A 57110-nucleotide genomic window follows, 5' to 3' on the forward strand; every position below is an offset into this window, starting at 1 on the left:
GGGCGGAGGCGCTGCGAAGCGCGCGCGGGCCAGGGCGTGGAGGGGAGCGCCCGCGGGGTCCGGGCAAGGGGGGAGCGGGTCCGCGGAGGGCGAATGTGCGGGGTTCGGTGGTGGTTCCGCCCTTCCTCTTGACGTGGACGTCAGCCATTGTCACATTCATCAGTGTCAAGTTACGCGCACGTACCGCAATGCTCTGCTCACGGACGGACGGTGGACGATGCCTGCAGTGACCTCACAGAATCCGGCGGCGACCGGGGACCTCGGTGCGCGGCTGCGCGGCTTCCGGGAGGTCCAACGCCTCGCCTACGCCTGCGCGGAGGCCGTCGCCGCGCAGCTCAAGCCGGGGGTGACCGAACGGGAGGCGGCCCGGATGCAGCGGGTGTGGCTGCGCGAGCGGGGGGTGCGGGACTGGTTCCACCTGCCGTTCGCGTGGTTCGGGGACCGGACGGCGTTCGCCGGCTTCCGCGTACCGCTGCAGTTCTTCCCGACGGGACGGCGGCTGGAGCCGGGGATGCCGTTCATCCTCGACATGGCCCCGGTACACCGCGGTTTCACCGCGGACATCGGCTACTCCGGCTGCCTCGGCCTCAACCCGGTGCACGACCGGCTGATGGCCGACCTGGAGGCGCACCGTGAACTGATCCTGCGCCAGGTGCGCGAGCGCCGCCCGCTGCGCGAGATCTACGAGGACGTCGAGCGCCTGATGGTGCGCCAGGGACATACGAACCGGCACCGCGCCTACCCGTTCGGCGTCATCGCCCACAAGGTCGACCGGGTACGCGAGCGGCGGTGGGCGCCCACGGTGTTCGGCTTCGGGACGCAGTCCCTGAAGGGGCTGGCGGCGGACGCGCTGCACGGGCACCGGGAGGGCTGGTCCCCGCTGTGGAGCCCGTACTCCTTCTCCGACCATCCGCCGCAGCCGGGCCTGTGGGCCGTCGAGCCCCATCTCGGATTCCGGGGCACGGGCGCGAAGTTCGAGGAACTCCTCGTCGTGACGGACTCCAAGGACCCGCAGGAGAGCGCCTTCTGGCTGGACGACGACCTGCCGCACGTCCGGCGCTGGCAGGAGGAGAAGGCCGCGTGAGACAGCTTCCGGATCCGGCCGGGAACGAAACCGCCGGAAGTGAAACCGCCGGGAACGAAGTCAGGAACGAAGTCGGCAACGAAGTCGGGGAAGAGGGCGAGGACGCGCACATGGCGGACGCGGTGGAGGGACGCGGAGCGCACGACGCACACGGTGCGGCTGGCTCCGGGAGCGGGGGATCCGCCCCGGAGGGCGGGGCAGTCCCGGTCGGCGGGGCGGTTCCGGCGCCCGGCGGGGCGGGCGCTCCGGGGCGGGGCGGGCCGGACGGGCGTGGCGGGCACGGCGGGAGCGCCGGTACAGGTGCTGCGGACGGCGCCGCCGCGCCGGGGGCCGGGATTCCGGGGGCCCGGGAGCGGCGGGTACGGACCGGCGGCATCGACCTGTGCGTCGCCGAACTGGGTGCCCCGGAGCGCCCCACGGTGCTGCTGGTGCACGGCTATCCGGACAGCAAGGAGGTCTGGTCCGATGTCGCGCTGCGGCTCGCCGGCCACTTCCATGTGGTCCTGTACGACGTGCGGGGCTGCGGGCGTTCCACCGCGCCGCAGCCGCTGCGCGGCGGCTTCACGCTGGAGAAGCTGACCGACGACTTCCTCGCTGTCGCCGACGCCGTCAGCCCGGACCGGCCGGTGCATCTGGTGGGGCACGACTGGGGCTCGGTGCAGTCCTGGGAGTTCGCGACGGTCCGGCGGACGGAGGGCCGGATCGCGTCGTTCACCTCCATGTCGGGCCCGTCCCTCGACCACTTCGGCCACTGGATCAAGCGGCGCCTCAAGCGGCCCACCCCCCGCCGCGCCGCGCACCTCCTGTCGCAGTCCCTGAAGTCCTGGTACGTCTACGCCCTGCACACCCCGGCCCTCCCGGAGCTGGCCTGGAAGGGTCCGCTCGGCAAGCGCTGGCCGGCGCTCATGGCGCGGTTCGAGAAGGTGCCGGGCGACGCCTACCCGACGTCTTCGCTGCCCCGCGACGCGGCCCACGGCGCCTGGCTGTACCGCGACAACGTCCGCTCCCGGCTGACCCGCCCCCGCGACGACGCCTACGCGCACTGCCCAGTGCAGCTCATCACGCCGACCGGTGACGCCTTCCTCTCCGAACGGCTCTACGACGACCTCGACCGGTGGGCGCCCCGGCTGACCCGCCGCACCCTTCCCGCCAAGCACTGGGTGCCGCGCACCCGCCCCGATCAACTTGCCGCCTGGATCACGGAGTTCATCCACGCACAGGAGGAGGGCGACCCGGCGAAGGAGGTCGCGGCGTCCGGGGCGTACGCGGACCGGTTCGGCGGACAGCTGGTGCTGGTGACCGGGGCGGCGAGCGGCATCGGCCGGGCGACGGCGTTCGCCTTCGCGGAGGCCGGCGCGCGGATCATCGCGGTGGACCGGGACGCCGAGGGCGCCGCCCGCACCGCCGACATGGCCCGGTTGATCGGCGCGCCCGAGGCGTACGGCGAGGTGGCCGACGTCGCGGACGCGGCGGCGATGGAGAAGCTCGCGGAGCACGTCCACACCACCTACGGCACGGTCGATGTGCTGGTGAACAACGCCGGCATCGGCCTGTCGGGCTCCTTCATGGAAACCTCGGTGGAGGACTGGCGGAAGGTCCTGGACGTCAACCTCTGGGGCGTCATCCACGGCTGCCGGACGTTCGGCAGGCGGATGGCGGAACGCGGTCAGGGCGGGCACATCGTCAACACCGCCTCCGCCGCGGCGTTCCAGCCGTCCCGGGCGCTGCCCGCGTACAGCACGTCCAAGGCGGCGGTGCTGATGCTCAGCGAGTGCCTCCGCGCCGAGCTGGCGGGCCAGGGCATCGGGGTCTCGGCGATCTGCCCCGGGCTGGTCAACACCAACATCACCGCCACCTCGCGCTTCACCGGGGTCTCCGCCGACGAGGAGAAGGCCCGCCAGGCCAAGGCCACCCGCGTCTACGGGCTGCGCAACTACCCGCCGGAGAAGGTCGCCGACGCCGTACTGCGGGCCGTGGCCCGTAATCAGGCGGTGGTGCCCGTCACCCCCGAGGCGCGCGGCGCCCGCTTCCTCTCCCGCGTCGCGCCCCGGGCACTGCGCGCCGTCGCCCGGCTCGAACCGCCGCTGTGAGCCGGTCCCGCGTCGGGGGCCGGGCGCTTGGGACCGGCCCGGCCCCCGACGCGGTGCGGGCCCGTCCGGGGCGGCCGTACCATCCCTCGCAGGACGGGGCGTTGTACGGCCGTCGCCCCGCCGGCGCCTCCCCGGTCGTACGCGCCGCGGCGGGTGCGGTGGGCGGCGCGGCCGACCTGTGAGGAGCACCGCCTTGACCGACCAGCCGCAGCCGGAGTACCGCATCGAGGATCTGGCCCGCCTCAGCGGCGCCACCGTCCGGACCATCCGCGCCTACCAGGACCGTGGTCTGCTGCCCCGCCCGGAGCGCCGGGGCCGGGCCAACGTCTACGGCGATGCCCACCTCACGCGGCTGCGGCAGATCACCGACCTGCTGGAGCGCGGCTACACCCTCGCCAGCATCAAGGAACTCCTGGAAGCCTGGGACGCCGGACGGGACCTCGGCGGGGTGCTCGGGTTGGCCGCCGAACTCGACGGACCCTGGAGCGACGAACAGGCGTCCCTGATCACCGTCGAGCAGCTGCACGACGCGTTCGGCGGCGCGGCGGACGGCTCGGCGCTCGACGGAGCGGCCCTCGCCGAGGCCGTCGAACTCGGCGTCCTGGAGCCCGTGCCGGGCCGGTCCGACGTGTACGCGGTACCCAGCCCGCAGGAGCTGGCCGTCGCCGCCGAACTGCACTCGGCGGGTGTCCCGCTCGCCGCCGTCGCCACCCATCTGCGGGAGGTCCGCGCACAGGTCGAGCACATCGCCTCCCGCTTCCTGGACTTCACCACCGAGCACGTCTTCCGGCCGTTCCTCGACCATCCGCCGACGGAAGCCGCGGCGGCCGAGGCCGCGGAGCTGATCCGGCGGCTGCGCCCACTGGCCCGGCAGACCATCGACGCCGAACTCGCCCGCGCGATGCGGACCCTCGCCACCCGCCATCTGCGCGAGCACCTCACCGTCGCCCTCCCGCCGGGCGACGGTGCCGACGCACCCGGGGGCGGCGGGCCCGGAAGCGGCGGGCTCGGGCGCGACGGGTCCGGGGCCACCGGTGGCCAGGGGGCCGGCTCCGGGGCGGGCGCCCAGGGGCTCTTTGCCGCCGGGCCGGGCCGGTACGCCGCCACGCCTCGGCGTCCGCCGCGGGAGGACGCCGCCGGGGCGCCTGCCGGGGCCGGATACGGCCCTGCCCCCCGGGGCGGGGCGGATCAGGTGGCGGTCATGCTGCCCGCCGACGCGGTCGCGGCCGTGCGGGAACTCGTCGGCCCGGAGAACACGGCCGCGTTCCTCGCGGCGGCCGCACGGCGGGAGGTCCAGGCCCGCACCCTGGACGCCCTGGTCACATCGGTGGCGCCGCGCACCCACGGCGTAGGGCCGGAGGTCACGGCCCCGGCCCCCGGCGCCGAGGCCACAGCGCGCCCCGCGGGAGGGGCCTGCCCCACGACCGGCGGGGCGGGCCCCACCTGAGGCCGAGGCCACAGCCGGTCGTTGCCTGGGCCACGGCTGAGCCTCCACGCCACCCCGGAACCAGCGACAGCCGCAGCTGCCTCACCGGCCGCCAGGGAGAACCGGCGACAGCGGCAGTTGAGCCCACCGGCCACCCCGGGCCACGGCTGATCACCGGCCCGGCCGGGAGCACGCCCCGCTCCCGCCTTTCTCGCACTGTGCTGTTGTCAAGGAGCAGGCCGGGTACGCCGTGGCACCGGGCCGGTCAGCGGGCCGGGTCGGGGAGCCAGTTGCCGTGGAAGCCGTAGGGGACGCGTCGGGGCAGGTGGACGGTGGCGACGGGGCCGGCGGTTATGTCCTCCGCGTCGAGGATCACGAGATCGCTGGTGTCCGTCGCCGCGTCATGGACATAGGTCAGCAACCAGCCGGGGCCGCCGGGGGTGTCGTCGGCGGGGGCGAAGGCCGCTTCCCCGGGGGTGCGGCCGGGCCCGAAGCCGTACCGCTCGTACGTTCCGCTCCGCAGGTCGTACCGGAGCAGCGCGCCGGGGACCGGGCCGGAGCCGGGGCCCTCGGCGACGGTGGTGTGACCGAAGCGGGCGGGGCGCCCGGCGAGGCGGTCGTCGATCCGGGGGAACTCGCTGTCCTGATCGTCGAGTTGCTCCTCGCGGACGGTGCCGGAGGTCAGATCGAGGGTCCACCGCCACAGGTGCGCCGGGGCCGCTCCGTCGAAGGCGGCGTACCGGGAGACGTACAGGACGATGCGGTCGTCGCCGTCGTCGTGGGCGTTGAGGGCGTGGAAGACGTAGCAGGGGTCGATGGGGAGGCTGCGGACCGGGCCGAACGGGTCGTCGCGCCGCAGGACGCAGAGGCGGGCGCCGTACTCCGGTTCCCAGCGGTAGGGCAGGCCGGGGTGGGTGTGGTCGAAGACGACGGGGAGGTCCATGAAGACGACGTGGGCATCGGTGAGATGGAAGTCGTGCATCATCGTGTGGCTCGGCACGTCGATCGGGCGGCTGACCGTCAACTCCCCGGCGGCGTCGGCGCGGTGATAGGTGAGGTACGGCGGCCGGAGTCCGCCGTAGCCGAAGAAGTGCAGCTCACCGGTGGTGGGGCAGGTCTTCGGGTGGGCGGTCATCGCGGTGCCCAGACGGCCGTCGAAGTCGTACGGGCCGAGCGTTTCCAGCTCATGGCCCGGACGGTCGTCGAGTACGTAGGGGAAGGACGACTCGACCAGTGCCAGGGTGCGGCCTGCGTGCCGGACGACGTGGGTGTTGGCGAGGCCGGCGGTGTGGTCGAAGTTCCCCCGGTCGTCGACGAGGCGGGCGCCGTCGGTGAAGGTCGTGGTGCGCACCCAGCGGTTGCGGTAGGCGGTGGCGCGGCCGGCTTCGAGGCGGACGCCGTGGACCATGCCGTCGCCGAGGAACCAGTGCGCCGAGGCGGCGGCGTGCGGGTTGGGGCCGTTGCGCAGGTACCAGCCGGTCAGCTCGGGCGGGACGGTGCCGGTGACCGGCAGGGCGTGGGCGGTGAGTTCATCCGGCACCGGGGCGAAGTTGCCGGCGAGGTGCGGGGCGGATGGCGTGGTCATGGCGTCAGGCTCCCTGGGTGTGGGCCACATGCTGCGGGGCGGTTTCACGGAGGTACCGGGCGCGGGCCCGCTCCGGGTAGGCGGCGGTGAAGCGGGCCGGGAGGACGAACCCGGCGATCTGCACCAGGACGGAGAGGCCCGGGTACCCGCCGCGGAAGGACAGCGCCGCCTGGGCGAGGGCGGTGAGGGTGAAGGAGAGCGCCCAGGCCGCGGTGAGGACGGTGTTGATCTTCAGGAAGAGGGGGCTCGCGGCGATCTCGGGCGCCACCCGGCGGCGGGCCACGGCGAGGGTGAAGGGGCGCCCCGCGGCGATCGAGCCCCAGGCGAGGAGCGCCAGCCAGCCCATGGAGAGGGAACCGGCGTAGACCTTGAGGCCGCTCTCCGGCCGGAGGAAGGCGAAGGCGGCGAGGGCCGTGAAGAAGAGGACGGTGCCGTAGTCGAGCAGGCGCTCGGCGGGCGCCCAGCCCGCGGTGCGGTCGGTGAGAAGGAACACCGCCGCGAGCGCCAGGCCGGCCAGCGCGCCCCACTGCCAGCCGGCCGCGGACACGAGGCCGAAGGCCAGCCATGGAATGAATCCCCGCAGGTACTGCACGACTTCTCCCCCCACCGGCGGGCCACGCCCGCAGACGTTTCTGTTCCGACATGTCAAAAGTAGAAGGTGCCCCCGCGACGTGTCAATAGTGGAAGGTGGGAGTTAGTGTGCGGGTATGAGCCTGAAACACGCCGTACTGGGCCTGCTGTCCGAAGCCCCGGCCAGCGGCTACGACCTGATGAAGCTGTTCAACGTGTCCCTGGCCAACACCTGGCCGGCCACGCAGAGCCAGGTCTACGGCGAGCTGGCCAAGCTCACCTCCGCCGGCCTGGCCGAGGTCTCCGCGCACGGCCCCCGCGGCCGCAAGGAGTACGCGATCACCCGGAAGGGTCTCAACGAGCTGCAGCACTGGCTCGCCGAGGTCGAGCCCGGCGGCCCGCAGCGCGACGACAGCCTGCTGCGGGTCTTCTTCCTCGGCCTCCTCACCCCGCTGGAGGCCCGGACGTACCTCCTCGGGCGCGCCCACGCCACCGCCGAGCTCCACGAAAAACTCCGCCGGATCGACGACGAGGCCGACTGGGACGACGACATGATCTCCGTCTACGGGCGGCTCGCCCTGGAGTACGGGCTGCGGATGACGGCCGCACAGGAGGACTGGGCCCGCTGGGCGGCGGAGGAGATCGGCTCCGCGAAGGCCCGTGAGGCGAGCGAACGGGTCCGTACCCGCCACGGTCTCGCCCCCAGCGGCGACCACGACGACACCGCCCACGACGACGGGCCAGGCCACGGCTCCGCCCCCACGGAGGAGCAGCATCCGCCGGCCCCGTAGGGGCGCCGCCTACGGGAAACGGGTCCGTCCCGGGGAGTGCTCCCCGGGACGGACCCGTTCGTCGTACCGGCTCAGAGTCCGGGCGCTCCCCACACCGGGAACCACCGCGCGAGATCGCTCTCGATCCGCAGATCGTCCCCGAGCATCGCCTTGACCTGGAGTTCCAGCGGGTTGTCGCGCTTCTCGGAGCCGTCGGCCGCGGGGGCGAAGGGGTAGAACGTGCCGCGCTTGTAGAGGTAGACGAGCGCCAGCCGCCGCCCCTGGCCGTCCTCGAAACCCATCAGCGAGCAGAGCAGCTGCGGGCCGAAACCGGCGCCCTCCAGGGCGGAGTTCACCGCGTGCAGGTCGTTGACCAGGCCCGCCACGTCCTGCGGATCGTGCCGGGCCTGCATCCAGGTGTAGCCGTACGCATCCTGGCTGAAGTCGACCGGCGCGCCCAGGAGGGCACGGACGTCCGCCTGGATGCGGGCGAACTCACCGCCCTCGACGCTGGCGAAACAGACCGAACCGCGGCCGGTCGGCCTGAAGTCCGCCGCCGCTTCCAGGGTCACCGCCGCGGACGGCAGCGCGAAGAGCTGGTCGAGGTCGGGGCGTACCTGCTTGCTGCGGCCGAGGAGGGCGTCCAGAAATCCCATGGCGTCATTCTCCCCGCTCGCCTCGCGCCCCGCCCGGTGCACGCCCACCGGGCCGGGGGGACGGCGCGCCGCCGCCCCGGACATGCGCGCCCTGGGGCGCACGCGCCGTCACGGGCGCCCCAGCTGTGCCGAGATCCGGCCCAGCTGATCGAGCCGCTGCTCCAGCGTCGGGTGCGAGGACAGCAGCCGGCTGAAGGTCTCCTTGTTGAACGCCGGGGCGAAGAAGAAGGCGTTGAACGGCTGCGACTTGCGCAGGTCGTCGGTGGGGATCCGGGCGATCTGCCCGGTGACCTTGGTCAGCGCGGAGGCCAGCGCCGACGGGCGGCCGGTGAGGATCGCGGCGGCACGGTCGGCGGACAGCTCGCGGTACCGGGACAGCAGCCGGGTCAGCAGGAAGCTGATCGCGTAGACCACCGCGCTGACCGCGGTCACCACGAGGACGGCGATCGCGGCGTTCTGGTCGCGGTTGTTGCGGCCGACGCCGCTCCACAGGGCGGCGCGGGTGATGATCCCGGCCAGCACGCCCAGGAACGACGCGATGGTCATCACCGCGACATCGCGGTGCGCGACGTGCGACAGCTCATGGGCGAGGACGCCCTCCAGCTCCTCCGGCTCCAGCCGCCGCAGCAGGCCCGTCGTGGCGCACACCATGGAGTTCTTCCGGTTGCGCCCGGTGGCGAAGGCGTTCGGGACGTCCGTCTCGGCGATGGCGACCCGCGGCTTCGGCATGTCCGCCAGCGCGCACAGCCGGTCGACGGCGCCGTGCAGTTCGGGCGCCTGCTCCGGGGTGACCTCCCGCGCGCCCATGCTGAACGCGGCGATCCGGTCGCTGAACCAGAACTGCGCGACGAACATCCCGCCGGCCAGCAGCAACACGATCACCCAGGCACCCTTGAGCAGCACCACCAGCGCGCCGACGACGACCACGTACAGCAGTCCGATGAAGAACATCGTGGTGACCATCCGCGAGGTCAGCCCGCGGTCGGGGGCGAATCGGGTCCGTGCCATGACTTCCTCCACGCGCCGCGCCTTCGCGCACCGGGCGGCCCCGGCGTACGCGGCTCCCCGCGCGCCGGGCCCCGCTCACTGCGCCGCTCGCCCCCAATTCTCCCTCTTCCTGCCTGTACGCGGAGTAAGACCAGGTCAGCGGGGGCGGCGCAGCGGCCACCGGAGCCGGTACGAGGTGCCCGCGCCACGGCGGGCACCACACGCCCTACGGGGGCGCCGGCCCCGCGGCTCCCGTTGGCGGGTGCCCCGGCGCGGGCGGAACCGCCGCGCGCCGGGGCGCCGGAGTCACTCCGCGGACTCGCAGGTCGCCGCCAGCGGGACGGTGAGCGCGCCGCGCTCGGGGCCGGAGCCGACCACGCTGAAGCAGACCCGGTCGCCGCCGCCGAGCGTCCCCGCCCGCAGGTCGTCGTGGAGCATCAGCACGGTCGACGCGGACACGGTGTTGCCCAGGGCCGCCGCGTTGCTCGGGATCTTCTCCCGGGGCAGCCCCAGCTCCTCGATGAGGTCCTGGACCATCGTCGGCGAGCCCTGGTGCGTGTAGATCCGCGCGACCTTGTCGGGGTAGTGCGTGGTGGCCTCGCGCAGCTGCGCGTCGTTGATGCGCATCGCCGTCGGGTAGTAGTGGCGGATGTGCGGCGGGCTGATGGAGTACCGCGGACGCCCCGCCACGTCGGAGAGCGAGGTGCCGCCCGCGCCGCCCTCCACGTACCGCACGAGCGGGTGGGTCAGGCCCGGACCGCCGTCGAAGGACTGGGCGTCGCGGGAGTACAGCACCGCGTCCCCGGCGTCGTCGCCCCGGGTGAAGACCAGCGCGGCGGCGGCGTCGGAGAAGGTGGCCGGGCTGGCCCACGTCAGCATCGGGGCGTCGGGCGCGGTGCGGTAGACCGGGTACAGCTCGCCGTTCTCGTCGAACATCGCCCGGCTGGGCAGGAAGTACGTGACGACCAGCGCGTTGCGGTAGTTGGCGCGGGCGATGTGGGAGGCGGCGCGGGCCACCCCGGCGCAGCCGGCGCCCGCCTGGATGGGCACCACCCCGTCGTCGAGCCCGATGAGCCGGGCCAGGTTGAAGGCGTCCTGGTCGAGCAGCCCCTCGAAGGGGCTGGCGGTCGCGAGGAACAGGCAGTCGAGGTCCTCGGGGCGTATCCGTGCGGCGTCCAGGGCGCGGCGGGCGGTCCGCACGATGGTGTCGAAGTCCCGGAAGAGTTCCGGGTCGTGGCTCTTGGCCGTGACGTTGAAGATCCGCCGCAGGTCCTGTCCCGACAGGTGCTCGGGCCGTTTGCGGTGGGGCAGTCGGGCGAGGTCCGCCCACTCCTCGATCGGCATGATGCGGCCGGTCTCGGTGGCGACACCGGCGATCTCGTACGGGAAGGGCTGGGGCTGGGGCATCGTCACGGTCCTGTTCTCACGCATGGGACGGGTCGTCGGGCGGCGGGCAGGGGCGGAGCAGCATGGTGGCGGTGGCGTGGGCGTAGAGGGTGCCGTCGGCGCCGGTCACCCGGGCCTCGGTCAGGGCGCGCCGGAGATCACCCTCGACGACCGTGCCGGTGCACAGGACGGGCTCGTCGCCGGTGCGCACCGGGCGCAGCATCCGCACGGCGAGGTCGGCGGTGGCGCCGCCGTACCCGGCGGGCAGCCGGGCCTGGGTGGCCAGCGCCGCGGCCGTGTCGCAGAGCGTGGCAATGACCCCGCCGTGCATCACCCCGGGGAAGCTGGCCAGGTGCCTTCCGGGGCGGCAGGAGAGCACGACCCGGCCGGGCTCCACCTCGTCGAGCGTGACGTCGCCGAGCATCGCGACGGCGGGCAGACAGGGCGCCGGGTCGGACATCAGACGCCGGACGAAGCCCAGTCCGTCGCTCTCGTGGCGCCATCGGTCCAGGTCCGGCGGGGTGCGCCAGACGTAGGTGCGGTGGTTCACCAGATCTTGGTCGAGCACTCTCACTCCGGTACGGGGGCGGGCCGGGGCCGCAGGCCCGACGGCAGCCGCAGCCCGCCGTCGACGCGGAGGGTGGCCCCGTTGAGCATCGGGTTGTCCAGGACGTGCAGGACGAGGGCGGCGAAATGGACGGGGTCACCGAAGGCGTCCGTGTGCGGGAGTTCGGCGCGGATCGCGTCGCGGGCCGGGTCGGGCAGCACGCCGAGCAGCGGCGTCTCGAACATCCCGGGCGCCAGCGTGACGACGCGGATGCCGTACCGCCCCAGGTCCCGGGCCATCGGCAGGGTCATCCCGATCAGCCCGGCCTTCGACGCCGCGTACGCGGCCTGCCCGCGCTGCCCCTCGTACGCGGCGGACGACGCGGTCTGGACGAGGACGCCCCGCTCGCCGTCGGCCGGCGTGTTACGGGCCATCCGTTCGGCCGCCAGCCGCGCCACGTTGAACGCGCCCGTGAGGTTCACCTCGACGGTCCCGGCGAACTCCGCGAGGGGGTGCGGTCCCCGGGCGGAGAGGGTGGTGCCGATGTGTCCCACGCCGGCGCAGTTGACGCCGATGCGCAGCGGAGCGGCCTCCTCCGCCCGGTCCAGGGCCCGCGCGACGGCGTCCGGGTCGGTGACGCTGCCGGTCACCAGGTGCGCGCCGGGGCCCAGCTCCTCCAGGGCGCGCTCGCCCGTCTCCCGGCCGCGGGCGAGGAGGACCACCTCGTGGCCCCGGGCCAGCAGCGCGCGGGCGGTGGCCAGGCCCAGCCCCGAGGTGCCGCCGGCGACGAGCGCCGAGCCGGGCCGCCCGGTGGCGCCGTCCGCGCTCACCCGGCCGCCCCGGGGACGGACACCGGGACGATCCCGGGGTGGGCCGCGGAGAGGCCGCCGTCGACCACGAGGGTCTGCCCGGTGATGTACGCGGCCTGCGGGGTGAGGAGGAACGCGGCGAGCGCGGCCATCTCGTCGGGGCCGCCCATCCGTCCGACGGGGACGTTGCGCAGGGTGGCGGGCAGGTCCATGCCGGTGTCGCGGGCGAACGCCTGCATGGTGCCGGTGTCGATGATGCCGCCGCTGACGGCGTTGACCGTGATGCCCCGGTGGGCGAGTTCGCAGGCCAGGGAGCGCACCCACGCCTCGGTCGCCGCCTTCTGCACGCCCATCGCCCCGTAGGAGGGCAGGGCGAAGTCCGCACCGATGGACGACATCGCCACGATGCGACCGCCGTCCGTCATCAGCTCCGACGCGGCCAGCGCGGCGAGGAAGAACGCGCGGGAGTTGGTCGCGTGGCTGCGGTCGAGGTGGTGCAGGCGCAGTTCGGTGACGGGGCGCAGCGGTCCGGCGGCCGCGTTGGAGACGAAGGCGTCGAGGCGGCCGTAGCGCTCGGCCACCGTGGCGAAGAGGCGCTCGATGTCCTCGGGCCGCTCGACGTCGGCCTGGACCACCAGTGCTTCCGCGCCGAGCGCGCGGATCTCCTCGGCGGTCGCCTCGGCGGCCTCGACCCCGCTCTTGCAGTTGACGACGATCGCCCCGCCCCCGGGCGCCAGCTGAAGGGCCAGGGCCCGGCCGATGCCCCGGCTGCTGCCGGTGATGACGGTGACGGGCGACGGCGGTGGTGCGGTCTCGTGGTGCGCGGTCATGCGCCTCTCCTGAGGTCGTGGGCACCGGCGCGGCGTACGGCCGGTGTGCGGATCGGGTGTGTCCGGGAGCGCGAAGGGGCGTGCGGGTGGTCCCGGGCGCCGGGGGCGTACGGGGCGTGGCCCCGGGGGCGGAGGGGTCCGGCGCCATCGGCGGATCCCTGCCGGAGAAGCGGTGTCCCGGGGGCGGGCAGGCCGGTCAGGGGCAGCCCCGGAGGAACGGCGAGGCGGTGGGGGACCTCGCGGGCGCGGCCGTGCCGACGGGCGCTTCCCGGCGCTCCCCGCGCCGGGAGACGGCGGGCGGCGGCCGGCCCGGCCCGCCGCGCGACCGTGCCGCGCACTGCTCCGTCATCCGTCCGCTTTCCCTTCCGTGCGGGTCAGGCCCGTGCCCCGGGGCGGCTCGGCGCCGCCGCGAGGCGTTCGGACGCCTCGCGGCAACGGCACCGGACGGTCCCCGGGACGCGCGGGCACGGCAGCCGGCCTCCCCGCCGCCGGAGCGCCCTACCGGTCACTCCGCTACGGGACGGGTTCGCCTGCTCCCCGATTCGCCCCCTTGACCACACACGTGTAGCTACCAGCCATTCCGTATTGTTTGCGCCACCACGGCACCGCACCACCACCACTTGGGGGTGCCGCTCAGCCCCGCAACTCCCCAGGTCACCGCGGGTGGACAGCGCTATCGCGCCGGGCCCGGCGCACCCGGAGGCGAGGGGTCCGGCGCACCCGGTGCGCGTGCCCGCCCCGAGGGGGACATCCCGGTGCGGCCGTCCGCCGCCCCCGTGTGCGCGCCCGGCCCCGGGCACGCGCCCGCCCGGCCGGCCCCGCCCCCGTACGCTGGCAGGTATGAGTCTGCGTCTGAGCACCGTGATCCTCCCGTACCGCAGGTGGCACGAGGGGGGCCGCGCCGCCTGGCAGCGGGCGGAGGAGCTGGGTTTCCACACCGCGTACACGTACGACCACCTGTCCTGGCGGGTCCCGTTCCGCGACGGGCCGTGGTTCGGCGCCGTGCCGACGCTCACCGCCGCCGCGGGCGTCACCGAGCGGATGCGGCTGGGCACCCTTGTCACCTCGCCGAACTTCCGCCACCCGGTCACCCTCGCCAAGGAACTGATCTCGCTCGACGACATCTCCGGCGGCCGGATCACCCTCGGCATCGGCGCGGGCGGCACCGGGTTCGACGCGAGCGCCCTCGCCCCCAGTGGCCAGGAACCGTGGACGCCGCGCGAGCGGGCCGACCGCTTCGCCGAGTTCGTCCCCCTCCTGGACCGGCTGCTCACCGAGGACACCGTCACCCACGACGGCACCTTCTACGCCGCGGGCGGCGCGCAGAACATCCCCGGCTGCGTGCAGCGCCCCCGTCTGCCCTTCGCCGTCGCCGCGACCGGCCCGCGCGGTCTCAAGCTCGCCGCCCGCCACGGCCAGGCATGGGTGACCACCGGCGACCCGAAGCTGTACACGACGGGCACCCCCGCCCAGTCCGTCGACGCGCTCCGGGCCCAGCTGGACAAGCTCGGCAAGGCGTGCGCCGACGCCGGACGCGACGCCGCCACCCTCGACAAGATCCTCCTCACCGGCTTCACCCCGGACCGCGCCCGCCCCCTGGAGTCCGTCGCCGCCTTCGTCGACTTCGCCGGCCGCCACCGGGACCTCGGCTTCGACGAACTGGTCGTCCACTGGCCGATCCCGGACACGGACTTCGCGGCGGACCAGGACGTGTTCGAGGCGATCGCGGTCGAGGCACCGGGGCAGCTGGGCTGACGGGCGCCGGCCCGCTTCCGCCCCGGCGCCCCGCGCCCTGACGGCGGGAGCCCCTTCCGCCCCAGGGGTTCCCCTCACCGCCCCGTACGCGAAGATTGAGTCCGTGACCTCTCCGACGTACCCCCGAGTCCCCGGTCCGGGGGCGCTGCCCCGGCTGATCGCGACCGATCTCGACGGGACGTTGCTGCGCGACGACAAGACGGTCTCGGAGCGGACCATCGCCGCGCTCGCCGCCGCCGAGCGGGCCGGGGTGGACGTCTTCTTCGTCACCGGGCGCCCGGCCCGGTGGATGGACATCGTCAGCGATCACGTCCACGGCCACGGGCTGGCGATCTGCGCGAACGGCGCGGCCGTCGTCGATCTGCACCGGGGCCGCCGGTTCGTGGAGGTCAGCCCGTTGCCGGAGGTGGCCGCGCGGGCGGTGGTGGAGGCGCTGCGGAGCGCCGCGCCCGGTACGTCGTTCGCGGTCGAGCGGACCGGCGGGATCCACTACGAGCCGCACTACCCGCCCTTCCACCGCGACCCGGCCGCCGTTACCGCCCCGGTGGAGAAGCTCCTCGCCGACGACTTCGCCCCGCCCCCGGGGCCCGCCCCCCTCGCCATGGGACCGGCGGACGAGGGAACCGGCGCACCCCAGGAGGCGACGGCTCCCGGCCCGGTGGCGGCTGAGGGTGCCCACCCGGTGGCGCCGGACAGTGGCCCGGTGACGGCCTCCGGCGCCGCTCCGCCCCGTACGGTGAGCGCCGTTCCCGGGGTCGCGGCCCCCGGGGTCGTCGCCGGGGACATCCCCACGGCGGGCGCGGGACAGCCGGTGCTCAAACTGCTCGCGCACCACGGCACGTTGGACCCGGACGCGTTCCTCGCGCTGGCGCGGCGGACCGCCGGGTCGCTCGCCTCGATCACCCGCTCCAGCCCCACCGCCCTGCTGGAGATCAGCGGCCTGGGGGTGAGCAAGGCGGGGACGCTCGCCCGGTGCTGCGCGGAGCGCGGGATCGCCCCGGAGGAGGTCACCGCCTTCGGGGACATGCCCAACGACATGGAGATGCTGGCCTGGGCGGGCGCCTCGTACGCCATGGCCAACGCCCACCCCGACGTCCTCGCCGTCACCACCGGACGCACCGTCTCCAACAACGAGGACGGTGTCGCGGCCGTCATCGAACGGCTGCTGGGCGCCTAGAGGCGGTACAGGGCGGCGCGACGACCGGGCACGGGCGGCGCCGCTCACCCGCTCCGTACGGCCCGCCGCGGCCCGGCCGACGTGCCGCGCCCAGGCCCCGCGCGCCGTCACCGGCCCCGGGCGCGCGCCACCACCCGCACGCCCCCGACGTGGCCCGTCCGACCCGGCGCGCACCGGCCGCCCGCACGCCCCACCGCGGACCGGCCCTGGCCCGGCGTGCGTCAGGTGCCCGCACGCTCCCCCGCGGCCCCGCGCACACCACCGTCCCGCGCGCCGTGCGGCGCACGGACCGCGCCCTCACAGCGGCGCCTCCCACACCACCGTCGTACCTGCGCCGTCCGGGCCGATGCCGGGGCCGTGGGTGCTCGATCCGCCCAGGGCCTCGGCGCGTTTGGCGAGGTTGCGCAGGCCGCTGCGGCGGCCGTCCGCGGGGATGCCGATGCCGTCGTCGGCGACGGTCAGGCGGACACCGTCGGTGCCGTCCGGCAGCGTCACCGTCGCGTCGACGACGACCTCGATACGGGACGCCCGAGCGTGCCGGAACGCGTTCGAGAGCGCCTCGCGGACCGCGGCGATGAGGTTCTTGCCGGTCAGCTCGCCGACCCGGGCGTCGACCGGGCCGATGAACGACGCCGACGGCCGGAAGCCCAGCGGAACGGCGGCCGTGCCGACCTCCCGCAGCACCCGGGTGCGCAGCCCGGACGGCGCCTCGGCGGGCTCCTGCTGGAGGGCGAAGATCGCCGTCCGGATCTCCTGGATCGTCACGTCCAACTCGTCGACGGCCTTGGCCAAATTCTCCTTCACCTCGGGCACCACGGCCCGCCGCTGAGCGCTCTCCAGCAGCATCCCGGTGGCGAACAGCCGCTGGATGACCAGGTCGTGGAGGTCCCGGGCGATGCGGTCGCGGTCCTCGTAGACGGCGAGCCGTGCCCGGTCGCGCTGTGCGTCGGCGAGGACCAGCGCCAGCGCCGCCTGTGCGGCGAACTGCGTGGCCAGGGTGCGTTCGGCCGTGGTGAAGGGCCGGCCGCCGCGCGCCCTGGGGGTGGCGAGGGTGCCCAGCACCCGCCCGTCGCTCTTGAGGGGCAGCATCATGCTCGGCCCGAACCGCGGCGCCAGCGGGGTGACCATCCTCGGGTCGGTGGCCGAGTCGTCGATGAACAGCGGCTCCCCGGCGAGCAGTTGCTCCGCCACCGGACTGTCCGGCGGGATCTGCGTGCCCATGATCCCGGCCGGTTCGTCCGCCGACACCGCGACGATCTCCAGGCCGCCGTCCTCGTCGGGCAGCAGCACGATCCCGGCCGCCGAGTCGGCGAGGAGGCGGGCCTGTTCGGCGACGACGGCGAGCGCGTCGTCCACGTCGCTGCCCTTGAGCAGTTCGGTGGTGACGGCGACGGACCCGTCGATCCAGTGCTCGCGCTGCCGGGTCGCGGCGTAGAGGCGGGCGTTGCCGATGGCGATGCCCGCCTCGGTGGCGAGGACCCGCACCATGTGCAGGTCCTCCTCGCTGAACTCGCCGCCGCCGTGCTTCTCCGTCAGGTAGAGGTTGCCGAAGATCTCGTGCTGGACGCGGATCGGCACCCCGAGGAACGTCCGCATCGGCGGATGCCCCGGGGGGAAGCCGCACGAGCGGGGGTCCCGGGTGAGGTCGGCCAGCCGCAGCGCCTGCGGGTCGTGGATGAGCGCGCCGAGCAGCCCCCTGTGGCCGTCGGGCAGCGCGCCGATACGCCGCCGGTCCTGCGCGGTCACGCCGTACGTGACGAAGTCCGACAGGCCCTCGCGCGCCTCGTCGATGATGCCGATCGCGGCGTACTTGGCGTCGGCGAGCTCGGCGGCGGTCTGCACGATGCGGTCGAGGGTGACGTGCAGGTCGAGTCCGGCGCCGACGGTGCGCATCGCCTCCATCAGGCGCGGCACCCGCGCGGTCAGCTCCGCGGAGAGCCCCTGGAGGCTGCGGGTCGCCTCCGTGGCGGCCTGCAACGCGTCGGTGTCCGCCCCGGGCTGCCCGGCGTCCTGCGGTACGGAAGACCCTTCGGTGGCTGCCATACCCCGAGCCTAATACGGGCGGGTTTGCGGCGTTTGCGGCGGTGTGCGGGAACGGTGCGGTTGCGCCCCGGGCCGGCCGGGGGCGCAACCCGCTACCCGCGCGCCGCCCCCGCCACGGTCTCGCGCCCCGCCGCCCCCGCCCGCTCCCCCGCGGCCCCGGGACCGTACACCGCGTCCACCGCCCGCTCGCGGTCCAGCATCCGGCGGAACGGGCCGTCGGCCGCGGCCAGCTCCGCGTAGCCGCCGCGCTGGACGGGGCGGCCGCCGTCCAGCACCAGGATCTCGTCGACCGCGTCGAGTCCGGTGAGCCGGTGGGTGATCAGGACCGTGGTGCGGCCCTCGGTCGCGGCCAGCAGATCGGCGGTGAGCGCGTCGGCGGTCGCCAGGTCCAGGTGCTCGGCGGGCTCGTCCAGGACGAGGACCGGGAAGTCCGCCAGCAGGGCGCGGGCCAGCGCCAACCGGCGGCGCTGACCGCCCGAGAGACGGGCGCCGTGCTCACCGACCATGGTGTCGAGCCCCTCGGGCAGCGACCGCACCCACGGTGCGAGCCGGGCCCGCTCCAGCGCCTCCCACAGGTCACCGTCGCCGCTCGCCCCCGGTGCGGCGAGGCGCAGGTTCTCCCGCAGCGAACTGTCGAAGACGTGCGCGTCCTGGGCGCAGAGCCCGACCAGCCGCCGCACCGCGTCGCCGTCCAGCTCCGCGGCGTCCGCCCCGGCCAGCGTGTACGCGCCGCCCTCCCGGTCCAAGAACCGCAGCAGCACCTGCGCCAGCGTGGTCTTCCCCGAGCCGGACGGCCCGACGACGGCGAGCCGCCGCCCGGCGTCCAACGTGAAACCGACCCCGTCAAGCGCCGGAGCCGCCTGCCCCGGGTGGCGCGCCGTCAACTCCCGTACGACCAGCGGGAACGGCGCGCCGGGCGCGGCCTTCGGCGCCTGCGGCTCCCGGACCGGCGCGGGCGCGTCCAGCACCTCGAAGACCCGCTCGGCGGCGCGGCGGGTCCGCAGCCGGTACTGCGCCGCGAGCGGCAGCCCGGCCACCGCCTCGAACGCCGCCAGCGGCGTCAGCACCACGACCGCGAGGAGGACACCGTCCAGCCGCCCGTCGTGCACCGCCCCCACACCCAGCACCGCGGAGAGCGCGACGGTCACCCCGCTCAGCAGCGCCGACAGCCCGGCACCCACCCCGGCGGCCCGCGCCGAACGGGACGCGATCCGGGTCAGCTCCCCGTCCGCCTCCCGCACCGCGGCGGTACGGGAGGCCAGCGCGCCCGCGACGGTCAGTTCGGCGGTGCCGGTGAGCAGGTCGACGACGCGGGTGGCCAGCGCGCCGCGGGCCGGGGCCAGCCGGCGCTCCGCCCGCCGGGACAGCGCGGCCGACAGCAGCGGCACCCCGGCGCCCGCCAGCAGCAGACCGGCGGCGAGCACCGCGCCCGCCTCCGGCAGCAGCCACGCGGTGAAGCCGACGGTGCCCGCACCGACCACCACCGCCGCGCCGACCGGCAGCAGCCAGCGCAGGAAGTGGTCCTGCACCGCGTCGACATCGGCGACCAGCCGGGAGAGCAGATCGCCGCGCCGCCGCTCCCGCAGCCCGGCGGGCGCCAGCCGCTCCAGCCGCCGGTAGACCGCCACCCGTACGTCGGCGAGCATCCGGAACACCGCGTCGTGCGCCACCAGCCGCTCCGCGTACCGGAACACCGCGCGGCCGATACCGAACGCCCGGGTCGCGGTGACCGCCACCATCAGATAGAGCACCGGCGGCTGCTCGGAGGCCCGGGAGATCAGCCAGCCGGACGTCGCCATCAGCCCGATCGCGCTGCCCAGCGCGAGACTGCCGAGCAGCAGCGCCAGCGCGAACCGGCCCCGGCGCGCCCGCGCCAGCCGCCGCAGCCGGGTGAGCGCGGAACCACCGGACGAGGGGGACGCGGCCGGGGTACCGGAGTCCTCCGCGCCATCCGGAACGGTGGCGTCGCCGTCCGGAACGGCCGGCGCCCCGGCGGACCGCGGCGCCTCCCCGGGAGCCGGCACCGTGGCGCGCTCCCCCCGTACCGCCCCGTCGTCCTCCACCGGATCCGGCAGCCGCACCACCCGGTCCGCCACCGCCAGCAGCGCCGGGCGGTGGACGACGAGGAGCACCGTCCGGCCGGCCGTCAACCGGCGGACCGCGTCGACGACGGCCGCCTCCGTCGCCCCGTCCAGATTGGCGGTCGGCTCGTCCAGGAGCAGGATCGGCCGGTCGGCGAGGAACGCCCGCGCCAGCCCGATGCGCTGCCGCTGACCTGCGGAAAGACCCGCGCCCGACTCGCCGATCCGGGTGTCGGCGCCATCCGGGAGCGCGTCGGTGAAGTCGAGTGCCCCGGCGTCCCGCAGCGCCCGGCGCACCGCCGCGTCGTCGGCGTCCGGACGCGCCAGCCGGACGTTCTCGGCGAGCGTCCCGGCGAAGAGGTGCGGCTGCTGCGGCACCCAGGCGATCCGGGCGCGCCAGCTCCCGGGGTCGAGCGTGGCGATGTCGGTGCCGTCGACGAGGACCCGGCCCCCGGACGGCGCGGCGAAGCCGAGGACGGCGGCGAGCAGGGTGGACTTCCCGGCGCCGGACGGACCGGTCAGCGCGACCGTCTCGCCCTCCCGTACCTCGAACGAGGTCGCCGGGAGCGACGGGGCGCGGCGGCCCGGGTGGCGGACGGTGAGCCCGTCGACGGTCAGCGCGGTACCGGCGGGCGCCGGGGCCGTCCCGGCGGGCGGCAGCTCCGTCTCCAGCACGGCGAAGATCTCCTCCGCCGCCGCCAGGCCCTCCGCCGCCGCGTGGTACTGCGCGCCGACCTGCCGCAGCGGCAGATACGCCTCGGGCGCCAGGATCAGCACCATCAGCCCGGTGGTCAGGTCGAGTTCGCCGTGGACCAGCCGCATCCCGATACCGACGGCGACCAGCGCGACGGAGAGCGTGGCGAGGAGTTCCAGCGCGAACGAGGAGAGGAACGCGATCCGCAGGGTGCGCAGCGTGGCCCGGCGGTAGGCGCCGGTCAGCGTACGGATGGCGGTGGCCTGGGCCTTGGCCCGGCCGAAGACCTTCAGGGTCGGCAACCCCTCGACGACGTCGAGGAAGTGGCCGGAGAGCCGGGACAGCAGCCGCCACTGCCGGTCCATCCGCGCCTGGGTGGCCCAGCCGATGAGCACCATGAACAACGGGATCAGCGGCAGTGTGACGACGATGGTGAGCGCGGAGATCCAGTCGCCGGTGACGATCCGCGCCAGCACCGCGACGGGCACGACGACGGCGAGGCCGAGCTGCGGCAGGTAGCGGGCGAAGTAGTCGTCCAGCGCGTCGATACCGCGGGTGGCGAGGGTGGTGAGTTCACCGGTACGCCGCTCCCCGCTGTCCGGCCCCCGCTCCGCGCCGCCGTCGCCGGTGGCGGTCCGGGTGCCCGCGCCCGGCCCGAGCAGCGCCGCCCGTTCCACCAGCCGGGTCCGCAGCTCGGACTTGACCGCGGCGCTCGCGCGGTGCGCGGCGAGTTCGGTGAGCCAGGAGACCAGCCCGCGCCCGGCGGAGACGGCGGCGAGCAATGCGAGGGGAACGGCCAGGCCGGTGAGGTCGCGGCCCTGCTGAAAGGCGCCGACGACGATCTCGGCGATGAGCATCGCCTGACCGATGACGAGACCCGCGCCGGCCAGCCCGAGGAGCACCACGGCGACGAGGAATCCGCGGGTGGCGCGGGCGTGACGGAGCAGGCGCGGGTCGATGGGTTTCACGTGAAACATCCGTCCTGGCAAGCCGGTTGACGCCGCTCCGGCCGGAGCGGCACCGCCCGGCGGGCGCGGGCTGGCGGTCCGGGAGGGCGCCGGTCCCTCAAGGGCCGGTGCCGCCCCGGTCGGAGGCCGTGGCCCTCGCGGACGAGCACCACGGCCGCCTCCTAATGGGCGTCGGCGATGTTCCGGGTGCCGATGCGCTTGCGGAACACCCAGTACGTCCATCCCTGGTAGAGCAGCACGATCGGCGTCGCGATCCCCGCGCACCAGGTCATGATCTTCAGGGTGTACGGGCTGGACGAGGCGTTGGTGACGGTGAGGCTCCAGGCGCCGTTCAACGTCGACGGCATGACGTTCGGGAAGAGCGTCAGGAAGAGCATCGCCACCGCGGCGACGATCGTGAGACCGGAGAAGGAGAACGCCCAGCCCTCCCGGCCCAGCCGGTTGGCCCCGAGCGCCGCGACCAGCGCGACCACCGCCACGATGAGCGCGACCAGACTGGCGCCGTCGCCCCCGTGCGCCTGCGTCCAGATCAGGAACGCCGCCGCCAGCGCCGCGGCGACCAGCCCGAGACCGGTCGCCATCCGGCGGGCCCGCTCCCTGATGTCACCGAGCGTCTTGAGCGCGGTGAAGACCGCACCGTGGAAGGTGAACAGCGTCAGCGTGACCAGCCCGCCCAGCAGCGCGTACGGGTTGAGCAGGTCCAGGACGGTCCCGGCGTACTCCTTGTGCGCGTCGATCTTCACACCGTGCACGATGTTGCCGAACGCCACGCCCCACAGGAACGCGGGCAGCAGCGAGGCCCAGAAGATCGCGTGTTCCCAGTTGCGCTGCCACCGCTCCTCGCTCCGCTTGGCGCGGTACTCGAAGGCGACACCGCGCACGATCAGGCAGACGAGGATCAGCAGCAGCGGCAGGTAGAACCCGGAGAAGAGGGTGGCGTACCACTCCGGGAAGGCGGCGAAGGTGGCACCGCCCGCACTGAGCAGCCACACCTCGTTGCCGTCCCAGACCGGACCGATGGTGTTGATCAGGACGCGCCGCTCGGCGCGGTCCCGGGCGAGCAGTTTGGTGAGGACACCGACCCCGAAGTCGAAGCCCTCCAGGAAGAAGTAGCCCGTCCAGAGCACGGCGATGAGGACGAACCAGACGTCGTGGAGTTGCACAGTCGCCTCCTTAGTACGAGAAGGCCATCGGCCGGTCGGCGTCGGAGTCGCCGCCGATCCTGGTGGGCGGGTTGAGGTCGTCGTCGGTCAGCTCCGGCGGCCCGGCCTTGACGTACTTCACCAGCAGCTTCACCTCGACGACGGCGAGGATCGCGTAGAGCGCGGTGAAGACGATCATCGAGGTGAGCACCTCACCCTGGGAGACCCCGGGGGAGACCGCGTCGGAGGTGCGCAGCACGCCGTAGACGACCCACGGCTGCCGGCCCATCTCGGTGAAGATCCAGCCCCAGGAGTTGGCGATCAGCGGGAAGCCGAGGGTGACGAACGCCAGCGACCAGTACCACTTGGTCAGGCGGGCGCCGAGCACGGTGTTCTTCGTGAGCGCGAGCCGGGGTGGCTCCTCGTCCCTGGTCCGCAGCCCCGGCGCGAGCCAGAACTTCTTCCGCGTCAGCCAGAGCCCGGCCAGCCCGATGACGAACGACGTCATCCCGAACCCGATCATCCAGCGGAAACCCCAGTACGCGACGGGGATGTTGGGCCGGTAGTCGCCCGGCCCGAACCGCTGCTGCTCGGCCTTGTTGACGTCGTTGATGCCGGGCACCGGCGAGGAGAAGTCGTTGTGGGCGAGGAAGGAGAGCAGCCCCGGGATCTCGATGGCGACCTTGTTGTGGCCCTTGTCGACGTCGCCGTAGGCGAAGACGGAGAACGGCGCGGGCTCCTCCTTGTCCCACAGCGCCTCGGCGGCGGCCATCTTCATCGGCTGCTGCTTGAACATCACCTTGCCGAGCGAGTCACCGCTGATCGCGGTGAGCATCCCGGCGATCACCAGCGTGACCAGCCCGAGCCGCAGCGACGTCCGCATCACCTTCACATGCTTCTTGCGCATCAGGTGGTACGCGGAGATGCCGACCATGAACGCGGCGCCGGTGAGGAAGGCGGCGGTGAGCGTGTGGAAGACGACGACCAGCGTGGTGTCCTGGGTGAGCACCTTCCAGAAATCGGTCAGCTCGGCCCGCCCGTTGGCGGCGTTGTACTTGTAGCCGACCGGGTGCTGCATCCAGGAGTTGGCCGCGAGGATGAAGTAGGCGGACAGGATGGTGCCGATCGAGACCATCCACATGCAGAAGCAGTGGATCTTCTTGGGCAGCTTGTCCCACCCGAAGATCCACAGTCCGATGAAGGTGGACTCGAAGAAGAACGCGATGAGCGCCTCGAAGGCGAGCGGCGCGCCGAAGATGTCACCGACGAAGCGCGAGTAGTCGGACCAGTTCATGCCGAACTGGAACTCCTGGACGATGCCGGTGACGACGCCCATCGCGATGTTGATCAGGAAAAGCTTGCCCCAGAACTTGGTGGCCCGAAGGTACTTCTCCTTGTTGGTCCGCACCCATGCGGTCTCCAGCCCGGCCACCAGAGCGGCGAGGGAGATCGTCAGGGGCACGAAGAGGAAGTGGTAGACGGTGGTGATGCCGAATTGCCATCGCGCCAAGGTCTCTGGCGCCAACGCCAGCTCCACGTCGGTTCTCCTTACGTCGCCGTTTCCCTACGGCTTTTGCCCTTTATGCACGCAGTGAAGCAGGACATAAACGGCGCGCTTGTGAACGCGTTCACATTCACAAGCATTATCTCCCATGGGCTCGGGCCCGCTCGGACGGGGGGTGCGTGACCGCGGTCACGCACCCGGCGCCCCTCCGGACCGCACCCGCCCACGACGCGCCCCTGGAAAAACGCAGGAGGCCGCGGGCCCCAGCGGACCCGCGGCCTCCTGGCCGAAATCACTCCGTCACAGCGTCTTACGGAACTCCCCGGCGACCTCCAGGAACAGATCCATCGCCGCACTCTCGCCGATCGTCACCCGTACGCCCTCACCCGGGAACGGCCGGACCACGACACCCGCCCGCTCACACGCCCCGGCGAACTCCACCGTCCGCTCCCCCAACCGCAGCCAGACGAAGTTCGCCTCGGTCGGCGCGAGCTCCCAGCCCTGCGCGGCCAGCGCCTCGACGACCCGGGTGCGCTCGGCGACCAGCGCCTCGACCCGCTCCAGCAGCGCCGCCTCACTGCGCAGCGACGCCACCGCCGCCTCCTGCGCCAGCTGACTCACCCCGAACGGCACCGCCGTCTTCCGCAGCGCCGCCGCCACCGGCTCGTGCGCCACCGCGAACCCGATCCGCAGCCCCGCCAGCCCGTACGCCTTGGAGAAGGTCCGCAGCACACAGACGTTGGGGCGGTCCCGGTAGAGATCGATACCGTTCGGCACCTCCGGGTCGCGGACGAACTCGATGTACGCCTCGTCCAGCACCACCAGGATCCCGTCCGGCACCCGGTCGAGGAACGCCTCCAGCTCCGCCCGGTGCACGACGGTGCCGGTGGGGTTGTTGGGGTTGCAGACGAAGATCAGCCGCGTCCGGTCGGTGATCGCCGCCAGCATCGCGTCCAGATCGTGCGCCTCCCCGGAGGTCAGCGGCACCTGCACCGGAGTGGCACCCGAGACCTGGGTGACGATCGGGTACGCCTCGAACGACCGCCAGGCGTAGATCACTTCATCGCCCGGCCCGGCCGTGGCCTGCACCAGCTGCTGCGCCACACCCACCGACCCGGTGCCGGTCGCCAGATGCTCCACCGGCACCGAGAACCGGTCCGCCAGCTCCGCCATCAGCCCCGCGCAGGCCAGGTCCGGGTAACGGTTGAAGGCGCCCGCCGCCTCGACGGCCCGCTCCAGGACACCGGGCAGCGGGGGATAGGGGTTCTCGTTGGAGGACAGCTTGTACGCCACCGGCCCGTCCGCCGCCGCCGGCCGGCCGGGCTTGTAGGTGGGGATGCCGTCCAGCGCCGGACGCAGCTTCGGGGTCTTCTCGCTCACCGCAGGTCCTCCTCGACCGTCCCGTTCAACTCGAATACTGCACACCTTATGAGGATTCCCCCATCGGGCGGCAGCCCCCGCGAAGCCACTCAGGACGCCCGCTCGCACCCCCTTGATCACCTACAGTCCCGCCGCCCGGCCGCACAGGGGGCGCACTCGCCGCAGCTGTGCGCCGGTGGCTCGCTCCGTGGCGCGCGTCCCCCGTGAAGGTGACTTGAGACCTCTTCGAGACCTGAGGACATCGCCAGGCGAACACCCACCCCGACCCAGCTAAGCATCAGCAAACCCGTTAACTACCTTGTTTCTGATGAGAATTGACGGCACATCACCTTGCAGAAATGTTCCTTCATCAGCAGGTCAGGCGATCCCCTCCGATGGGCTTCCCGAGCCCTACTATCGGCTCGCCATGACAGCAGCAGGGAACCACCAGGTGAGCCGGTCGACCGGTCGCCGGCTGGGGCGGGCGGGCATCCGGGATGTGGCCGCCGCGGCCGGCGTATCGATCACGACCGTCTCCGACGCGCTCAACGGCAAGGGCCGGCTCCCGGACGCCACCCGCAGCCACGTCCGCGAAGTGGCCGACCGGCTGGGCTACCGCCCGTCCGCCGCCGCCCGCACCCTCCGTACCGGAAAGTCCGGGCTGATCGGCCTGACCGTGACCACGTACGGGGATGAACCTTTCACCTTCACCGAATTCCCGTACTTCGCGGAGATGGCGAGAGCCGCCACCTCCGCCGCCCTGGCCCGCGGCTACGCGCTGGTCATCCTCCCCGCGACATCCCGCCACGACGTGTGGTCCAACGTCGCCCTCGACGGCACCGTCGTGATCGACCCGGCCGACGGCGACCCCGTGGTCACCGAACTCGTCCGCCACGGCCTCCCCGTCGTCTCCGACGGACGCCCCGGCGGCTCACTGCCCGTGACCGGATGGGTCGACAACGACCACGAAGCCGCCGTCCTCGGCCTCCTCGACCACCTCTCCGCGGCCGGCGCCCGCCGCATCGGCCTGCTCACCGGCACCACGACCGACACCTACACCCGCCTGTCCACCACCGCCTACCTCCAGTGGTGCGAACGCGTCGGCCAGGACCCGGTCTACGAGTCCTACCCCGCGCACGACCCCTGCGCGGGCGCCGTCGCCGCCGACCGGCTCCTGGCCCGCCCGGACCGCCCGGACGCCGTCTACGGACTCTTCGACCCGAACGGCACCGACCTGCTCGCCGCCGCACGCCGCTACGGCCTGCGCGTACCGGACGATCTGCTGCTGGTGTGCTGCAGCGAGTCCACCGTCTACGCCACCACCGAACCGCCGATCACCACGCTCTCCCTCAAGCCCCGCCGGATCGGCACCGCCGTCGTCCAGATCCTCATCGACGCCATCGAGGGGATCGCCGCCGAGGGCCCCGTCGAGCAGGTGATACCGACCGACCTGATCGTGCGGACGTCGTCCCAGCGACGCTCGCCCCGCACGACCGTCAGTCCGCCGCGCGGCCCGTCCGGCGACTGACCCGGCCCGCGTCCGTACCGCGGCCGAGGGCGCCGTACGGTGTCCTCCGGCCGCACCCCGGCGCGACGGCACCGCACTTGTCCGCCGTGGGCCGTGATCACGGGCCGCTCGGCGGGTACGCTCCCGGAATCGGCGGGGCGCACGCCCCGGCGGTGAACGGGCGCCCTTCGGCGCTCGGAAAAAACGGGTTGATCTCGGGAGAAAACGTCCGGGAACGCCGGGCTCCGGCGGATTGACCACCCCCTGGTGCGTCACAACCCGCGAGCAGCGTTCCTATGATGGGCGAACGACACCGCGGACCGCCGTCGACCAGGCAAAGGTCCGAGAGGTACACGGCGGCGCGATGGTGGAGGGGTCAATGACTCAGGGGGCCGGTCAGGGACCCATGGCGTGGACCATGGCGGCACACACTCCGGCGTCCTCACCGCCGGCCGGACCGTTCGACGGCGCGCCCCCCGGACCGCCGCAGGACAACGTGCCCGCGCCGCCGCCCGCACCGCCCGCCGCCCCCGCGCCGCACCCCGCCGAGCTGCCCGACGGGTACACCCCGACCGCCCGCGACCTCCCGGTCATCGGCGCGGGAGCCCGCACGGACACCCTCATCGACCAGCCTGCCGCCCAACTGCTGCCCACCCCGGAGGCGGAGAGCGACACGACCGCCGGTCCCGGCCCGCTCTACGTCGTCGGCGATGTGCACGGCTACTACGACGAGCTGCGCGAGGCGCTGACCGCCGAGGGCCTGATCGACGCGGACGGCAGCTGGGCGGCGGGCAACGCCCGGCTGTGGTTCCTCGGCGACTTCACCGACCGCGGTCCGGACGGCATCGGCGTCATCGACCTCGTCATGCAGCTCTCCGCCGAGGCGGCGGCGGCCGGCGGCTACTGCAAGGCGCTCATGGGCAACCACGAGCTGCTGCTGCTCGGCGCCAAGCGGTTCGGTGACATCCCCGTCCAGTCGGGCGCGGGCACCGCGTCGTTCCAGGCCGCCTGGCTGCTCAACGGCGGCCAGAAGACCGACATGGACCGCCTGGAGGACCACCACCTCCAGTGGATGGCCCGCCTGGACGCCGTCATGGAGGAGGACGGGCATCTGCTCGTGCACTCCGACACCACCGCGTACCTGGAGTACGGCGACTCGATCGAGGCGGTCAACGACACCGTCCACGACGTCCTCACCCGCAGTGAGGCCGACGAAGTCTGGGACCTGTTCCGGAAGTTCACCAAGCGCTTCGCGTTCCGCGACGACTCCGGCGCCGAGGCGGCGCGCCGCCTCCTCGACACCTACGGCGGTACCCGCGTCGTACACGGCCACAGCCCGATCCCGTACCTGCTGGGCGAGGTCGGTACGGAGGACAGCGACGGCGAGCAGGTCGCCGTCGAAGGACCGCACGTCTACGCCGACGGCCTGGCCATCGCGATGGACGGCGGCGTCACCATGGCCGGCAAGCTCCTCGTCACCCAACTCCCGCTGGGCTCCTGACCACCGGCGTCCGGCACACCCCACGGGCCGCCGGACGCCGCACCGGAGGCACGCCCCTCTGGCGGTGATCAGGTGAGGGCGAGCCAGACCATCCCGGCGCAGAAGAGAGCGGCGGCGAGCGAAGCGGGCGCGTGACGGATGCGGCGGACGCGCTCGACGCGGTGCAGTGCGAAACCCACGACGACCGCGAGGAACAGCACGAAGACCGCGCCGACCGTACCGGGCAGCGCCCCCTTGCTGAAGCCGAAGTTCCCGGTGTGCTGGAGGAACCAGCTCACACCCGCCCACTTCATCTCTCCCACCCCTGTCTGCCCGTGCCGCCCTCACCGACGGCGAACCGGAACGGCGGGGATACGAGCGGCCAACGTAGCAACCCCTGATCGCGCCCTGCGGAACGGCAGCGCGCCGGGCGGCGACCGGCAAACGTCCGTGAACGGGTACGGCACGCCGGTGCCACCCATGACGGTGGCTCCGGCGCGCCGCGGGCGGAAAGTCAGTCGGCCAGCGGCAGATAGACGCGGTTGCCCGCCGCCGCGAACTCCCTGGACTTCTCCAGCATGCCCGCCTCGATCTCCTCGGGGCTGGCGCCGTCCTCACCGCCGAACTGTTCCGTGATGCTCCGGCTGATCTTCATCGAGCAGAACTTCGGCCCGCACATGGAGCAGAAGTGCGCCGTCTTCGCCGGCTCCGCAGGCAGCGTCGCGTCGTGGAACTCCCGCGCGGTGTCGGGGTCGAGGGCCAGGTTGAACTGGTCCTCCCAGCGGAACTCGAAGCGGGCGTCCGACAGCGCGTCGTCCCACTCCTGGGCCCCGGGGTGCCCCTTGGCGAGGTCCGCCGCATGCGCCGCGATCTTGTACGTGATGACGCCGGTCTTCACATCGTCGCGGTCCGGCAGTCCCAGATGCTCCTTGGGCGTGACGTAACAGAGCATCGCCGTACCCCACCAGGCGATCATCGCGGCGCCGATGCCCGACGTGATGTGGTCGTAGGCGGGCGCGATGTCCGTGGTCAGCGGGCCGAGCGTGTAGAACGGCGCCTCCTCGCAGATCTCCTGCTGAAGGTCGACGTTCTCCTTGATCTTGTGCATCGGGACGTGACCCGGGCCCTCGATCATCGTCTGCACACCGTGCGCCTTGGCGATCTTGTTCAGCTCGCCGAGCGTGCGCAACTCCGCGAACTGCGCCTCGTCGTTGGCGTCCGCGATCGATCCCGGACGCAACCCGTCACCGAGCGAGAACGTCACGTCGTACGACGCGAGAATGTCGCACAACTCCTCGAAATGCGTGTACAGGAACGACTCCTGATGGTGCGCGAGGCACCAGGCGGCCATGATCGAACCGCCGCGGGAGACGATGCCGGTCTTACGACGGGCCGTCAGCGGCACGTACCGCAGCAGCACACCGGCGTGGACCGTCATGTAGTCGACGCCCTGCTCCGCCTGCTCGATGACGGTGTCCTTGTAGATCTCCCAGGTCAGCTCTTCGGCCTTGCCGTCGACCTTCTCCAGCGCCTGGTAGAGGGGGACGGTGCCGATCGGCACGGGGGAGTTGCGCAGCACCCACTCGCGGGTGGTGTGGATGTTGCGGCCGGTGGAGAGGTCCATGACCGTGTCGGCGCCCCAGCGGGTCGCCCAGGTCATCTTCTCCACCTCCTCCTCGATGGACGAGGTGACCGCGGAGTTGCCGATGTTGGCGTTCACCTTCACCAGGAAGTTCTTACCGATGATCATCGGCTCGATCTCCGGGTGATTGACGTTCGCCGGGAGCACCGCCCGGCCCGCCGCGATCTCGTCACGGACGAACTCCGGTGTCACGCCCTCGCGGACCGCGACGTACTCCATCTCCGCGGTGATCTCGCCACGTCGCGCGTAGGCGAGCTGACTGACCGCCACGCCGTCCCGCCCGCGCCGCGGCTGGCGGGGCCGCCCGGGAAAGACCGCGTCGAGATTCCGCAGCCCACCGCGGGGTGAGGTGTGCTTGAGACCGTCGTCCTCGGGGCGCGGTGGGCGGCCCGCGTACTCCTCGGTGTCGCCCCGCGCGATGATCCAGTTCTCTCGCAGCGGTGCCAGACCGCGGCGGACATCGGTGTCGATCTGGGGATCGGTGTACGGACCCGACGTGTCGTACAGCGTCACGTCCTTTCCGTTGGTGAGGTGCACTCGCCGGACCGGTACCCGCAGGTCCGGGCGTGATCCGGCGACGTAGCCCTTGTGCCAGCCGATCTCCTTGACGGAGCCGTCCTGGCCGGACTCGCCGTTTTCGGGCGTGCGTGCATCCTGCAGAGTCATGAAGACCCAACTCCCTACGCCGGCATTACCCGGTAACAGGTTCGGCGGTCGACGCAGCGGCTTCCGTCCGCGGTGTTTCACGTGAAACACCGCCGGGACGAAGGTCAGCGCCCTCTCAGCCCGGTGCTCCGAGCTCCCGCGATTGCAAAGGTGGCACCACGGTAGCGGCCGGTATGCCGAGGTGGCCAGGGGGCCCGGACTTCTTGCGATGATCGGGCGGTGACCGGCATCGACACGTCCTCCCCCGCCACCGCCTCCCACCACGGCCACAGCCATGGACACGGGCACGGTCCGGCGGCTCCCGTCTCCCGGCATCTGCGGAAGGTCATCGCCGCGGTGCTGATCCCGTTCGCGGTCGCCGTCGTGGTCGGACTGGCGGTGCTGTGGCCGGGCGGCGCCCCCGGCCACGAACCGTCCGGCGTCGGCTTCGACCAGCCACAGGAATCGGCCCGCGTGACCAAGGTTGCCGAGGTCGACTGCGCCAAGGTGCACGCCGCACAGCAACCCGCACCCGGGGAGCAGCCGGGCCGGACCCCGGCCAAGGCCAAGGGGCCCTGCGAAGTGGCGACGGTGAAGGTGACGACGGGCGAGAACGCCGGCCGGACCTTCGACACGGTCGTCACCCCGGACGCGTTGCGCCACTACACCACCGGGCAGGAGGTCCGGGTCGCGTACTCCCCCAAGGCGCCACGGGATCTGCAGTACTCGATCAACGACGTCGACCGGACGGTGCCGATGTGGGTACTGGCCGCGGTCTTCGCGGGCGCCGTCGTCGTGGTGGGACGGCTGCGCGGGATCCTGGCGCTGGTGGCGCTGGTCGCGAGCTTCGGGGTGCTGACGCTGTTCATCCTCCCGGCGATCCTCCAGGGCTCGAACCCGCTGGTCGTCGCAGTGGTCGGCGGCAGCGCGATCATGCTGATCGCGCTCTACATGTGCCACGGGCTGACGGCCAGAACCTCGGTCGCCGTCCTCGGCACCCTCGCCTCGCTGCTGCTCATCGGAGTGCTCGGCTCGGTCTTCATCGGCTGGGCGCTGCTGACCGGCAACACCGACGACTTCACGGGGCTGGTCCACGGGCTCTACCCGGACATCGAGATCCGGGGCCTGCTGCTGGCGGGCATCATCATCGGCTCCCTGGGCGTGCTCGACGATGTGACGGTCACCCAGACCGCGGCTGTGTGGGAGCTGAAGGAGGCCGATCCGTCGGCGTCCTGGCGCACGCTGTACCGCGCGGCGATGCGGATCGGGCGGGACCACATCGCCTCGGTGGTGAACACTCTCGTCCTCGCCTACGCGGGCGCGGCGCTGCCGCTGATGCTGCTCTTCTCGATCGCGCGGAGCGGGGTGGGCGCGGTCGCGGGCAGTGAGGTGGTGGCCGAGGAGATCGTGCGGACGCTGGTCGGCAGCATCGGGCTCGTCGCGTCGGTGCCGCTCACCACGCTGCTGGCCGCACTGGTTGTCTCGGCCGACCGCGGGCGGCCGGACGCTCCGGGGGACGGGAACGGAGCGGCCGGCCGGGGTGCGGACGCTTCGCCGGCCGGCGGCCGGGCGGCCGCGCGGCGCGCCGGGCGGGGGACGCGAGGGCGGCGCCGCAGGGCGTGAGGGCCGCCGCCGGAACCCCGCGACGCCCTGGCGGCGCCGGGGCGCGGTCGGGACCGGTAACCGCGCTCGGTCCGAACGATCGGGGGACAACGCCGTCCGGACCGAGCACGGGCGGTGAGCCACCCGCGGCCTGCGGGTCAGCCCGCCTTCGAAGCCTCGGTCAGGATGCGGTCCAGTACCGCGTCGAGGGTGTCGCACACCTCTTCCGCCCCGAGGGGCACGAGGCGGTCCGTACGGTCGAGGAAGGCCACCAGGGGAGGGGCGCTGACGCGGAAGAGCGCGCGTTCGGAGCCCACTTGGAGGCTGATGAAGACATCGCTGAGATGGCCGCCCGCGACCGGTTCGATGCGTACATCACCCTCGCCGGAGGGTCTGCTCAGTCCGTCGAGCATCAGCTCGCGGCTGAAGGCCCAGGTGACCGGCATATCACCGGGTAGGTCGAAGGTGAGGCGTACGGCATACGGATCGGCGCTGTCGAAGTCCAGCTGCACCGGGATCCGGAAGGCGAGTTCCTCCGAGACGAGGAAGCTCATGATCACTTCTGCCTGAACTGTGTCGGTCATCAACCACTGCCCCGCACTAGATCGGGATGGCCGGGATTCGTCCCCCGGAGCCCTATTGACGCCATCGTCTGTCACGTGCCAGCAGATCACAAGGAGTGAGTTTTCAGATACTGATAGAGAAGGCGAGTGTCGTTAGCGTCGCCTCCGCCATTTTCCGTAGCCGCGCCGTGACGGAGCGCAATCGGTGCAGTTCCTCGACGGGAAGAGAAACCGCCAGCGCCGCGGCGACGGATCCGACCTGGATGGGAATCGCGGAACAAACTGTGCCAAGGGCATATTCCTGTTGTTCATATGCGACATGGCCGCGACGCACCGTATCCAAACGATGCAGCAGATCGTCCTTGGATCGTACGGAAAAGGGGGTTATGGACTTCACCGGATAGCGGGAGAGATGTTCCTTGCGGGCGGCCGGGTCGAGCTGCGCGAGGAGGCACTGCCCGATCGCGTGTGCGTGGGCGGTGGTGCGGAAGTCGACCCACTCCGCCACCGGTGGACGGTCCGGTGTGCCGCCGACCGCGACCACCTCCACCTCTCCCTCGCGGTAGACGGCGAAGTAGACCGCGGCGTCCAGCCGCTCACCCAGCGTGGACAACGCCCTGGAGAGTTCCTGCCGCCGGTGCCGCTGCCCGCCCGCCCTTCCGAGGGCGTCGGCGGCCGCCCCGAAGACGAAGACGCCGTTGCGCCGGCGGAGATAGCCCTCGTGGGTCAGGGTCCGGAGCAGGTGGTAGGTGGTCGGCAGCGGGAGGCCGGCCTCCCGGGCGAGCTGCTTGGCCGGGGCGCCCTCCGGGTGCGCACCGACCGCTTCGAGGAGCCGCAGGGCGCGCTGGACGGAGCCGATCAACGTGGGGTGGGAAATGGATTCGTCACTCGCGGCCGCCAACCTCAACCCCCAGTCCGATCGCCCGCGGGACACGGAGCCCCGGGCGCGGGATCGTTCCCGCGCCGCGCGCGTCTTCCGGGGACCCGCCCTCGACGTCCGGGCCGCGGTATCGCCTCGGTCGCTTATTTTCCGGAACGTCAACATCCGGAAGACGCCTGCGACCGCACTCTAACGCGGTGCAACCAAGTGGTAACCCGAATGGCCTGGGAGTTAACTCACCTGGCGCACTTCTTGACCGGGGCGCGGGGCGGGGGGCGTGGCGGTGGGCAGGTGGGGGGGCGGGGCGTGGGCTTGTTGTGCTTCTGGGGCCCTCCCCCCTCCCCACCCCTCACCCCCAAGCGATGCAGCGCTCAACTCACCGCGACGCCGCGCTGCTCCCCTTGCGCAGCGCCCCCGATACGATCGCACCCCGCTCCAAGGGGGGAGGAGCGGGGCGTCGGCGGCGAGCGGGGACGGCGGTGTCGGTTGCCGTCGCGGTGCGGTTACCAGTCGCTCTTGGATGAGGTCGTGGAGGAACCGCTGAACCTGCGCACCAGGTAGATGACGCCCGCGATGAGGGCCGCCGCGATGAGGATCTTGAACAGCAGGCCGATGAGGAAACCGACCGCACTGGCGATCAGCCCGCCGAAGACGACGAGCAGGACCACGGGCACGACGACCCAGGTCACCCACCACGGAAGCCCCGCGAATATTCCCTTACCTGCCACTGCTCTGCCCTGCTTCCTGTGTCCGCGGCGGTCCCGGCGCGGTCTGTCGTGCACCGCGCCGGGCCCTGCCGTCGTCAACCGCTGCTGTGTACTGCTACTGCCGTATCCGGAACTGCCGTTGACCGGAGATGGTCCGCTTCGCCCTTGCCGGGCGGTGGAGTGCGTGGTGCCGCTCCGGGCCGGTTCGGGTTCTGCGTCCCCCTTCACTCACGATGCTAGGGGGGTGGGGAGGGCTGTGGGGGCGGGGCATCCCTGGGGTATCCCTGAGTCGACCCTTACGGGTTCCGGGGGCCGCTCTCAGCTTTCGGGGGGAGAGAACACCACCATGACCCTGAGGTCCTCGCTGATGTGGTGGAACTTGTGGGGGACGCCGGCGGGGACGTAGACCACGCTGCCGCGGGCGACCGACCGGGTGTCACTGCCGACCGTGATCGCGGCCCGGCCGCTGACCACGAGGTACACCTCGTCCTGGTGGTGCGGCTGCTGCGGGTCGGTGTCGCCGGCGTCGAGCGCGTACAGCCCGACGGACATGTTCCGTTCCTTGAGGAACTGCAGATACGCGCCGTTGTGGGCGGCCCGTTCCGCCTCCAGTTCGTCCAGTCGGAAAGCCTTCACGTCCTACCCCTCAGTCATCCAGGACTCGTCTGGGACGATCTCACCATGAAGAACTTCTTGGTCAAGACGATCGCCAACGCCGCGGCGCTTGCCGTGGCCGTCTTCCTGCTGAAGCCGGACATCTCGCTGACCGGCAACAGCACCGGTCACCAGGCGCTGACGCTGATACTGGTCGCGCTGATCTTCGGAGTGGTGAACTTCGTCGTCAAGCCGATCGTGAAGCTGCTGTCGTTCCCGCTGTTCATCCTCACGCTCGGCCTGATCACGCTGGTGGTCAACGCGCTGATGCTGATGCTGACGTCCTGGCTGGCCGGCAATCTCGATCTCGCGTTCCACGTCGACGGATTCTGGACCGCGGTGCTCGGCGGCGTGATCGTGTCGATCGTCTCGTGGGCCATGCACGTCATGCTGCCCGACGAGGACTGACCCCGCCGTGTCCCGTACGTCCCACCGCCCGTTCCGCGTCTGCTTCGTGTGCACCGGGAACATCTGCCGTTCGCCGATGGCCGAATCCGTCTTCCGCACCGAGGTCGCCGCGGCCGGGCTCGGGGGCCGAGTCGTGGCCGACAGCGCCGGTGTCGACGGCTGGCACGAGGGCGAGGGCGCGGATCCGCGTACCGTCACCGTCCTGACCGCGGCCGGGTATCCGGCGGACCACCGTGCCCGGCGCTTCGACGCCTCGTGGTTCGCCGGCCGTGACCTGGTGGTCGCGCTGGACGGCGGGCATCTTCGGGCGCTGCGCCGGATGGCGCCCGGCCCCCGGGACGCGGCCAAAATCCATCTACTGCGGTCCTACGATCCCACCGGGCCCGGTGCCGGGGCGCTCGATGTGCCCGATCCGTACTACGGCGGCCCCGAGGAGTTCACGGCGTGCCTGGAGATGATCGAGGCGGCGTGCGCGGGGCTGCTGACGGCGGTTTCCGGCGCTCTCGCCCGGGGGACGACCGCCGCACCACCGCCCTCCGGGGCCGACGTGACCCACTTCCCCGAGGAGCGCTCATGACCGATGACGCCACCCGCGCCGTACGGGCCGGGCTTCCCGAGCCCGTCGCCCACGAACCGTCCCTGCCCGGACCGGTGTTCGCCGCCCACTACCACCTGCCCGGCGACGCCGGCGGTCCGTACGCCTACGGACGGGACGCCAATCCGACGTGGACGCGGCTGGAGGAGGCCATCGGCGCGCTGGAGTCGCCGGACGTGCCCGCGCACACCGTGACGTTCGCCTCCGGGATGGCCGCGATCAGCGCGGTGCTCTTCTCGCAGCTGCGGCCCGGGGACGCGGTGGTGCTGCCGTCGGACGGCTACAACCTCCTGGCCGTGCTGCGGGAGCGGCTGGAGGGGTACGGCATCGAGGTCCGTACCGCGCCGACGGCCGGTGACGCGCAGGTGGACGTGCTGGACGGGGCCCGGCTGGTATGGCTGGAGACGCCGTCGAACCCGGGGCTCGACGTGTGTGACGTGCGGCGGCTGGCCGACGCGGCGCACGAGCGGGGCGCCCTGGTGGCCGTCGACAACACCCTCGCGACCCCGCTGGGGCAGCGGCCGCTCGATCTGGGCGCCGACTTCTCGGTGGCCAGCGGCACCAAGGCGCTCACCGGGCACGGCGATGTGCTGCTCGGCTATGTGACCACCCGGGACGCGGGGCGGGCGGACGCGGTGCGGCTGTGGCGGAAGACGGTCGGTGCGATCCCGGGGCCGATGGAGAGCTGGCTGGCGCACCGTTCGCTGGCCACGCTGGCGCTGCGGGTGCGGCAGCAGTCGGTGGGCGCGCTGGCGCTCGCTGAGGCGCTGTGTGCCCGGGAGGAGGTCTCGGGGGTGCGGCACCCGGGGCTGCCGTCCGACCCGTCGCACGCGACGGCGGTGGCGCAGATGCGGCCGGGACGGTTCGGCAACGTGGTGTCGTTCACGCTGCCCGACCGGGCGCACGCCGAGCGGTTCCTCGCCGCGTTGACGCTGGTGGACGACGCGACGAGCTTCGGCAGTGTGCGCTCGACCGCCGAGCGCCGGGCCCGTTGGGGCGGGGACGCGGTGCCGGAGGGCTTCATCCGTTTCTCGGTGGGTGTCGAGGACCCGGAGGATCTGATCGCGGATGTACGGCGGGCGCTGGATACGGCGCTGCGCGGAGTGTGAGGTGGGCCCCGGTCCGTGCCGTGGCGGGCGGCGCGGGCCGGGGCCGTCGCGGTGCGGGGCCGCGGTCCGGCGGTGGCGGAGTGCCGGGTACGTCCGCCGCGGGGCGCGGAACCGGTGGCTCCGGTGGGGTTTCGGTGGCCGTCGGCTGCGGCATCTGTCCTCTATGACCGTACGGCCTGTCGTCAAACGGACCGCCCGGGCGATTCTGCTCGACGGCGCGGACCTCATTCTGATCAAGCGCACCAAGCCGGGCCGCGCCCCTTACTGGATCACTCCCGGTGGTGGGGTCGAGTCCACGGACGCCACGGTGACCGACGCGCTCCACCGCGAGCTGGACGAGGAGTTGGGCGCGAAGGTCAAGGACGTCGTCCCGGTGTTCGTGGACACCGTCGAGCACATCGGCGACAGCGGGGTGGACGGCGTGAAGGTGCAGCACTTCTTCGTCTGCCGGCTGGACACCATGGATCTCTCCCGGCGGCACGGTCCGGAGGTCGAGGAGCCGTGCGGGGAGTACGAGATCGTGCGGGTGCCGTTCACCCGCGTGGGCATCGCCTCCGTCGAGGTGGTGCCGCTCTCGCTGCGGCACTACCTCGACGGGAACATCGAGGGCGTACGGGCGATGCACGCCCCTGACCTGGGGTGATCACGAGTCCGCCCGGTGCTTCGGGCCGGTCGCCGCGGCCACCGGGGAGCGGCGGGGCATGGGGCGGGGGGCCGCCGCGGGTGTGCGGGCGTGGCGCGTCGGGGCCCGTTGCGGGGCGTACGGGCCCGGGGCCGCGCATCGCGTCGTCCGCCCCGGGGCGCCCGTCACCGGCCGGGCTCAGCCGAACCAGCCGCGGAACTCCGGGTCCTCGGCGGGGCGCCGCTGCCGGGCCCGTGCGAGGACACGCTCGACCTCGCCCTGGAACCCTTCGTTGAGCGCCTCGACAAGACCGTCGGGCTCACCGCGCAGCCGGGGCGCGGCGGTGTCCTCGTGGCGTCCGCCGCGCAGGTGCTCCTGTTCGTGGCCGGGGCGGCGGAAAGGCGGGCGGGTATCGGCCCCGGCGGCCGCGCCGAAGAAGTCGCCGCCCTTGCGCCGCTGGTCGTCGGTGCCCCAGGCGCGTGCGCCGCGCTCTTGCCGCGGGACCTTCTGCAGATGCGGTATGTGCTTGGCGCAGTGGATGTACGCCTCCTCGACCTCGACGGTGACCCACAGCTGGGCGCGCCGACCGGGGACGGGGTCGACCGGCAGCCAGGGGTACTGCCCGCGCATCTCCTCGTCGAGGACCACCCGGGCCCGGCCGTTGATGTGCAGGCCGATGCGGTCGCGGAGGAAGTCGACCATCAGGATGCCGAGGCGGGGGTTCTCGGAGAGGTTGCCGACCGAGGCCATGACGCCGTTGCCGCGGTACTCGGGGTAGGCGAGGTGCCGGTCGCCGAGCACCTGCACGAAGCCCGGCGGTCCGGCCCGGAACGAGGAGTCGCACTCGCCGTGCCGGTCCGCGGTGGCCAGGAAGAACATCTCCTGGCGGGCCACGAACTCCTGCATGGTGCCGTTGAGGTGGTCGAGGACCTGGTCTCTGTAGAAACGGTTCGCCCGCTCGGTCGTTCCCAGCCGCTGCTGGACGAGGTGCTCCCCGTCGCTGCCCGGACGCGCGTCGTACATACCGTGACCCTCCCGCGGACCACCGGGTCCACCGTGTGCTGCCAAGACGTCACTCCCCCGCCGGGACCAGTTCGTCGACGGAGTCGTGGCGGATGCGGTCGGTCGGGACTCCGGCCCCCACCAGTGCCGTCACACCGCTGCGGATGAGTCCGGGCGGCCCGGACAGATAGGCGTCGAACTCCTGCCACGGGCCGTACTTCCGTACGGCGTCGGGCAGTTCACCGGTGACGCCGTTCGCGCGGCCGGCCGCCGGGCCGGTGGAGACGACCGGGCGCACCTGGAGCCACGGGTAGGACTGCTCCAGCCGCAGCATGGTGTCCATGTCGTAGAGGTCGTGGTCGCTGCGGGCTCCGTAGAAGACCTCGACGCGGCGCCGGACGCCGTGGGTGGCGACGTCCTCGATGAGTGCCTTGATGGGGGCGATGCCGGTGCCGCCGCCGACGCACAGCAGGCCGTTGCGGGTGGTGTGGTCGACGGTCATGGAGCCGACGGGGCCGCCGAGGCGCAGGACGTCGCCGGGGCGGGCGCGGTGCACCAGCGCGCTGGAGACCCAGCCGGCCGGGACCGCCTTGACGTGGAAGGACAGCAGTCCGTCCGAGCGGGGTGCCGACGCGAAGGAGTAGTGCCGCCACACCCGTGGCCACCAGGGCGTTTCCAGGCTGGTGTACTGCCCGGCGCGGAACGGGTAGGGCTGGTCGGGGCGGACGGTGACCACGGCGATGTCGGGGGTGCGCAGTTCGTGGGAGACCACTTCGGCCTGCCACCAGGCGGGCGCGACGGCTTCGTCCTCCGCCGCCGCGTCGATCATGATCTGGGAGATCGCGGTGTACGCGCGGACCCACGCGGCCTCGGTCTCCGGGCCCCAGCTGAGCGTCGCGTACCGGGCGAGTGCGCCCAGCAGACTCTCCCCGACGGCCGGGTAGTGGTCGGGCAGCGTGCCGTACTTGCGGTGGCCGCGGCCCAGGTGCGAGAGGTACGCGGTGAGCCGATCGGAGTCGTCGATGTGCCGGGCGGCGGTGAGCAGGGCCTTGAAGAGGCGGTCGCGCTGGGTGTCCATCGCGGCGGGGAACAGTGCCCGCAGCTCGGGGTGCTGGACGAAGAGCACGGCGTAGAAGTACGAGGTCACCTTGTCGGAGACCGGCTCGATCTCGGTGAGCGTGCGCCGGATGAGTGCCGCGTCGGGGGACTCCGGGACGGCGGGGGAGAAGAGTTCCAGAGCCCCCGCGGTCTCCGGTGCCGACGCGGCGGCCGGGGCCGGGGCGGCGGGTGCGGCTGCCGGGGTGGCGGTGGCGGGCGGGCCCGGACGGGCCGCCGGGTCGGGTCTTGTCTCGTCGGGCGGGGCCGCGGCCGGGCCGGGGTCCGGCTGCGCGGCCGCCCGGACCGCCGGGGCGGGGGAGGTGTCCGTGGCGGGTGCGGGGTGGGCCGGACGGTGTCCGAAGGCGGAGAACGGCTCGGGCTCGGGCGCCGGTGCCGGCGCGGTCGCCCGGTCGGCGGCGGTGCCCACGGGGCGGACCGGGTTCGGCCGGTGGCCGGGGAGGCGCTCCTGTCCGGTCGCGCCCGTCTGCTCGGGCACCCTGGGCGTGGGGGCGGCGTCGAACCAGCCGGCCGGACGGTCGGTGGGCCTACCGGCCGCGGTGTCGTGGCCGGGCGCGTCCGCGCCGCCGTGGCCGTCGCCGCGACCGGGCTCCGTTCCGCGCTCGTGGCCGTGGGAGCCGTCGACGCCGATGCCGTCACGGTCCGGCGGCGTCGTACCGCCGTGCTCCTGGGGGTCGTGCCCGCCGTGAGCGCCGTCGGTCAGCTCCTGCTGCTCGTCGGACGGCTTCGACGGAGTGAACCAGCCCCAATCGCCACTGCTGCCTCCGGAAGAGCCGTTGTCGGCCGTCGCGGTGGTCGGAGCGTCCATGGTTAGCCTCGCCTCGAACGTCTTTCGGTTGTCGTCGCACTTTCCGCCGGTCGGAACGTGCCTGAATTCCCCCAGCCTGCCCCGGAATTCTTCAACCCCACCTGTCATTCCGGCAACGCCCGCCAAGACGGACAAAACTCACATTCCCGCTATAACGCCAGAAGGGCGCCTTCCATACCTCTCAACCTCTCGCTCCGCCGTCACGGACAAACGCGCAGAAGCCATGATGTCGCGGGGCGCTTCACCGCTGGGCCGCGCCGCTTCCGCGCCCGTCGCGCGGGCGCTCACACCGCGCCGCCGCCGAACCGCCCCGACCATACCGGCAGTAGTTGAATCCACAAGGCCCCTTCCACACCAGGCTCCTGCACCACACCCGCGCACCCTCCACACGCCGTATCCGATATCCGCGGTTCCCGTCGAAGGGAAAAATTCACCATGCGCAACGGGCGAATCCACCACGAAATCCCGAATTAGCAAGAGCCGGCGACGAGTTCATATGCCTCGCGGAGATCACGCCCGGTGTACGTCCACGTCGCCAGCCCGCTGACGTGATGATCGGCGTTGACCGCGACCGACTCCGGGACCGCCGCGAACAGCGCGCTGTCCGACATCGAGTCGCCGTACGCCACGCAGTCCGAGCGGGTCAGTCCGTACCGCACGCACAGTTCGTCGGCTATCTCGACCTTCGCCGCCGCGGAGAGGATTCCCGCCGGGTCCACCCGCTCCCGGATCGGCACCGTGGGCCAGCGCGAGCCACGTGCCGCGTCGGCCCCCCAGTCCAGCAGCCGCTCCACGAAGAAGCCGGGCGAGAGCGAGAGTACGGCGCACCGCTCGCCGCGCGCCCGGATGTCCGTCCAGACCTCCCGGATGCCGGCCAGCCAGGGCGCGCCCTCGAACGCGGCCGCCACCAGGGGCTCCGTCAGCTCCGCCGCCCACAGGTCGCACGCCCGCTGCGCGAACTCCGTCGGCGTCAGCTCCCCTGCCGCGAAGCCACGCTCCAACTCGGCGATCTCCTGGTCGAGCCCGAGCAGCCGGGAGATCTCCACGGCGGCGGCCGAGCCGTGGAGCAACGTCCCGTCCATATCGAACAGATGCAACTTCCCCATGCCGCGGAGCCTAGGCGCTCCGCACCGCCCCGCCACCGCCCGTGTACCCCTACTTCTCCCCCATTCCCACCCCTACTCCCCGGCACGGGCAACCACCTCGTACAGGGGTGGACCGCATCTGAACGGCAATTTCCGGGAGAATTCCGGGGCGGAGACGGAACATCCCGGAGACGAAGTCAGGGTCCCGTTCAGGGATTCCCCGGAAAGGGACCCCTGAAAGAGGGCCCTGTCGAAAGGACGGGCCCCGCTCCGAAACCACCGGCACGAGGCCGGGACCGGCCCGGCGGGCAGGTCCCGCCACACGGCAGCCCCGCATGTCCCGTGGCGCACGCCGTCCGTGAGCCGTCGGCGCCGGGTTCCGGAGTCCGCGCTCAGCTGCTCGGCCCCCGGGCCGCGCCCCGGGCCGGAAGCCCCCCCCCCGTGCTCCTCGCCCCGTCGTGCCTCCCCGGCCCATGCCTCCGGTCCGTGTCCGCATAGGGTCGCGCGCATGAGCGCTCTTGAGATCCGCCGCGCGACCGAAGCCGACCTACCGGCCATCGTCGCGATGCTCGCCGACGACCCGCTGGGCGCCACCCGCGAGTCCCCGGACGATCTGACCCCGTACCGCACCGCGTACGACGTCCTCGCCTCGGACCCGCACCAGCACCTGGTCGTCGCGGTCCGTGACGGCCGCACCGTCGGCACGCTGCAACTCACCGTCATCCCCGGGCTCTCCCGGCGCGGCGCCACCCGTTCGATCATCGAGGGGGTCCGCGTCCACACCGAGGAACGGGGCAGCGGACTGGGCACCCAGCTGATCGAGTGGGCCGTCGGCCGCTCCCGCGACCTCGGCTGCCAACTCGTCCAGCTCACCTCGGACGCGACCCGTATCGACGCCCACCGCTTCTACGAACGGCTCGGCTTCGAAGCCTCCCACCTCGGCTTCAAACGCCGGCTCTGACGGCCGCCCCGCCGACGCCCGCGCGCTCCCGGCGGGACCGCCTCCGCCACGCCCGCGAGCGCCGGCCCCCGTGGACGATCCCTACGGGCGCTGCCGCTCGGCCGGCGCCGCGTCGCCATTCCGCGCTCGCGCCCGCCGCGCGCGGTGCGCCTTCTGACGGCACGCCCCGCCGCAGTACCGCGCCGGTCGCCCCGTACGCGCCACCGCCACCGGAGTGCCGCAGACACCGCACTCCACACCGTTACGTCTCCGCGGCCCGGACGGGAGTTCCGTTACGGTGCGCCCTGGGCGGAGCGCGTCGCACGCCAGCTCCGTCATCCGGCCCGGCACTCCCGCCGTGTCCCCCACCGCCACCCGCCGACGCTCCATCGCCAGGCACCCCACCAGCAGGGTCCTCACGTCGTCGATCACGACGTCCTCCCGTACGGCCCCGGCTTCCCGGGCCCGGCGCAGCAGGACCTCGAACGCCGCGACGAACTCCTGCCCGGCCTCGGCCGCATCGCCGGCAGCGGGCGCCCCCGCCGTCTCCAGCGCCTCGCCCAGCGCACGGTTCTCGGTGGCCAGCCGGACCACGGAGGCGAAGAAGCGGAAGAACACCTCGCCCGGTTCCGTAACGTCGGACAGGTCCTGAGCGGTGTCGGCGAAGAGGCGGATGCGGTCCGTCACCGCCGCCGCGAACAGCCTCTCCTTCGACGGGAAGTGGCGGTGGACGGTGCCCGCGCCCACCCCCGCACGGCGCGCGATCTCCTCCAGTGTGACCGCCAACCCGCCCTCGGCAAAGGCAGATCGAGCCGCCTGGAGTACCAGCGCACGGTTCCGCCGGGCATCGGCCCGCGAAGCTCTCCAGCCCCCGCCGGACATCCGCACCCCTCCCGCGAGCGGCGCCCGCAACCTCGAAAACTGCCGTCATTTTAAACGGGGTCCACCACCCGTTTTCTTCTCTGCCACAAAACCTGGCCGTGGCGGAACAACGAATGGACGCAAGTGGACGCGAGGGGAGACGGAACGAGAGGAGCGGAGTGGAGCGGATCCGCGCCGCAACGGAAGAGGCAGCGCTGGAGAGCTGTGCGAGATGACGAGCGGCGCAGAGGAGACGCGAAGCGCGGAGAGGCGCGCGGAGCGAAGCGGGGAGAGCGGCACGGAGAGGTGCGCGGTGCGGGAGCAAAGGAAACTGTGCCGCGCACGGGCCTCAGCAGCGCGCCGGTCCGTCGCCCCGCCCCCCGGTCGCCGAGCTGGCCGTAGCCGCCTCAAGAGGTCCGACTACGCCCTCCCCCAACCCGACATGGAGGAGCGCCAACTCACCTAGTACTTGAGGGTTTTACTCATCACGACCGCCAACTCGCCCTCAAAGACAAAGCGCCCTCAAAGACAAAGGGGGTGGTGCTGTGTTTCACGTGAAACACAGCACCACCCCTCGGAATTCGCCGAAGCCGGACCTTCGCTTCGGGTCAACTCCCTGACTGCTGGGGGCCGGTCCGCCGATACCGGTTCCGGTCGGCCGGTCTCACGCGCGGCCCCGCTGCCGTCCGGATCAGCTGCCGAGAACTTCGCGCCACGCGGCCCCGGCGGCCTCGGCCGCTGCCGCGCCGTCGGCCGTCGCGCCGCGGGCCTCCAGCCCCGCGGCCAGGGCCGCCAGCGAGGACCGCACCACGGAGAGGTCCGCGGCTCGGCCGTAGTGGTTCACCCGGATCATCTCCGTGGCGAGCGCTCCCGCGGCTGCCTGCACCGGGACCGTGGCGTCGGCCGCCAGCGCGGACGTCACCAGATCACCGGCGTCCAGCCCCTCCGGCGTGCGCAGCGTGGTCGCCGCCGGAGCCGCGTCCTCGTCCCGCACCACGTACGGGGTGAGCCCGCCCAGCGCCCGGACACCCGCCCGGGTGGCGGCGGACGCCGCGCGGTGCCGGACGACGGCCGCGTCCAGCCCCTCGGCGTCGACGCGGTCGACGGCCTGCTCCAGGGCGAGCATCTCCAGCTGGGCCGGGGCGTGCGGCAGCGCGGTGCGGCCCCCGTCGATCCAGCGGTGCTTCCAGTCCAGCAGCGAAAGGTACGAGCGGCGGGGCGCCTGCGGGTTGGCCTCGATCCGCTCCCAGGCACGGGCGCTGACCGACACCGCGGAGACCCCCGCCGGGCCCGCCAGCGCCTTATGCCCGCCGATGACGCAGAGGTCCACACCCCATTCGTCGGTGCGCAGCGGTTCCGCGCCCACCGATGCCACCGCGTCCAGCATCAGCAGCGCGCCGTGCTCCCGCACCACGGCGCCGATCTCCGCCACCGGATTGGTGTTGCCGGTGGCCGCCTCGGCGTGCACCAGGCTGACGAAGTCGATCTCCGGGTGCTCCCGCAGCGCCTCCGCGACCTGCTCCGGAGTGACCGCGCCGGTGAAGGGAGCCGTCACGGTCACCACCTCGGCGCCACAGGACCGCAGCCAGCCACCGAAGGTCTCGCCGTACGGCCCGGTGATGATGTTGAGGGCGGTGCTGCCGGGCTGTACCGCCGAGCGGATGCATGCCTCCAGGGGCAGCAGCGCCTCGCCCTGCATCGCCACGACATCGCAGCGGGTCCGCATCAGCGCGGCGACCTTGTCCTCGATCCGCGCGAAGCGGGCCGCGTCGAGCGGCGGCAGATCCAGCAGAACCGGGGCTTCGGCATTCGCAGTCACGGCAGTCACAGTGGCCTTCCAGCGGTAACGAGCCGCACGGTGGCGCGGCTCCTGACGTCTCGCTCGACTGTACGTCCGGGCTCGCCGCCCCTGCCGTACGGGCCGGAGCGCCAACCGGAAGCCCCGGCACGGCTCCGCACGCGCCCGCACCCGGAGCCCCGGAACCCCTGCGGGCCCGGCTCGACGCCCTCACGTCCAGCCCGGCCACGCCGCCCGGTCAGCTCCCCGACCGGCTCGCCCCGCCCCGCGCGTTCAGACCCGCCAGCCCTCCGGGGCCACCCCTCCCGGCACCGGCGCCTGCGGTGCGTACGGGCCCCGGGTCAGGACGAACGTCGCCAGGTCGAGATGGCTGACGGAACCGTCGTCGCCACGCACCACCCGCAGCGTCTCCCCTGCGTAGTAGCCGTCGAGGCCGGTCCAGGTGCCGTCCTGTTTCACGTGAAACCTCGACGCGCGGCCGGTACCGGACAGCGGCGTCAGCTCCAGCCACCGCTCCTCGCGCAGCCGCAGGACGAACGGCTTCGCGCCCCAGTACCAGGGGCCGGTGAGCTCCAGCAGTTCCTCGTCCAACGGCCCGGACAGCGGCCGCCACGGCTCCGGGATGCGCGGCTCGCGGTCGGCCACGGTCTCCAGCAGGCCGGTGGCCGTACCGGAGATGGACGGCCCGTGCGTGCAGTTGGCCAGGGCGATGGCGGCGAGATCCTGGTCCGGATCACACCACAGCGCGGCGAGGAAGCCGGGCATCGATCCGTTGTGCCCGACCAGCAGCCGCCGCCCCGGCGCCCCCGCGTCCGATGCCGTACGGGGGCCCGTTCGGGCCAGTTGCAGACCCAGGCCGTACCCCGCTTCCCAGTCGTCACCCTCCGGCGGCACCGCGGGCACCCGCATCTCCGCGAAGCTCGCCGCGGACAGCACCCGCTCGTCACCGCGCAGCAGGAACGTCGCCCACCGGCACAGGTCGTCCACCGTGGACCAGAGCTGGCCCGCCGGTCCCATCAGCCCCGTATCGTGCGACGGCTCCGGCAGCAGCACGTCGGCCCACGGATGCACCGCCCACCCCCGCACGTACGGCTCCCGCGGCCGTACCGCCGTCTCCGTCATGCCCAGGGGTTCCAGCACCTCGTCGTACAGCACCTCGTGCCAGGGCCGGCCGCCCCGGAGCCGTTCGACGAGTGCGCCCAGCAGCGCGTAGCCGAGGTTGGAGTAGTGGTGGCGTCCACCGGCCGGCAGCCGCTGCGGATGCTCGCCGAAAAGGTCCGCGAGCCCCGGGCGCAGTGTGCCCGAGGTCCGCTCCCACCAGGGGCCGCGCGGCTCGGCGGCGAGCCCGGAGCTGTGCGCCAGCAGCTCTCCGACCGTCGCCTCGGGCGCCTCCGTCCCGTCGAGATGGCGTCCGAGCGGGTCGTCCAGCCGCAGCTTGCCCTCATCGCGCAGCCGCAGCACCAGTACCGCGACGAACATCTTGGTCAGTGAACCGATGCGGTACTGGACGGTGCCGTACGCCGCGGGCGGTTCCGCCGCCCGTGCCGCGCCCCACACCATGCGGTCGCCCCGGACGACCGCGCCGACCACGGACGGCGCCCGCCCCTCCCGCTGCGCGGCGGCGAGCCGGTACGTCAGCTCCCGCCGGGTCTCCGGCAACAGCTCGGCGAACGTCTCGCCCCCGGGGCAGGACGGCGCGTCCCGGCCGTCCGGCGCGCGGACGGGCTCGGGCCCGGGACTCTCGGTCGGCACGGTGGACATGTTCCTCCTCAGCAGCGGCGGACCGCCGTACACGCAACCGCCCGCCGCCGCCCACTCTCCCGCACCTGATCCCCCGCGGGCACCTCGCCCCGCACCGGACGCCCGGTCGCCGGACGGTGGCCGCCGGGAGGTGAGCGCCTCGGGCCCGCGCCGAAGCGCCCGGGGCACCGCCCGTGTCGCCGAGACCGGGCCCTGCCCCGTCATCCCCCGCGGTGATCCGACCCGGTGATCCGGAAGCGGACCGTGTCCCCTTCCGCGGACCACCTCCGGAACCCGGCCTTCTCCAGCACACGGACGGAGGCCGCGTTCGCCGGCTCCGCGTCGGCGAACACGGTGTGGACACCGGGGGCGGTGAGGGCGAAGCGGGCGAAGGCGCCGGTGGCCTCGGTGGCGTAGCCCCGGCCACGGCGGGACGCCGCGATGCCGTATCCGATTTCGAGGGTGCCCTCGACCGTCGGCCGGAACAGGCCGATCGAGCCCACCACCAGGCCGGTGTCCCGTTCGGTGATCAGGCGCTGCCCGTATCGCTCGTCGAGCCGGCCGGGATTCTGCTCGAAGAGGGCCGCGATCACGCGGTCGCCTTCGGCGGGGAAGCCGTCCGCCCAGAAGGGCGACGCGGTGTTGTCGATCACCGCCGCGACCTCGGCCGGGCACCAGAGCCGGAGAACGAGCCGCTCGGTGATCAGCTCCACGGGGGCCGATGAGGAAGAGGTCATGTGGTGTCTTTCCTGGTCGTCGGAGCCCGGACCCGCTCCTCCACAAGAGGTCTGCGAGACCGGGCGCATGTGCAGAATCTCGCGGCCGGCACCCCGGGCAGACCGGCTGACCAGCCGCTTCCTGATCCTTCCGGGGCGTTGCCCCGCCCCTCCGTCGCACCGTGCGAGGTGCTCCCGGCACAGGACAGGCCGCGCCGGACCACAGGAGGAGACACGCCCCGAAGGCGTCCGGCGGATGGCCATCCGCTGAGCCACGTGGTCGTTTCCGCTACCCACGTGGTCGTTGCCGCGTACGCCCCGCTCGCGGAAGACGCGGCAGCGCCGTCGGCGCCCACCGTTCTCCGCGGTGCCGCGATGGTGCCGCGATGTGGAAAGCCCCGAACCCGCCCTCGCCGCCTCGGATCTGCACGTGGTGATGTGCTGTGCGCGGTACGCCGTTACCTGTACGCGGTGCTGAGCTGCACTGTGTCGTGGGGAGTCGAACCCCCGCGTTGCTCTTCACGCGCCAGGAGTGGGCCGGAAAACCGCCGGCCCTCGGGGTGTGCACGCCTCCGAAGCAGCTACCTGCTCCCCATCGTTCCAGCCGCCGAACTTCTCAGTCCAGCAGGTCGACCTCCCAGTTCGTGCGCTGGATCCGCACATCGACCTCGCGAATCTCCCGGGCGAGCGCATCCGCCTGACCGCGCAGTTCCGCGACCGGAAGCGCGGAGAGCATCATCAGCTCGGACCGGAGCTGCCGGCCGTATCCCCGCTCGCCCTTCCCCGCCGCCGCGTCCGCCGCGGCAGTGACGACGGAGTGCCGCAACCGCAGGACATCCCGGCGCGCGAGAGCGTCAGTGAGCGTGCCGTCCGGCCCCATCTCCACGGTCGCGTTGGTCCGGTTGATCCGCCGGATCAACGACTCCAGGGCGTCCAGCGCCTCCCCGGCCTCGGCCAGCAACTGCGCCGCGTCCTCGGCGGGCGTCTCCCCTTCCTGGTACCGCGCACTGCTGACGACCCGCGCCCGCAGCTGCTCCACACGGCGCGTCGCCTCCGCGCGTTCCGCCAGTGCCTCGGCAAGCTTCACTCTCTCCGCCTCCCCCTTCGTGCCATGAGCTCGCAGGAGTATCGGATGCGAAGCCGCCCCTCCGCACCCGGTTTTCGCTCCGCCGTAGCTCTGACCAGCGAGGAAAGCGCGAACGGCCGGCTGTTCCAGGCGCCGCCGGGGAAAATCCGGCTGCCGCGCGGCAGACTCGCCCGTATGGTGCGCCTGCGTGTTCTCACAACCGATGACTGGCCGTTGTGGCGGGACGTTCGTCTCGCCGCGCTGACCGAGGATCCGGACTCCTTCAAGTCCCGTATCGAGGACTGGCACCGCGGCGGGGAGGAACGGTGGCGTGCGCGTCTGGCCCTGCCCGACGCGCACCACGTCGTCGCGTTGCTGCGTGGGCAGGCGGTGGGGGTCGCCGACGGGCTACCCGTGGACGGCGCCTCTGCGAGCTGAGATCGGTATGGGTCAGCCCCGAGGCGCGCGGTCACGGCATCGGAGACCTCCTGGTCACGGAGGTCGAGACATGGGCCCGGCGCTCGGGGGCCACCTCCTTGAGACTCGCGGTACTGCCCGGCAACGAGCCTGCGATGACGCTGTACCGACGCCACGGCTTCCACTTCTCGGGCGAGCTCGGGGACCTCGTCTCCGGCGACGGGTCCAGAGAACGGCTGATGGTGAAACGGCTCCGCTGAGCTGCTGCCCCGGAAGCGCGTCGCTTCCTCAGCCGCTCGCGGATCAGCCGGCTGCCTCCGGGAAAGCGCGGGCTCGCGGCACCTTCCGGCAGCAGAGCCACCACCGGCCGCGCCGTCAGCCGTTCCACCGCTTGCGTTCGAACGCGGCCGGTCCGGTCACCAAGGTGTTGGCGGGCACGTCCTTCGTGACGACGGTGCCGGCGCCGACCACGGCACCACGTCCGATCGTGACTCCGGGGAGCACCGTCACCGCCGCGCCGAGCCAGGCGCCGGCTTCGATCGTGACGGGCGCCATCGTGAGGTATTCGCTCCGGTCGCCGGCTTCCAGCGGGTGATCGGTGGCGATGAGGGTGGTCTTCGGTCCGATCAGCACGCCGTCGCCGAGACGGATGGCGCCGCGGCCTGTGTGATCCATGAAGGTGCAGCCCTGGTTGACGAAGACGTCCTCGCCGAACTCGATGCCTAGTCCGTGGTGCGTGTAGAAGGGCGGATAGACGGTGACGGAGCCGGGGACCGGCTTGCCGATGATCTCGGACAGCAGGGCGCTGCGGGTGGCCTTGTCGTCGTAGGGCAGGGCGTTGAGCCGTGAGGTGAGCGTGTTCACGTACTCGATGCGCTCGGCCACGCGGGCGAACTCGGCCGTGCGGACGTAGAGACGATCTTGATCAGGCATGAGGGTTCCTCACGAGGGGCGCTCGGGCCGGAACTGTTGCGCGGCACCCGCCATGGACGACGGGCGATCAACCACTGGTTGACCTCCGTCATCAAAGCGATCGAGGCAGGAAGGGATCAAACAACGCCCACGACGGCAATGATCAACAGCCGGTTGTCTTCCTAGGATGAGCGGCATGGACGTCACCGCCGTGCGCACCTTCGTCACCGTCGCGGACGCGGGACAGTTCCAGGAGGCCGCCTTCGTCCTGACGATCACTCCGCAGGCGGTGTCCAAGCGCGTGGCCGCCCTGGAGCGGGAGCTCGGTGTCCAGCTCTTCACCCGGGACGCGCGGGGAGCGCGCCTCACCATCGACGGGCAGGCGTTCCTACCCCACGCCCGTACCTTCCTCCAGGCCGCTGAACTGGCCGCCGACTCGGTGCGGCCCGGCAGCCGGGCGTTGCGCGTCGACGTCATCGGCCGCCAACTCTCCCTGGCCGGTCTGCTGCGCGGCTTCCATCTGGCCCACCCCGGGACCGCGCTGGACGTCGTGACGCTGTTCGACCATGACGCGGCCATCACCGCTGTCCAGGACGGGACGATCGACGCGACCTTCCGCGCCGTGACCATGCCGGGCCGGCGACTCCCCCACGGCGTGACGGCCACCGCCGTCTTCGACGAACCGCTCCACCTGTTCACCGGGCCGGGTCATGCGTTCGCGAACGCCACAGCCGTCAGCCCCGCACAACTCGCCGGCCACCGGGTCTGGATGCCCGGCAACATGCCCGGCACCGAGTGGGCCGCCTACTACGACGACCTCGCGGCGGCCTTCGGCATCGTCATCGACACGGTCGGCCCGGACTTCGGCATCGAGCCCCTCCTCGACACCATCGCCGGCTCCACGAAGCTGGCCACTTTCGTCAGCGAACAGACCCCCTTGGTCTGGCCCGCCGGCCACGACCTGCGCCGTATCCCCCTCAAGGACCCGACGCCGATCTATCCGCACTCCCTGATCCGGCGCGCCGACAACCCCCACCCCGCCCTGGAAGCCCTGCTCAGCCACCTCACCTCCGCCTACCCCGGACGTCCCGGCAGCGGGATCTGGGCACCGGCATGGACCGGCCCGCGCCCGTGAGATCCGGCCACGGAGTCTGAGGCCGTCCAGCCTCCCTACGTCTGCGCCATGTCCACGAACCGTGAGTAGTGGCCCTGGAACGCCACCGTGATCGTGGCCGTCGGGCCGTTACGGTGCTTGGCGACGATCAGGTCCGCCTCGCCCGCGCGGGGGGATTCCTTCTCGTACGCGTCCTCGCGGTGCAGCAGGATGACCATGTCCGCGTCCTGCTCGATGGAGCCGGATTCACGCAGGTCGGAGACCATCGGCTTCTTGTCCGTGCGCTGCTCGGGGCCACGGTTCAGCTGGGAGAGGGCGATGACCGGCAGCTCCAGCTCCTTGGCGAGCAGCTTCAGGTTTCGCGACATGTCCGAGACTTCCTGCTGCCGGCTCTCGGCCCGCTTGGAGCCGCCCGACTGCATCAGCTGGAGGTAGTCGATGACCACCAGCTTCAATTCGTTGCGCTGCTTGAGGCGGCGGCACTTCGCGCGGATCTCCATCATGGAGAGGTTCGGCGAGTCGTCGATGTAGAGCGGCGCGGCGGAGACGTCCGGCATCCGGCGGGCCAGCCGTGTCCAGTCCTCGTCCGTCATCGACCCGGACCGCATGTGGTGCAGGGCCACCCGAGCCTCGGCGGACAGCAGCCGCATCGCGATCTCGTTGCGCCCCATTTCCAGGGAGAAGATCACGCTCGGCAGGTTGCTCTTGATCGAGCAGGCACGGGCGAAGTCCAGCGCGAGGGTCGACTTACCCATGGCGGGACGCGCCGCGATGACGATCATCTGGCCGGGGTGCAGACCGTTGGTGAGCGCGTCGAGGTCGGTGAAGCCGGTCGGGACGCCCGTCATCTGCCCCTGGCGGGAGCCGATCGCCTCGATCTCGTCGAGCGCGCCCTCCATGATGTCGCCGAGCGGGAGGTAGTCCTCGCTGGTCCGCTGCTCGGTGACGGCGTAGATCTCCGCCTGGGCGCTGTTGACGATCTCGTCGACATCGCCGTCGGCGGCGTATCCCATCTGCGTGATGCGGGTGCCGGCCTCGACCAGACGGCGCAGCACCGCCCGCTCGTGGACGATCTCCGCGTAGTACTCCGCGTTGGCGGCCGTCGGGACGGACTGCACCAGGGTGTGCAGGTACGAGGCGCCACCGACCCGCGCGATCTCACCGCGCTTGGTCAGCTCCGCGGCGATGGTGATCGGGTCGGCCGGCTCGCCCTTGGCGTAGAGGTCGAGGATCGCCTGGTAGACCAGCTCGTGGGCGGGGCGGTAGAAGTCCTCGCCCTTGAGGACCTCGACGACGTCCGCGATGGCGTCCTTGGACAGCAGCATGCCGCCGAGGACGGACTGCTCGGCGTCGAGATCCTGCGGCGGGACCCGCTCGAAGCCGCCGGACCAGGAGCCGCCCTCCTCGTCCCGCTCGGGGCGGTCACCACGGCCGCGGCCCTTGCCCTCACCCCGGCGGAAGCGGCCGGCCGGCAGCCGGTCCCCCGGACCGGAGTCCGCCCAGGGATCGTCCATGGGCTCTGCCACGCTCACCCCGGCACCTCCTCCCGTCCGCGACGCGGACCTCGCCGTGCCTCTTCCTTCTTACGGCACGGCTCCGACAATTGAGACGCCCGACTCCGGTTACGGCGCGTCGAGTTCACGAGATCCTCGGGCCGAAAGCAGGTGGCGGGCGCCGGTCAACGGTAGGCCCGCGCGCACCGTCCGCCAATCTGGTTATCCACAGGTGGTGTGGATGACTGGCCCTTACCTGTGGAGAACCCCGCCGTTCCTGTGCACGGCCTGGGGGAAACCACTGTGGACAAGCACACACCCGCCCCCGCCGCACCACTGTGACCTGCGGGTTCACCATTCAGGGCCTGTGGGGGAGAAAAACTTCGACAACCTGTTCATGTTCGACGCCGCAGACGTGTGCGCCCTCACCCCGTCCGGCGAAAAGTAAGGATCATAGTCGCCTTGCGTCTATTACCTGTGGAAGATTAGATTGAGTGCATGACACAGGCTCCCGCGGCGCCACGGCGCTCCGCCCGCCGCCACGACCGCGAGATCATCGCACTCGCCCTGCCGGCCTTCGGCTCCCTCGTCGCGGAACCCCTGTTCGTCATGGTCGACAGCGCCGTCATCGGCCACCTCGGCACCCCCCAGCTGGCCGGTCTCGGCGTCGCCGCCGCCCTGCTCACCACCGCCGTCTCCGTCTTCGTCTTCCTCGCCTACGCCACCACCGCCGCGGTCGCCCGCCGCGTCGGCGCCGGCGACCTGCCCGCCGCGATCCGCCAGGGCATGGACGGCATCTGGCTGGCCCTCCTCCTCGGCGCCGCCGTCATCACCGCCGTCCTGCCGACCGCCCCCGCACTGGTCGAGCTGTTCGGCGCCTCCGGCACCGCCGCCCCGTACGCCACCACCTACCTGCGGATCAGCGCCCTCGGCATCCCCGCGATGCTCGTCGTGCTGGCCGCCACCGGCGTCCTGCGCGGCCTCCAGGACACCCGCACCCCGCTCTACGTCGCCATCGGCGGTTTCACGGCCAACGCCGCCCTCAACATCGGCCTGGTCTACGGCGCCGGACTCGGCATCGCCGGCTCCGCCTGGGGCACCGTCATCGCCCAGTGCGCCATGGCCGCCGTCTACCTCGCCGTGGTGATCCGCGGCGCCCGCCGCCACGGCGCCTCGCTGCGCCCCGACGCCGCCGGGATCCGGGCCTGCGCCCAGGCGGGCGTGCCCCTCCTCGTCCGCACCCTCTCGCTCCGCGCCGTCCTGATGATCGCCACCGCGGTCGCCGCCCGGCTCGGGGACGCCGAGGTCGCCGCCCACCAGATCGTCCTCACCCTCTGGTCACTGCTGGCCTTCGCCCTGGACGCCATCGCCATCGCCGGTCAGGCCATCATCGGCCGCTACCTCGGCGCGGGCGACGAGGAAGGCGCCAAGGCCGCCTGCCGCCGCATGGTGCAGTGGGGCATCGCCTCCGGAGTCGTTCTCGGCGTCCTCGTCGCGGCCGCCCGGCCGCTGTTCATCCCCCTGTTCACCTCCGACGCCGCGGTGCGCGGCCCGCTGCTCACCACGCTCCTGGTCGTCGCCCTCACCCAGCCCGTTTCCGGTGTCGTCTTCATCCTCGACGGCGTCCTGATGGGCGCGGGCGACGGACCGTACCTGGCCTGGGCGATGCTGGTGACGCTCGCCCTGTTCGCCCCCGCCGCGCTGGCCGTCCCCGCCCTCGGCGGCGGGCTCACGGCGCTGTGGTGGGCGATGGCCCTGATGATGACCGTCCGGATGCTGACGCTCTGGCTCCGTGCCCGCTCGGGCCGGTGGATTGTGACCGGTGCCTTCCGGTGATCCTCTACCGATCTTCGCAACGTTGCCGATAATGACGGAGTGCGCCCGCTTGCCTGGAAAACGCTGCTGCCCCTGACGCTGGTGGTCATCGGGGCAGGCGTCGCCACGGGTTACGCCACCGAGGAGCCCCCGCCACCGCCCCTCGCCGCCCCGGACGGCTTCGGCAAGTCCGGCATCGGCGACGAGCCGCCCCAGGACCAGGACCCCGAGGCCACCGCCCCCGCCTCCGACGGCAGCGCCTACACCCCGCGCCGTACGGAGGAGAACGCCCGCATCGGCGCGGTCTTCGAGAAGGACGACACCGGCAACCACTTCTGCACCGCCAGCGTGGTGCAGAGCCCCGGGCGGAACATGCTGGTCACCGCCGCCCACTGCGCCTTCGACCCGGACACCGGCAAGCCGGTCGACGACCTCGTCTTCGCCCCGGACTACCGCGACGGCGACGAACCCACCGGCCTGTGGAAAGTCCGGAAGATCTTCGTCGACCCCCGCTGGGCCTCCTCCGACGACGAGGACCTCGACGTCGCCTTCCTCACCCTCAGCCCCAAGGGCGGCAAGCAGATCCAGGACGTCCTCGGCGGCAACACCCTCGGCATCGACCGCGGCTTCGACAACGAGGTCAAGATCACCGGCTACCCCTCCAGCCGGGACACCCCCATCTCCTGCCAGAACCGCACCACGAAGTACAGCAGCACCCAGATGCGTATCCAGTGCGACGACTTCGCCGGCGGCACCAGCGGCAGCCCCTGGCTCGCCGACTACGACCCCAAGAGCCAGACCGGCACCGTCATCGGCGTCCTCGGCGGCCACCTCGGCGGCGGGGACGAGGACGACGTCTCGTACGCCTCGTACTTCGATGACGACATCGCCGCCCTCTACCGGCGCGCCCAGGACGGCGACTGAGCCGTCCCGGATACGGCGAAGGGCCGCACCCCGTTCCCGGGATGCGGCCCTTCGGCGTTTACTGCCCAGCTCAGGCGGCGACGACCTCGACGCCGACCTTCGCGGTGACCTCGGCGTGCAGACGCACGGAGACCTGGTGCGCGCCCAGGGTCTTGATCGGCGAACCGATCTCGACACGGCGCTTGTCGACGTCCGGACCACCGGCAGCCTTGACCGCCGAGGCGATGTCGGCCGGGGTGACGGAGCCGAACAGCCGGCCGGCGTCGCCGGCACGGACCGCGAGCTTCACCTTGACGCCCTCGAGCTGGCCCTTGACCTCGTTGGCCTGCTCGATCGTGGCGATCTCGCGGATCTTGCGACCGCGACGGATCTGCTCGACGTCCTTCTCGCCGCCCTTGGTCCAGCGGATCGCGAAACCACGCGGGACCAGGTAGTTGCGGGCGTACCCGTCCTTGACGTCAACGACGTCGCCGGCGGTGCCGAGGCCGGAGACCTCGTGGGTGAGGATGATCTTCATTATTCGGTCACCCTTCCCTTATCGCGCGGTGGACGTGTAGGGCAGCAGCGCCATCTCACGGCTGTTCTTCACGGCCGTGGCGACGTCACGCTGGTGCTGGGTGCAGTTGCCGGTGACTCGGCGGGCACGGATCTTGCCGCGGTCGGAAATGAACTTCCGCAGCAGGTTCGTGTCCTTGTAGTCGACGTAGGAGATCTTCTCCTTGCAGAACACGCAAACCTTCTTCTTAGGCTTGCGAGCAGGCGGCTTCGCCATTGTCTCTCTCCAGTGAGTTCAAGAAGTTTGTGCTGACGCCCTGAGGCCGCGGGCCGCGCTCCGGTGGTGTTTCACGTGAAACGCCACCGACGGCCGCACGGTCCTAGAAGGGCGGCTCGTCCGAGTAGCCGCCGCCGGAGCCACCGCCCCAGCCACCGCCGCCGCCACCCTGCTGGCCGCCGCCGGAGGGGCCGCCGGTCGCCCACGGGTCGTCGGCGGGAGCCCCGCCGCCGCCCTGCTGCTGGCCGCCGCCGGGGCCGCCGCCCCAGCCGCCGCCACCCTGGCCACCGCCCTGCGGACCGCCTCCGAAGCCGCCGCCCTGGCCACCGCGACCGCTGGTCTTGGTGACCTTGGCCGTGGCATTGCGCAGGCTCGCGCCGACCTCGTCGACGTCGAGCTCGTAGACCGTGCGCTTCACGCCCTCGCGGTCCTCGTACGACCGCTGCTTGAGGCGGCCCTGCACGATCACGCGGGTGCCCCGCGTGAGGGACTCGGCGACGTTCTCCGCCGCCTGACGCCACACCGAGCAGGTCAGGAACAGGCTCTCGCCGTCCTTCCACTCATTGGTCTGACGGTCGAAGGTGCGGGGAGTGGACGCGACGCGGAACTTCGCGACCGCCGCACCGGACGGGGTGAAGCGCAGCTCGGGGTCGT

Annotated in this window: 49 protein-coding genes and 1 pseudogene (1 of these 50 only partly in view); 18 read left to right on the plus strand and 32 right to left on the minus strand. The window is 72.5% G+C overall.

Annotated elements, in window-relative coordinates; genetic code table 11:
* The first annotated feature begins 217 nt into the window (after window positions 1-217).
* The 3 genes from ACZ4M8_RS19105 to ACZ4M8_RS19115 all read left to right on the plus strand — a co-directional run bounded on the left by ACZ4M8_RS19105 (window position 218) and on the right by ACZ4M8_RS19115 (window position 4621).
* A complete protein-coding gene (locus ACZ4M8_RS19105) occupies window positions 218-1084 on the plus strand; it encodes a M24 family metallopeptidase (RefSeq protein ID WP_467608792.1) in 867 nt (288 codons plus the stop codon).
* Window positions 1085-1419: 335 nt separating this feature from the next.
* The gene (locus ACZ4M8_RS19110; protein WP_467609162.1) at window positions 1420-3174 is read left to right on the plus strand and encodes an SDR family oxidoreductase; all 1755 of its coding nucleotides are present in this window, start codon (window positions 1420-1422) and stop codon (window positions 3172-3174) included.
* A gap of 193 nt (window positions 3175-3367) precedes the next feature.
* A complete protein-coding gene (locus ACZ4M8_RS19115; RefSeq protein WP_467608795.1) occupies window positions 3368-4621 on the plus strand; it encodes a MerR family transcriptional regulator in 1254 nt (417 codons plus the stop codon).
* Between the two features lie 244 nt (window positions 4622-4865).
* On the opposite strand, the gene ACZ4M8_RS19120 is transcribed toward ACZ4M8_RS19115, so the two are convergent.
* Window positions 4866-6185, minus strand: coding sequence for a carotenoid oxygenase family protein (locus ACZ4M8_RS19120; protein ID WP_467608797.1), 1320 nt, complete (start codon window positions 6183-6185; stop codon window positions 4866-4868).
* Window positions 6186-6189: 4 nt separating this feature from the next.
* Window positions 6190-6777, minus strand: a complete 588-nt coding sequence (locus tag ACZ4M8_RS19125; protein ID WP_467608799.1) for a hypothetical protein — start codon at window positions 6775-6777, stop codon at window positions 6190-6192.
* A gap of 115 nt (window positions 6778-6892) precedes the next feature.
* Between ACZ4M8_RS19125 and ACZ4M8_RS19130 the strand changes: the two genes are divergently transcribed.
* Entirely contained in the window at window positions 6893-7546 is a 654-nt protein-coding gene (locus ACZ4M8_RS19130; protein ID WP_467608801.1) for a PadR family transcriptional regulator, read from the plus strand.
* A gap of 71 nt (window positions 7547-7617) precedes the next feature.
* Here the strand turns inward: ACZ4M8_RS19130 and pspAB are convergent, their stop codons facing one another.
* The 6 genes from pspAB to ACZ4M8_RS19160 all read right to left on the minus strand — a co-directional run bounded on the left by pspAB (window position 7618) and on the right by ACZ4M8_RS19160 (window position 12740).
* Entirely contained in the window at window positions 7618-8181 is a 564-nt protein-coding gene (gene pspAB, locus ACZ4M8_RS19135; protein ID WP_399088293.1) for a PspA-associated protein PspAB, read from the minus strand.
* Window positions 8182-8289: 108 nt separating this feature from the next.
* Entirely contained in the window at window positions 8290-9189 is a 900-nt protein-coding gene (gene htpX, locus ACZ4M8_RS19140; RefSeq protein ID WP_467608804.1) for a zinc metalloprotease HtpX, read from the minus strand.
* 285 nt (window positions 9190-9474) lie between these two features.
* Window positions 9475-10575, minus strand: a complete 1101-nt coding sequence (locus tag ACZ4M8_RS19145) for a 3-oxoacyl-[acyl-carrier-protein] synthase III C-terminal domain-containing protein (RefSeq protein WP_467608806.1) — start codon at window positions 10573-10575, stop codon at window positions 9475-9477.
* Between the two features lie 16 nt (window positions 10576-10591).
* Window positions 10592-11122: a PaaI family thioesterase gene (locus ACZ4M8_RS19150; RefSeq protein ID WP_450958758.1), complete on the minus strand. Its 531-nt coding sequence runs from the start codon at window positions 11120-11122 to the stop codon at window positions 10592-10594.
* A 2-nt stretch (window positions 11123-11124) separates the two neighbouring features.
* Entirely contained in the window at window positions 11125-11931 is an 807-nt protein-coding gene (locus tag ACZ4M8_RS19155) for an SDR family NAD(P)-dependent oxidoreductase (protein ID WP_467608808.1), read from the minus strand.
* A complete protein-coding gene (locus ACZ4M8_RS19160; protein ID WP_467608810.1) occupies window positions 11928-12740 on the minus strand; it encodes an SDR family oxidoreductase in 813 nt (270 codons plus the stop codon). Before ACZ4M8_RS19160 ends, ACZ4M8_RS19155 begins: the two co-directional genes overlap by 4 nt.
* A gap of 840 nt (window positions 12741-13580) precedes the next feature.
* On the opposite strand from ACZ4M8_RS19160, the gene ACZ4M8_RS19165 reads away from it, so the two are divergent.
* Together ACZ4M8_RS19165 and ACZ4M8_RS19170 are read left to right on the plus strand one after the other, a co-directional pair.
* Window positions 13581-14495, plus strand: coding sequence for an LLM class flavin-dependent oxidoreductase (locus ACZ4M8_RS19165; protein WP_467608812.1), 915 nt, complete (start codon window positions 13581-13583; stop codon window positions 14493-14495).
* Between the two features lie 103 nt (window positions 14496-14598).
* Window positions 14599-15672, plus strand: coding sequence for an HAD hydrolase family protein (locus ACZ4M8_RS19170; protein WP_467608815.1), 1074 nt, complete (start codon window positions 14599-14601; stop codon window positions 15670-15672).
* Window positions 15673-15969: 297 nt separating this feature from the next.
* Here ACZ4M8_RS19170 and ACZ4M8_RS19175 read toward each other — a convergent pair whose 3' ends face one another.
* The 5 genes from ACZ4M8_RS19175 to hisC all read right to left on the minus strand — a co-directional run bounded on the left by ACZ4M8_RS19175 (window position 15970) and on the right by hisC (window position 25484).
* Entirely contained in the window at window positions 15970-17715 is a 1746-nt protein-coding gene (locus tag ACZ4M8_RS19175; RefSeq protein ID WP_467608817.1) for a GAF domain-containing sensor histidine kinase, read from the minus strand.
* A gap of 92 nt (window positions 17716-17807) precedes the next feature.
* Entirely contained in the window at window positions 17808-21458 is a 3651-nt protein-coding gene (gene cydD / locus ACZ4M8_RS19180; RefSeq protein WP_467608819.1) for a thiol reductant ABC exporter subunit CydD, read from the minus strand.
* Between the two features lie 161 nt (window positions 21459-21619).
* Window positions 21620-22621, minus strand: a complete 1002-nt coding sequence (gene cydB / locus ACZ4M8_RS19185; RefSeq protein ID WP_467608822.1) for a cytochrome d ubiquinol oxidase subunit II — start codon at window positions 22619-22621, stop codon at window positions 21620-21622.
* A gap of 10 nt (window positions 22622-22631) precedes the next feature.
* A complete protein-coding gene (locus tag ACZ4M8_RS19190; protein ID WP_467608825.1) occupies window positions 22632-24137 on the minus strand; it encodes a cytochrome ubiquinol oxidase subunit I in 1506 nt (501 codons plus the stop codon).
* A gap of 267 nt (window positions 24138-24404) precedes the next feature.
* Window positions 24405-25484 (minus strand): histidinol-phosphate transaminase, encoded by a 1080-nt coding sequence (gene hisC, locus ACZ4M8_RS19195; protein ID WP_467608827.1) that lies wholly within the window; start codon window positions 25482-25484, stop codon window positions 24405-24407.
* A gap of 406 nt (window positions 25485-25890) precedes the next feature.
* Here hisC and ACZ4M8_RS19200 point away from each other — a divergent pair, with 406 nt between their 5' ends.
* Window positions 25891-26991: a LacI family DNA-binding transcriptional regulator gene (locus tag ACZ4M8_RS19200; RefSeq protein WP_467608830.1), complete on the plus strand. Its 1101-nt coding sequence runs from the start codon at window positions 25891-25893 to the stop codon at window positions 26989-26991.
* Window positions 26992-27334: 343 nt separating this feature from the next.
* Window positions 27335-28471, plus strand: a complete 1137-nt coding sequence (locus tag ACZ4M8_RS19205) for a metallophosphoesterase (protein ID WP_467608832.1) — start codon at window positions 27335-27337, stop codon at window positions 28469-28471.
* A gap of 68 nt (window positions 28472-28539) precedes the next feature.
* Here ACZ4M8_RS19205 and ACZ4M8_RS19210 read toward each other — a convergent pair whose 3' ends face one another.
* Complete coding sequence (locus ACZ4M8_RS19210; RefSeq protein WP_467608834.1) at window positions 28540-28764, minus strand: hypothetical protein; 225 nt, start codon at window positions 28762-28764, stop codon at window positions 28540-28542.
* Between the two features lie 200 nt (window positions 28765-28964).
* A complete protein-coding gene (gene thiC / locus ACZ4M8_RS19215) occupies window positions 28965-30758 on the minus strand; it encodes a phosphomethylpyrimidine synthase ThiC (RefSeq protein WP_467608837.1) in 1794 nt (597 codons plus the stop codon).
* A 219-nt stretch (window positions 30759-30977) separates the two neighbouring features.
* Here thiC and ACZ4M8_RS19220 point away from each other — a divergent pair, with 219 nt between their 5' ends.
* Window positions 30978-32360, plus strand: a complete 1383-nt coding sequence (locus ACZ4M8_RS19220; protein ID WP_467608839.1) for a YibE/F family protein — start codon at window positions 30978-30980, stop codon at window positions 32358-32360.
* 137 nt (window positions 32361-32497) lie between these two features.
* Here the strand turns inward: ACZ4M8_RS19220 and ACZ4M8_RS19225 are convergent, their stop codons facing one another.
* The 4 genes from ACZ4M8_RS19225 to ACZ4M8_RS19240 form a co-directional block, all read right to left on the minus strand.
* Complete coding sequence (locus ACZ4M8_RS19225; RefSeq protein WP_399088329.1) at window positions 32498-32923, minus strand: SsgA family sporulation/cell division regulator; 426 nt, start codon at window positions 32921-32923, stop codon at window positions 32498-32500.
* A gap of 103 nt (window positions 32924-33026) precedes the next feature.
* A complete protein-coding gene (locus tag ACZ4M8_RS19230) occupies window positions 33027-33764 on the minus strand; it encodes an IclR family transcriptional regulator (RefSeq protein ID WP_467608841.1) in 738 nt (245 codons plus the stop codon).
* Between the two features lie 521 nt (window positions 33765-34285).
* Window positions 34286-34510, minus strand: coding sequence for a DUF5326 family protein (locus ACZ4M8_RS19235; protein WP_399088333.1), 225 nt, complete (start codon window positions 34508-34510; stop codon window positions 34286-34288).
* Between the two features lie 297 nt (window positions 34511-34807).
* Window positions 34808-35125: a cupin domain-containing protein gene (locus ACZ4M8_RS19240; RefSeq protein ID WP_467608844.1), complete on the minus strand. Its 318-nt coding sequence runs from the start codon at window positions 35123-35125 to the stop codon at window positions 34808-34810.
* A gap of 45 nt (window positions 35126-35170) precedes the next feature.
* On the opposite strand from ACZ4M8_RS19240, the gene ACZ4M8_RS19245 reads away from it, so the two are divergent.
* From ACZ4M8_RS19245 to ACZ4M8_RS19260, 4 genes are all read left to right on the plus strand, one after another.
* Window positions 35171-35551 (plus strand): phage holin family protein, encoded by a 381-nt coding sequence (locus tag ACZ4M8_RS19245; RefSeq protein ID WP_467608847.1) that lies wholly within the window; start codon window positions 35171-35173, stop codon window positions 35549-35551.
* 7 nt (window positions 35552-35558) lie between these two features.
* Window positions 35559-36128, plus strand: a complete 570-nt coding sequence (locus ACZ4M8_RS19250; protein ID WP_467608850.1) for a low molecular weight protein-tyrosine-phosphatase — start codon at window positions 35559-35561, stop codon at window positions 36126-36128.
* On the plus strand, window positions 36125-37255 hold the full coding sequence (locus ACZ4M8_RS19255) for a cystathionine gamma-lyase (protein WP_467608852.1): 1131 nt from the start codon (window positions 36125-36127) through the stop codon (window positions 37253-37255). Before ACZ4M8_RS19250 ends, ACZ4M8_RS19255 begins: the two co-directional genes overlap by 4 nt.
* 163 nt (window positions 37256-37418) lie before the next feature.
* Entirely contained in the window at window positions 37419-37898 is a 480-nt protein-coding gene (locus tag ACZ4M8_RS19260; RefSeq protein ID WP_467608855.1) for an NUDIX domain-containing protein, read from the plus strand.
* Window positions 37899-38075: 177 nt separating this feature from the next.
* Here ACZ4M8_RS19260 and ACZ4M8_RS19265 read toward each other — a convergent pair whose 3' ends face one another.
* From ACZ4M8_RS19265 to ACZ4M8_RS19275, 3 genes are all read right to left on the minus strand, one after another.
* A complete protein-coding gene (locus ACZ4M8_RS19265; RefSeq protein ID WP_467608857.1) occupies window positions 38076-38900 on the minus strand; it encodes a pyridoxamine 5'-phosphate oxidase family protein in 825 nt (274 codons plus the stop codon).
* Between the two features lie 49 nt (window positions 38901-38949).
* Window positions 38950-40803 (minus strand): globin domain-containing protein, encoded by a 1854-nt coding sequence (locus ACZ4M8_RS19270; RefSeq protein WP_467608860.1) that lies wholly within the window; start codon window positions 40801-40803, stop codon window positions 38950-38952.
* Between the two features lie 470 nt (window positions 40804-41273).
* Window positions 41274-41909 (minus strand): HAD family hydrolase, encoded by a 636-nt coding sequence (locus tag ACZ4M8_RS19275; RefSeq protein WP_467608861.1) that lies wholly within the window; start codon window positions 41907-41909, stop codon window positions 41274-41276.
* Between the two features lie 487 nt (window positions 41910-42396).
* Here ACZ4M8_RS19275 and ACZ4M8_RS19280 point away from each other — a divergent pair, with 487 nt between their 5' ends.
* A complete protein-coding gene (locus ACZ4M8_RS19280) occupies window positions 42397-42849 on the plus strand; it encodes a GNAT family N-acetyltransferase (RefSeq protein ID WP_467608863.1) in 453 nt (150 codons plus the stop codon).
* 81 nt (window positions 42850-42930) lie between these two features.
* Here ACZ4M8_RS19280 and ACZ4M8_RS19285 read toward each other — a convergent pair whose 3' ends face one another.
* From ACZ4M8_RS19285 to ACZ4M8_RS19305, 5 genes are all read right to left on the minus strand, one after another.
* Window positions 42931-43614: a TetR/AcrR family transcriptional regulator gene (locus ACZ4M8_RS19285; RefSeq protein ID WP_467608865.1), complete on the minus strand. Its 684-nt coding sequence runs from the start codon at window positions 43612-43614 to the stop codon at window positions 42931-42933.
* 766 nt (window positions 43615-44380) lie between these two features.
* Complete coding sequence (locus ACZ4M8_RS19290; RefSeq protein ID WP_467608868.1) at window positions 44381-45517, minus strand: pyridoxal-phosphate-dependent aminotransferase family protein; 1137 nt, start codon at window positions 45515-45517, stop codon at window positions 44381-44383.
* Between the two features lie 243 nt (window positions 45518-45760).
* The gene (locus ACZ4M8_RS19295; RefSeq protein WP_467608871.1) at window positions 45761-47248 is read right to left on the minus strand and encodes a serine hydrolase domain-containing protein; all 1488 of its coding nucleotides are present in this window, start codon (window positions 47246-47248) and stop codon (window positions 45761-45763) included.
* A 200-nt stretch (window positions 47249-47448) separates the two neighbouring features.
* Window positions 47449-47964 (minus strand): GNAT family N-acetyltransferase, encoded by a 516-nt coding sequence (locus ACZ4M8_RS19300; protein WP_467608875.1) that lies wholly within the window; start codon window positions 47962-47964, stop codon window positions 47449-47451.
* Between the two features lie 595 nt (window positions 47965-48559).
* Entirely contained in the window at window positions 48560-49030 is a 471-nt protein-coding gene (locus tag ACZ4M8_RS19305) for a DIP1984 family protein (RefSeq protein ID WP_399088359.1), read from the minus strand.
* Window positions 49031-49204: 174 nt separating this feature from the next.
* Here ACZ4M8_RS19305 and ACZ4M8_RS19310 point away from each other — a divergent pair.
* A pseudogene (locus ACZ4M8_RS19310) lies at window positions 49205-49686 on the plus strand (GNAT family N-acetyltransferase).
* A 115-nt stretch (window positions 49687-49801) separates the two neighbouring features.
* On the opposite strand, the gene ACZ4M8_RS19315 reads toward ACZ4M8_RS19310, so the two are convergent.
* A complete protein-coding gene (locus ACZ4M8_RS19315) occupies window positions 49802-50359 on the minus strand; it encodes a sugar O-acetyltransferase (protein WP_467608879.1) in 558 nt (185 codons plus the stop codon).
* A gap of 175 nt (window positions 50360-50534) precedes the next feature.
* Here ACZ4M8_RS19315 and ACZ4M8_RS19320 point away from each other — a divergent pair, with 175 nt between their 5' ends.
* A complete protein-coding gene (locus ACZ4M8_RS19320; RefSeq protein WP_467608882.1) occupies window positions 50535-51473 on the plus strand; it encodes a LysR family transcriptional regulator in 939 nt (312 codons plus the stop codon).
* 35 nt (window positions 51474-51508) lie between these two features.
* Here the strand turns inward: ACZ4M8_RS19320 and dnaB are convergent, their stop codons facing one another.
* Window positions 51509-52966 (minus strand): replicative DNA helicase, encoded by a 1458-nt coding sequence (dnaB, locus tag ACZ4M8_RS19325; protein ID WP_467609164.1) that lies wholly within the window; start codon window positions 52964-52966, stop codon window positions 51509-51511.
* Between the two features lie 477 nt (window positions 52967-53443).
* Between dnaB and ACZ4M8_RS19330 the strand changes: the two genes are divergently transcribed.
* Both ACZ4M8_RS19330 and ACZ4M8_RS19335 read left to right on the plus strand, forming a co-directional pair.
* The gene (locus ACZ4M8_RS19330) at window positions 53444-54781 is read left to right on the plus strand and encodes an MATE family efflux transporter (RefSeq protein WP_467608885.1); all 1338 of its coding nucleotides are present in this window, start codon (window positions 53444-53446) and stop codon (window positions 54779-54781) included.
* A 39-nt stretch (window positions 54782-54820) separates the two neighbouring features.
* Window positions 54821-55684: a trypsin-like serine peptidase gene (locus ACZ4M8_RS19335; RefSeq protein WP_467608888.1), complete on the plus strand. Its 864-nt coding sequence runs from the start codon at window positions 54821-54823 to the stop codon at window positions 55682-55684.
* A gap of 70 nt (window positions 55685-55754) precedes the next feature.
* On the opposite strand, the gene rplI is transcribed toward ACZ4M8_RS19335, so the two are convergent.
* The 3 genes from rplI to ACZ4M8_RS19350 form a co-directional block, all read right to left on the minus strand.
* Complete coding sequence (rplI, locus tag ACZ4M8_RS19340; RefSeq protein ID WP_399088373.1) at window positions 55755-56201, minus strand: 50S ribosomal protein L9; 447 nt, start codon at window positions 56199-56201, stop codon at window positions 55755-55757.
* Window positions 56202-56219: 18 nt separating this feature from the next.
* Window positions 56220-56456, minus strand: coding sequence for a 30S ribosomal protein S18 (gene rpsR / locus ACZ4M8_RS19345; RefSeq protein ID WP_003978893.1), 237 nt, complete (start codon window positions 56454-56456; stop codon window positions 56220-56222).
* 103 nt (window positions 56457-56559) lie between these two features.
* On the minus strand, window positions 56560-57110 hold the 3' portion of the coding sequence (locus ACZ4M8_RS19350; RefSeq protein ID WP_345089339.1) for a single-stranded DNA-binding protein. It continues 43 nt past the right edge of the window; only the last 551 of its 594 coding nucleotides appear in the window; its start codon lies beyond the right edge, outside the window — the gene reads right to left on this strand; it ends in the stop codon at window positions 56560-56562.

This window comes from Streptomyces sp. NPDC027185, from assembly GCF_055567035.1.

What these genes read in the sequence shown, in the direction of transcription:
- ACZ4M8_RS19165 (WP_467608812.1), top strand. Translation starts at nt 13,581, where the DNA reads ATGAGTCTGCGTCTGAGCACCGTGATCCTCCCGTACCGCAGGTGGCAC.
- ACZ4M8_RS19295 (WP_467608871.1), bottom strand. Translation starts at nt 47,248, where the DNA reads ATGTCCACCGTGCCGACCGAGAGTCCCGGGCCCGAGCCCGTCCGCGCG.
- ACZ4M8_RS19210 (WP_467608834.1), bottom strand. Translation starts at nt 28,764, where the DNA reads ATGAAGTGGGCGGGTGTGAGCTGGTTCCTCCAGCACACCGGGAACTTC.
- rplI (WP_399088373.1), bottom strand. Translation starts at nt 56,201, where the DNA reads ATGAAGATCATCCTCACCCACGAGGTCTCCGGCCTCGGCACCGCCGGC.
- ACZ4M8_RS19330 (WP_467608885.1), top strand. Translation starts at nt 53,444, where the DNA reads ATGACACAGGCTCCCGCGGCGCCACGGCGCTCCGCCCGCCGCCACGAC.
- ACZ4M8_RS19315 (WP_467608879.1), bottom strand. Translation starts at nt 50,359, where the DNA reads ATGCCTGATCAAGATCGTCTCTACGTCCGCACGGCCGAGTTCGCCCGC.
- ACZ4M8_RS19200 (WP_467608830.1), top strand. Translation starts at nt 25,891, where the DNA reads ATGACAGCAGCAGGGAACCACCAGGTGAGCCGGTCGACCGGTCGCCGG.
- rpsR (WP_003978893.1), bottom strand. Translation starts at nt 56,456, where the DNA reads ATGGCGAAGCCGCCTGCTCGCAAGCCTAAGAAGAAGGTTTGCGTGTTC.
- ACZ4M8_RS19265 (WP_467608857.1), bottom strand. Translation starts at nt 38,900, where the DNA reads ATGTACGACGCGCGTCCGGGCAGCGACGGGGAGCACCTCGTCCAGCAG.
- ACZ4M8_RS19280 (WP_467608863.1), top strand. Translation starts at nt 42,397, where the DNA reads ATGAGCGCTCTTGAGATCCGCCGCGCGACCGAAGCCGACCTACCGGCC.
- ACZ4M8_RS19145 (WP_467608806.1), bottom strand. Translation starts at nt 10,575, where the DNA reads ATGCCCCAGCCCCAGCCCTTCCCGTACGAGATCGCCGGTGTCGCCACC.
- ACZ4M8_RS19160 (WP_467608810.1), bottom strand. Translation starts at nt 12,740, where the DNA reads ATGACCGCGCACCACGAGACCGCACCACCGCCGTCGCCCGTCACCGTC.
- ACZ4M8_RS19320 (WP_467608882.1), top strand. Translation starts at nt 50,535, where the DNA reads ATGGACGTCACCGCCGTGCGCACCTTCGTCACCGTCGCGGACGCGGGA.
- thiC (WP_467608837.1), bottom strand. Translation starts at nt 30,758, where the DNA reads ATGACTCTGCAGGATGCACGCACGCCCGAAAACGGCGAGTCCGGCCAG.
- ACZ4M8_RS19120 (WP_467608797.1), bottom strand. Translation starts at nt 6,185, where the DNA reads ATGACCACGCCATCCGCCCCGCACCTCGCCGGCAACTTCGCCCCGGTG.
- dnaB (WP_467609164.1), bottom strand. Translation starts at nt 52,966, where the DNA reads ATGGACGATCCCTGGGCGGACTCCGGTCCGGGGGACCGGCTGCCGGCC.
- ACZ4M8_RS19130 (WP_467608801.1), top strand. Translation starts at nt 6,893, where the DNA reads ATGAGCCTGAAACACGCCGTACTGGGCCTGCTGTCCGAAGCCCCGGCC.
- ACZ4M8_RS19175 (WP_467608817.1), bottom strand. Translation starts at nt 17,715, where the DNA reads ATGGCAGCCACCGAAGGGTCTTCCGTACCGCAGGACGCCGGGCAGCCC.
- ACZ4M8_RS19300 (WP_467608875.1), bottom strand. Translation starts at nt 47,964, where the DNA reads ATGACCTCTTCCTCATCGGCCCCCGTGGAGCTGATCACCGAGCGGCTC.
- htpX (WP_467608804.1), bottom strand. Translation starts at nt 9,189, where the DNA reads ATGGCACGGACCCGATTCGCCCCCGACCGCGGGCTGACCTCGCGGATG.
- ACZ4M8_RS19225 (WP_399088329.1), bottom strand. Translation starts at nt 32,923, where the DNA reads ATGACCGACACAGTTCAGGCAGAAGTGATCATGAGCTTCCTCGTCTCG.
- ACZ4M8_RS19275 (WP_467608861.1), bottom strand. Translation starts at nt 41,909, where the DNA reads ATGGGGAAGTTGCATCTGTTCGATATGGACGGGACGTTGCTCCACGGC.
- ACZ4M8_RS19105 (WP_467608792.1), top strand. Translation starts at nt 218, where the DNA reads ATGCCTGCAGTGACCTCACAGAATCCGGCGGCGACCGGGGACCTCGGT.
- ACZ4M8_RS19245 (WP_467608847.1), top strand. Translation starts at nt 35,171, where the DNA reads ATGAAGAACTTCTTGGTCAAGACGATCGCCAACGCCGCGGCGCTTGCC.
- pspAB (WP_399088293.1), bottom strand. Translation starts at nt 8,181, where the DNA reads ATGGGATTTCTGGACGCCCTCCTCGGCCGCAGCAAGCAGGTACGCCCC.
- ACZ4M8_RS19205 (WP_467608832.1), top strand. Translation starts at nt 27,335, where the DNA reads ATGGTGGAGGGGTCAATGACTCAGGGGGCCGGTCAGGGACCCATGGCG.
- ACZ4M8_RS19260 (WP_467608855.1), top strand. Translation starts at nt 37,419, where the DNA reads ATGACCGTACGGCCTGTCGTCAAACGGACCGCCCGGGCGATTCTGCTC.
- ACZ4M8_RS19255 (WP_467608852.1), top strand. Translation starts at nt 36,125, where the DNA reads ATGACCGATGACGCCACCCGCGCCGTACGGGCCGGGCTTCCCGAGCCC.
- ACZ4M8_RS19270 (WP_467608860.1), bottom strand. Translation starts at nt 40,803, where the DNA reads ATGGACGCTCCGACCACCGCGACGGCCGACAACGGCTCTTCCGGAGGC.